50 protein-coding genes and 1 tRNA gene (2 of these 51 running past the window's edge) are annotated in these 57,671 nt (G+C 42.7%); 26 read left to right on the forward strand and 25 right to left on the reverse strand.

What is annotated here, in order from left to right; translation table 11 throughout:
* The 5 genes from uvrA to ACNURT_RS03855 all read right to left on the reverse strand — a co-directional run.
* On the reverse strand, nucleotides 1-314 hold the 5' end (the start) of the coding sequence (gene uvrA / locus ACNURT_RS03835; RefSeq protein WP_419700623.1) for an excinuclease ABC subunit UvrA. The gene continues 2,533 nt to the left of window position 1, outside the view; 314 of the gene's 2,847 nt are visible here — the first part of the coding sequence; it begins with the start codon at nucleotides 312-314; its stop codon lies beyond the left edge, outside the window.
* Nucleotides 315-669: 355 nt separating this feature from the next.
* Nucleotides 670-1,674, reverse strand: coding sequence for a phosphotransferase (locus ACNURT_RS03840; RefSeq protein ID WP_419700624.1), 1,005 nt, complete (start codon nucleotides 1,672-1,674; stop codon nucleotides 670-672).
* A gap of 434 nt (nucleotides 1,675-2,108) precedes the next feature.
* Nucleotides 2,109-2,246, reverse strand: coding sequence for a hypothetical protein (locus ACNURT_RS03845; protein WP_370997510.1), 138 nt, complete (start codon nucleotides 2,244-2,246; stop codon nucleotides 2,109-2,111).
* Nucleotides 2,247-2,253: 7 nt separating this feature from the next.
* Nucleotides 2,254-3,063, reverse strand: a complete 810-nt coding sequence (locus ACNURT_RS03850) for a helix-turn-helix domain-containing protein (RefSeq protein ID WP_370997511.1) — start codon at nucleotides 3,061-3,063, stop codon at nucleotides 2,254-2,256.
* 124 nt (nucleotides 3,064-3,187) lie between these two features.
* Entirely contained in the window at nucleotides 3,188-4,231 is a 1,044-nt protein-coding gene (locus ACNURT_RS03855) for an SDR family oxidoreductase (protein ID WP_419700625.1), read from the reverse strand.
* A 377-nt stretch (nucleotides 4,232-4,608) separates the two neighbouring features.
* Between ACNURT_RS03855 and ACNURT_RS03860 the strand changes: the two genes are divergently transcribed.
* The 5 genes from ACNURT_RS03860 (at nucleotide 4,609) to ACNURT_RS03880 (ending at nucleotide 12,578) form a co-directional block, all read left to right on the forward strand.
* Complete coding sequence (locus tag ACNURT_RS03860) at nucleotides 4,609-4,965, forward strand: diacylglycerol kinase family protein (protein ID WP_419700626.1); 357 nt, start codon at nucleotides 4,609-4,611, stop codon at nucleotides 4,963-4,965.
* A 1-nt stretch (nucleotide 4,966) separates the two neighbouring features.
* Entirely contained in the window at nucleotides 4,967-5,692 is a 726-nt protein-coding gene (gene recO / locus ACNURT_RS03865) for a DNA repair protein RecO (RefSeq protein WP_419700627.1), read from the forward strand.
* A gap of 439 nt (nucleotides 5,693-6,131) precedes the next feature.
* Nucleotides 6,132-6,659, forward strand: coding sequence for a DUF2062 domain-containing protein (locus ACNURT_RS03870; protein ID WP_419700628.1), 528 nt, complete (start codon nucleotides 6,132-6,134; stop codon nucleotides 6,657-6,659).
* A gap of 870 nt (nucleotides 6,660-7,529) precedes the next feature.
* Nucleotides 7,530-10,691, forward strand: a complete 3,162-nt coding sequence (locus ACNURT_RS03875) for a SusC/RagA family TonB-linked outer membrane protein (protein ID WP_419700629.1) — start codon at nucleotides 7,530-7,532, stop codon at nucleotides 10,689-10,691.
* A gap of 18 nt (nucleotides 10,692-10,709) precedes the next feature.
* Entirely contained in the window at nucleotides 10,710-12,578 is a 1,869-nt protein-coding gene (locus tag ACNURT_RS03880) for a RagB/SusD family nutrient uptake outer membrane protein (protein ID WP_419700630.1), read from the forward strand.
* A 69-nt stretch (nucleotides 12,579-12,647) separates the two neighbouring features.
* Here the strand turns inward: ACNURT_RS03880 and ACNURT_RS03885 are convergent, their stop codons facing one another.
* The 3 genes from ACNURT_RS03885 to ACNURT_RS03895 are packed head-to-tail and all read right to left on the reverse strand — an operon-like array spanning nucleotide 12,648 to nucleotide 18,626.
* Nucleotides 12,648-13,544, reverse strand: coding sequence for a glycerophosphodiester phosphodiesterase family protein (locus tag ACNURT_RS03885; RefSeq protein ID WP_419700631.1), 897 nt, complete (start codon nucleotides 13,542-13,544; stop codon nucleotides 12,648-12,650).
* A 52-nt stretch (nucleotides 13,545-13,596) separates the two neighbouring features.
* Nucleotides 13,597-15,168 (reverse strand): SusD/RagB family nutrient-binding outer membrane lipoprotein, encoded by a 1,572-nt coding sequence (locus ACNURT_RS03890; protein WP_419700632.1) that lies wholly within the window; start codon nucleotides 15,166-15,168, stop codon nucleotides 13,597-13,599.
* An 11-nt stretch (nucleotides 15,169-15,179) separates the two neighbouring features.
* Nucleotides 15,180-18,626, reverse strand: a complete 3,447-nt coding sequence (locus ACNURT_RS03895) for a SusC/RagA family TonB-linked outer membrane protein (RefSeq protein WP_419700633.1) — start codon at nucleotides 18,624-18,626, stop codon at nucleotides 15,180-15,182.
* 463 nt (nucleotides 18,627-19,089) lie between these two features.
* Between ACNURT_RS03895 and ACNURT_RS03900 the strand changes: the two genes are divergently transcribed.
* On the forward strand, nucleotides 19,090-19,281 hold the full coding sequence (locus tag ACNURT_RS03900) for a cold-shock protein (RefSeq protein ID WP_370999407.1): 192 nt from the start codon (nucleotides 19,090-19,092) through the stop codon (nucleotides 19,279-19,281).
* Between the two features lie 5 nt (nucleotides 19,282-19,286).
* Entirely contained in the window at nucleotides 19,287-19,736 is a 450-nt protein-coding gene (locus tag ACNURT_RS03905) for a cold-shock protein (RefSeq protein WP_370999406.1), read from the forward strand.
* Between the two features lie 271 nt (nucleotides 19,737-20,007).
* Here ACNURT_RS03905 and ACNURT_RS03910 read toward each other — a convergent pair whose 3' ends face one another.
* The 3 genes from ACNURT_RS03910 to ACNURT_RS03920 form a co-directional block, all read right to left on the reverse strand.
* Nucleotides 20,008-20,349, reverse strand: coding sequence for a zinc ribbon domain-containing protein YjdM (locus tag ACNURT_RS03910; RefSeq protein WP_419700634.1), 342 nt, complete (start codon nucleotides 20,347-20,349; stop codon nucleotides 20,008-20,010).
* A 756-nt stretch (nucleotides 20,350-21,105) separates the two neighbouring features.
* Nucleotides 21,106-21,180 (reverse strand) — tRNA-Val (locus ACNURT_RS03915).
* 117 nt (nucleotides 21,181-21,297) lie between these two features.
* Nucleotides 21,298-21,612 carry a hypothetical protein gene (locus tag ACNURT_RS03920; RefSeq protein WP_419700635.1) on the reverse strand — a complete coding sequence of 105 codons (315 nt, stop codon included), beginning with the start codon at nucleotides 21,610-21,612 and terminating at the stop codon, nucleotides 21,298-21,300.
* A gap of 789 nt (nucleotides 21,613-22,401) precedes the next feature.
* Between ACNURT_RS03920 and ACNURT_RS03925 the strand changes: the two genes are divergently transcribed.
* Complete coding sequence (locus tag ACNURT_RS03925; protein WP_370998114.1) at nucleotides 22,402-23,106, forward strand: ferritin-like domain-containing protein; 705 nt, start codon at nucleotides 22,402-22,404, stop codon at nucleotides 23,104-23,106.
* An 11-nt stretch (nucleotides 23,107-23,117) separates the two neighbouring features.
* Nucleotides 23,118-24,011, forward strand: coding sequence for a ferritin-like domain-containing protein (locus ACNURT_RS03930; protein WP_419700636.1), 894 nt, complete (start codon nucleotides 23,118-23,120; stop codon nucleotides 24,009-24,011).
* 163 nt (nucleotides 24,012-24,174) lie between these two features.
* Here the strand turns inward: ACNURT_RS03930 and ACNURT_RS03935 are convergent, their stop codons facing one another.
* The 3 genes from ACNURT_RS03935 to ACNURT_RS03945 all read right to left on the reverse strand — a co-directional run bounded on the left by ACNURT_RS03935 (nucleotide 24,175) and on the right by ACNURT_RS03945 (nucleotide 27,350).
* The gene (locus ACNURT_RS03935) at nucleotides 24,175-24,741 is read right to left on the reverse strand and encodes a DUF4468 domain-containing protein (RefSeq protein ID WP_419700637.1); all 567 of its coding nucleotides are present in this window, start codon (nucleotides 24,739-24,741) and stop codon (nucleotides 24,175-24,177) included.
* A 262-nt stretch (nucleotides 24,742-25,003) separates the two neighbouring features.
* Nucleotides 25,004-25,450 carry a thioredoxin family protein gene (locus ACNURT_RS03940; protein ID WP_370998111.1) on the reverse strand — a complete coding sequence of 149 codons (447 nt, stop codon included), beginning with the start codon at nucleotides 25,448-25,450 and terminating at the stop codon, nucleotides 25,004-25,006.
* A 100-nt stretch (nucleotides 25,451-25,550) separates the two neighbouring features.
* Complete coding sequence (locus tag ACNURT_RS03945; RefSeq protein WP_419700638.1) at nucleotides 25,551-27,350, reverse strand: DUF6600 domain-containing protein; 1,800 nt, start codon at nucleotides 27,348-27,350, stop codon at nucleotides 25,551-25,553.
* 429 nt (nucleotides 27,351-27,779) lie between these two features.
* Here ACNURT_RS03945 and ACNURT_RS03950 point away from each other — a divergent pair, with 429 nt between their 5' ends.
* Nucleotides 27,780-28,742, forward strand: coding sequence for an isopenicillin N synthase family dioxygenase (locus ACNURT_RS03950; protein ID WP_370998109.1), 963 nt, complete (start codon nucleotides 27,780-27,782; stop codon nucleotides 28,740-28,742).
* Between the two features lie 219 nt (nucleotides 28,743-28,961).
* On the opposite strand, the gene ACNURT_RS03955 is transcribed toward ACNURT_RS03950, so the two are convergent.
* On the reverse strand, nucleotides 28,962-30,203 hold the full coding sequence (locus ACNURT_RS03955; protein ID WP_419700639.1) for an MFS transporter: 1,242 nt from the start codon (nucleotides 30,201-30,203) through the stop codon (nucleotides 28,962-28,964).
* A gap of 142 nt (nucleotides 30,204-30,345) precedes the next feature.
* On the opposite strand from ACNURT_RS03955, the gene ACNURT_RS03960 reads away from it, so the two are divergent.
* Nucleotides 30,346-31,227, forward strand: coding sequence for a LysR substrate-binding domain-containing protein (locus ACNURT_RS03960; RefSeq protein WP_419700640.1), 882 nt, complete (start codon nucleotides 30,346-30,348; stop codon nucleotides 31,225-31,227).
* 11 nt (nucleotides 31,228-31,238) lie between these two features.
* Here the strand turns inward: ACNURT_RS03960 and ACNURT_RS03965 are convergent, their stop codons facing one another.
* The 4 genes from ACNURT_RS03965 to tilS form a co-directional block, all read right to left on the reverse strand.
* Nucleotides 31,239-32,189, reverse strand: coding sequence for a hypothetical protein (locus tag ACNURT_RS03965; RefSeq protein WP_419700641.1), 951 nt, complete (start codon nucleotides 32,187-32,189; stop codon nucleotides 31,239-31,241).
* 102 nt (nucleotides 32,190-32,291) lie between these two features.
* Entirely contained in the window at nucleotides 32,292-32,813 is a 522-nt protein-coding gene (locus tag ACNURT_RS03970; protein ID WP_419700642.1) for a GtrA family protein, read from the reverse strand.
* A 29-nt stretch (nucleotides 32,814-32,842) separates the two neighbouring features.
* Nucleotides 32,843-33,325 carry a hypothetical protein gene (locus ACNURT_RS03975; protein WP_370998103.1) on the reverse strand — a complete coding sequence of 161 codons (483 nt, stop codon included), beginning with the start codon at nucleotides 33,323-33,325 and terminating at the stop codon, nucleotides 32,843-32,845.
* On the reverse strand, nucleotides 33,322-34,659 hold the full coding sequence (gene tilS, locus ACNURT_RS03980) for a tRNA lysidine(34) synthetase TilS (RefSeq protein ID WP_419700643.1): 1,338 nt from the start codon (nucleotides 34,657-34,659) through the stop codon (nucleotides 33,322-33,324). Before tilS ends, ACNURT_RS03975 begins: the two co-directional genes overlap by 4 nt.
* Before the next feature lie 208 nt (nucleotides 34,660-34,867).
* On the opposite strand from tilS, the gene ACNURT_RS03985 reads away from it, so the two are divergent.
* From ACNURT_RS03985 to ACNURT_RS04025, 9 genes are all read left to right on the forward strand, one after another.
* The gene (locus ACNURT_RS03985) at nucleotides 34,868-37,633 is read left to right on the forward strand and encodes an OstA-like protein (RefSeq protein ID WP_419700644.1); all 2,766 of its coding nucleotides are present in this window, start codon (nucleotides 34,868-34,870) and stop codon (nucleotides 37,631-37,633) included.
* A 422-nt stretch (nucleotides 37,634-38,055) separates the two neighbouring features.
* Nucleotides 38,056-39,063: an aspartate-semialdehyde dehydrogenase gene (locus ACNURT_RS03990; protein WP_419700645.1), complete on the forward strand. Its 1,008-nt coding sequence runs from the start codon at nucleotides 38,056-38,058 to the stop codon at nucleotides 39,061-39,063.
* A gap of 85 nt (nucleotides 39,064-39,148) precedes the next feature.
* Complete coding sequence (locus tag ACNURT_RS03995; RefSeq protein ID WP_419700646.1) at nucleotides 39,149-39,910, forward strand: hypothetical protein; 762 nt, start codon at nucleotides 39,149-39,151, stop codon at nucleotides 39,908-39,910.
* A 73-nt stretch (nucleotides 39,911-39,983) separates the two neighbouring features.
* Nucleotides 39,984-40,766, forward strand: coding sequence for a hypothetical protein (locus ACNURT_RS04000; RefSeq protein WP_419700647.1), 783 nt, complete (start codon nucleotides 39,984-39,986; stop codon nucleotides 40,764-40,766).
* Nucleotides 40,767-40,779: 13 nt separating this feature from the next.
* Entirely contained in the window at nucleotides 40,780-41,673 is an 894-nt protein-coding gene (locus ACNURT_RS04005) for a LysR substrate-binding domain-containing protein (protein WP_370998095.1), read from the forward strand.
* A gap of 308 nt (nucleotides 41,674-41,981) precedes the next feature.
* Nucleotides 41,982-42,536, forward strand: a complete 555-nt coding sequence (locus tag ACNURT_RS04010) for a type 1 glutamine amidotransferase domain-containing protein (protein ID WP_370998093.1) — start codon at nucleotides 41,982-41,984, stop codon at nucleotides 42,534-42,536.
* Nucleotides 42,537-42,642: 106 nt separating this feature from the next.
* The gene (locus tag ACNURT_RS04015) at nucleotides 42,643-42,828 is read left to right on the forward strand and encodes a hypothetical protein (RefSeq protein ID WP_419700648.1); all 186 of its coding nucleotides are present in this window, start codon (nucleotides 42,643-42,645) and stop codon (nucleotides 42,826-42,828) included.
* Between the two features lie 193 nt (nucleotides 42,829-43,021).
* Nucleotides 43,022-44,497, forward strand: a complete 1,476-nt coding sequence (gene crtD, locus ACNURT_RS04020) for a 1-hydroxycarotenoid 3,4-desaturase CrtD (protein ID WP_419700649.1) — start codon at nucleotides 43,022-43,024, stop codon at nucleotides 44,495-44,497.
* A gap of 217 nt (nucleotides 44,498-44,714) precedes the next feature.
* Complete coding sequence (locus tag ACNURT_RS04025) at nucleotides 44,715-46,115, forward strand: aminopeptidase P family protein (protein WP_419700650.1); 1,401 nt, start codon at nucleotides 44,715-44,717, stop codon at nucleotides 46,113-46,115.
* Nucleotides 46,116-46,269: 154 nt separating this feature from the next.
* On the opposite strand, the gene hemH is transcribed toward ACNURT_RS04025, so the two are convergent.
* Nucleotides 46,270-47,289 (reverse strand): ferrochelatase, encoded by a 1,020-nt coding sequence (gene hemH / locus ACNURT_RS04030; protein WP_419700651.1) that lies wholly within the window; start codon nucleotides 47,287-47,289, stop codon nucleotides 46,270-46,272.
* Between the two features lie 232 nt (nucleotides 47,290-47,521).
* Here hemH and ACNURT_RS04035 point away from each other — a divergent pair, with 232 nt between their 5' ends.
* Both ACNURT_RS04035 and ACNURT_RS04040 read left to right on the forward strand, forming a co-directional pair.
* Entirely contained in the window at nucleotides 47,522-47,866 is a 345-nt protein-coding gene (locus ACNURT_RS04035; RefSeq protein WP_370998085.1) for an ArsR/SmtB family transcription factor, read from the forward strand.
* 27 nt (nucleotides 47,867-47,893) lie between these two features.
* On the forward strand, nucleotides 47,894-48,388 hold the full coding sequence (locus tag ACNURT_RS04040; protein ID WP_419700652.1) for an SRPBCC family protein: 495 nt from the start codon (nucleotides 47,894-47,896) through the stop codon (nucleotides 48,386-48,388).
* Between the two features lie 242 nt (nucleotides 48,389-48,630).
* On the opposite strand, the gene ACNURT_RS04045 is transcribed toward ACNURT_RS04040, so the two are convergent.
* Together ACNURT_RS04045 and hflX are read right to left on the reverse strand one after the other, a co-directional pair.
* Nucleotides 48,631-49,176: a hypothetical protein gene (locus ACNURT_RS04045; RefSeq protein WP_419700653.1), complete on the reverse strand. Its 546-nt coding sequence runs from the start codon at nucleotides 49,174-49,176 to the stop codon at nucleotides 48,631-48,633.
* 31 nt (nucleotides 49,177-49,207) lie between these two features.
* The gene (hflX, locus tag ACNURT_RS04050; protein WP_370998079.1) at nucleotides 49,208-50,392 is read right to left on the reverse strand and encodes a GTPase HflX; all 1,185 of its coding nucleotides are present in this window, start codon (nucleotides 50,390-50,392) and stop codon (nucleotides 49,208-49,210) included.
* Nucleotides 50,393-50,672: 280 nt separating this feature from the next.
* Here hflX and ACNURT_RS04055 point away from each other — a divergent pair, with 280 nt between their 5' ends.
* The 4 genes from ACNURT_RS04055 to ruvC all read left to right on the forward strand — a co-directional run bounded on the left by ACNURT_RS04055 (nucleotide 50,673) and on the right by ruvC (nucleotide 56,051).
* Entirely contained in the window at nucleotides 50,673-52,607 is a 1,935-nt protein-coding gene (locus ACNURT_RS04055) for a DUF3857 domain-containing protein (RefSeq protein ID WP_419700654.1), read from the forward strand.
* Between the two features lie 3 nt (nucleotides 52,608-52,610).
* A complete protein-coding gene (locus ACNURT_RS04060; RefSeq protein WP_419700655.1) occupies nucleotides 52,611-54,557 on the forward strand; it encodes a DUF3857 domain-containing protein in 1,947 nt (648 codons plus the stop codon).
* Between the two features lie 11 nt (nucleotides 54,558-54,568).
* Nucleotides 54,569-55,198 carry a leucyl/phenylalanyl-tRNA--protein transferase gene (gene aat / locus ACNURT_RS04065; protein ID WP_419700656.1) on the forward strand — a complete coding sequence of 210 codons (630 nt, stop codon included), beginning with the start codon at nucleotides 54,569-54,571 and terminating at the stop codon, nucleotides 55,196-55,198.
* Between the two features lie 274 nt (nucleotides 55,199-55,472).
* Complete coding sequence (ruvC, locus tag ACNURT_RS04070) at nucleotides 55,473-56,051, forward strand: crossover junction endodeoxyribonuclease RuvC (protein ID WP_419700657.1); 579 nt, start codon at nucleotides 55,473-55,475, stop codon at nucleotides 56,049-56,051.
* Between the two features lie 186 nt (nucleotides 56,052-56,237).
* On the opposite strand, the gene ACNURT_RS04075 is transcribed toward ruvC, so the two are convergent.
* From ACNURT_RS04075 to ACNURT_RS04085, 3 genes are all read right to left on the reverse strand, one after another.
* Nucleotides 56,238-56,636, reverse strand: a complete 399-nt coding sequence (locus ACNURT_RS04075; RefSeq protein WP_166095551.1) for an HIT family protein — start codon at nucleotides 56,634-56,636, stop codon at nucleotides 56,238-56,240.
* A gap of 143 nt (nucleotides 56,637-56,779) precedes the next feature.
* The gene (greA, locus tag ACNURT_RS04080) at nucleotides 56,780-57,253 is read right to left on the reverse strand and encodes a transcription elongation factor GreA (RefSeq protein ID WP_370998075.1); all 474 of its coding nucleotides are present in this window, start codon (nucleotides 57,251-57,253) and stop codon (nucleotides 56,780-56,782) included.
* Nucleotides 57,254-57,544: 291 nt separating this feature from the next.
* Nucleotides 57,545-57,671, reverse strand: the end of a protein-coding gene (locus ACNURT_RS04085) for an NAD(P)-dependent oxidoreductase (protein ID WP_419700658.1). 803 nt of this gene lie beyond the right edge of the window; 127 of the gene's 930 nt are visible here — the last part of the coding sequence; its start codon lies off the right edge, out of view; it ends in the stop codon at nucleotides 57,545-57,547.

Raw genomic sequence — 57,671 nt, forward strand, 5'->3', positions numbered from 1 at the left:
CGCGGATTTTTACTGGTGGTTTTTTGCTCAATGGCAATAACCGGGCTCAAGCCAGACACCTTATCCACATCTGGGCGTTCCATACCACCCATGAACTGGCGCGAGTAGGCCGAAAATGTTTCCATATAACGGCGCTGCCCTTCGGCATAAATGGTATCAAAAGCCAGGGATGATTTGCCGCTGCCGCTCAAACCAGTGATCACCACCAACTTATTGCGCGGAAAAGAAACATCAATATTTTTTAAATTATGTACCCTGGCGCCATAAACTTCAACTTCGCTTTGTTCGCCCAGGTCAACGGTTATTTCGTTCATATATGTTATTGGTACCAAATTTATTAAACCCAGGTAAACGGGTTTACTTTAAAAGTGTATGTAAGATAATACCTTTAAAAGAAATTGCTAAAAAATTAAGCAAAGATACAGAAAATTGGTGTGGATTTTATGCTAAGCGTGTCAGCATAAGGTTAATATTTACAGGCTTACTTAGTGTTTATAATAAGCGCGTCATTGCTTCGTACCTCGCAATGACGCGGGTTTTGTTGCTTTTTCCTGCGCTGTCCGAAGTCTCTGACTTCGGACTTATATGTAGGTAGTCTTCAGACTACCGGCGCTGTAGTTGCAAACTACAGGCATAGTGATCCGAAGTCAGAGACTTCGGATAGCGCAGTTAGCGGTTGCGACTAAGTGATTGATAATTCGCCACAATAAGCAACGCTTCATCCAGTCTTTTCAAACCCAAATTATGCTGAAGCTGTTCCCGGTGAATCTGGGCATATTGCAGGCGGTTGTCCATATTAGCCAAACTGAGCTTGCCGGTCCAAATGAGGTCATGAAATTCTCTGAAGCCGGGCATGGCCATATTAGAGTCAACAGGCTTATTTGGTGTTTTGCCTGCCATCGTAAAAACAACAAAATAAAACAGATGAAGGATCTGCCGCATCAAAAAAAAGCGGGCATGTTGATATTCGGCAGCTTCCTGGCCAAAGTAAGCTTCCAGATAAATCTTTTCATCTTCCTCGTTCTTTACTAAAAAATTCGCCATAATAGCCAGGTCCAGGTAGCGGTCGTTCAAAAAGGCGGCTTCCCAGTCAACCAGCCAAACCCGTTCTCCGTCAAACAAGGTGTTTTCGGGTTTAAGGTCATTATGGCATCCAACCAGATCTTCGGCATTGCGGGGATAGATGTTTTTAACCCGGGTATAAAAGTTGAACAGCCCGGCAGTTAACTCATCAGGTATGAGGTTGCCGGCCCGGAATTTTTCAATAAACTCAGCAATTTTATCCAGGTAGTTGATCCGGAAAGGAAAAGGTGGTAAGGCGTGCAATCGTTTAAGCAGATACGGCAGCTTTGTTTTGGCCTCTTCCATCGGGAAAGGTTTGGCATCTATAAAATCAATAATGGCTATCCTGTCCTCCACATTAGCATACCAAACTTTCGGTGCTATCCCAGCTTCGGCGGCAGCTTTCATGCAATTATACTCCAGGGTAGGGTCGGCCATGGCATCTGTACGGGTGATAATCCGGAGCAGGTAAGGCTTTCCGCGAACGATGATCCGGAAAACGAGAGCCGATGATAGTCCGGCGGTGAGTTCACGGGTCTCTTCCAGATCGGTGGTGCCAAAAGTTACTTGCAGGGCATGATTAATAGCGGGCTTTTTGGTTTCAGGAATCATAATACAGGCTTTAAAGTGCTGATGATGAGTCAAATATATTTATGGCTTTTTACTTTCAGCCGCTTTTGAAAGTATATTTTTTGCGCCGTACTTTTTGAGTAATATTTGCGTTAACCCTGTATATGAGCCCCATGATAAGGGTAATAGCATGAAAAGGCATAAAGCGAAAATTAGGCATCTATCGATCGACTCACCCCGACATCGCTGCGCTCGTCACCCCTCTCTCCGCTTCGCGCATAGAGGGGATTTTTAATTCTTTTTTTCTTTACCCTCTTTGCGGCAAAGCCGCAGAGAGGGTGGTCCAGCGAAGCGTAGACCAGGTGAGTCGGCTCTGCGGCTTGTAGGTTTCAACACTGCCTTTTTCACGGGCTATTACTATGATAAGGACCTGGAATTCAAATTTTCTTTATTTGTAAAGCCAGGATAGTAAGTCGTTAGCTGATGCTATAATTCTTGCCATCTTTAGGCTGCTCTGTTTTTTGAGGCAAGGCAATATTAGCCAATGACACAATATTTTTACTCAATTGCCATGGGCTTCTACCGCCCGCCACGCCTGTTTTAATACGCCTCATATATTAACTATGCAGCGAAAACAGCTGTGGGATTATAACCGAATTGCTTTTTAAACGCAAAGGAAAAGTGCGACAAGTTTTCAAAACCTACGTCGAAATAAACATCAGATGGTTTTCTTTTTTGTTCGGATATCAGGTAATGCGCCAATTCCAGGCGCTTTTTGGTCAACCATTTCTCAGGGGTATTGTTAAATATTTTTTTAAAATCGCGCTTAAATGTGGTAAGACTTCTACCTGTGAGGTAGCCGAATTTGGCAGCGGTGAGGTTAAACATATAATTCCGTTCCATAAAATCCATCAGATCTATCTTTCCAGGTTTATCAAGCTGCCCCAGCAGCTGATCTACGTTTTTATCAATGGTGCGCAACACCCTTATCGCTTCCTCTATTTTAAAAGCGGCCAGATCGGCCGGTAAAGCATCCGCCAATTTAAAATAAGGCGTGAGCGAATTAAACAAACTTTCAAGCAAAGGGTGATCGGCCAGTTGTATTAAGCCGATGGTTTGATGTGGCTGCGGATCGATAGGATTAGCCGCATAATATTGACTTAATATCTCGTGTCTGAAAACAATAGATACCGCAATACAAGGTTCACCGTTCAAGGGTAATTTGCTCATCCGGCCCAGTTGATTGCGCGGGAACAGCACCGTATCACCTGCAAAAAAACTGTAATGCCTATCGGCGGCGGCAATCCTTACCTCACCGGATATTACCCTTACAAGCGCGGGCTGCGGCAACACCAATTCGCGGCTATAATGAACTTCCTTTTTGCATGATATAAATATTTCCGGTACACTGGCGGGCGTTAATGGTTCCATAAAAATAAAATTAATGAAAGTTACCCTGATAATAACTAATGGCCAATGCGGCCATTAGTCTCTCATCATTATTGTTGGTTAACTGTTTCACAGCCGATCAATTTTTCATCCTCAAGGGGCAGTACTACTTCACGATGCCTAAACGGATGAGGCTTTCGGCAGTAGCCACTATAGCCTCTTCGGTAGAGCGGGGCGACCAACCTAATAAATTTACTGCCTTTTCATTGGTAGTATTCATTATCAAACCCAAAAACGGAATAATGGCCTTCGCTGCCGGGTTTTTCAATGCCGCGATGCGCACCAGGGTATTCGGTAATTCCTTAACATTTACCTTTTCTGCCAATGTGCCCATATTTTGTTTGAGTATTCTGGCCACTTCCACCATCCAGATACTTTCGCCTGCGGTAGCGATAAATCGTTGCCCTTTAGCTGCAGGATCGGTCATCGCCCGTAAATGCAGATCGGCTACATCGCGCACATCCACATAGGAAGAATTGACCTTTGGGCAGCCAGCCATTTTCCCCTCCATCAAATTCTGCAGAAAGTGGATGGAGTGAGAATAATCAACACCTAATACAGGGCCTAAAACAGCAACAGGGTTAACCACCGAAAGTTCCAGCTGATCACCTTCCCTTTCGATAAAATTCCAGGCAGCCCGCTCTGCCAGTGTTTTTGATTTTTGGTAGGCAGGTGTGTTATCGGAGATCACTGTCCAGTCTTTTTCTGTAAACGGGGCGGTTTGAGGTTTGTGCCCGTAAACTACAGCACCAATAGCAGAGGTAAGCACAACCCGCTTTACCCCGGCATCACGCGCGGCCCGCAATACGCGCAATACACCATCACGCGCTGGGATGATCATTTCATCCTCATGTTTATAAACATTTAAAGGCGTTGGGGATGCAACGTGTATAACATAGGTGCAGCCGCTCACAGCTTCGTTCCAATTGACATCGGAGCCTAACTCTGCGGTTATAAATGATAAGCGGTTACCGGCTTCTACGCCGCCTTCTTTCAGCATGGCCCGTACCTCGGGTTCGCGCGTCAGCGATCTTACGGTTGCTCTTACCCGGAAACCCGCGTTCAGCAATTGTAATATACAATGTACCGCGATAAAACCCGAACCACCGGTTACAAGCACTGTTTTTTCATTATTTGAATTTGTTGTCATCTGATAAATAATTTGATACAACAAAGATCGATCTAATGATAAAGCAGCGGTTTGTTTAAAAGGTCGAAGTTGCTTTGTTTAAAGGGTCAGGCAAATCTTTGCGCCTGCAAACTGTTTGTAAAAAGAAAAACCGGGTTGTTGTGTTAAAGAGGTAAAAAGATCATTTTTAATCCATCAACCATTGAATACTTTTTAAACATTTCAAAACCCATCTAAAGTTTGTTAAAAAGTGTTAAAACCGATGGTTTTGAATCCGTTTTCGGCAGTTTTTGACACAATTTCGCCCTCTTTTTGACTAAAAAAGTGTTAAAATTTAAGATTTAAAAAGTTTTTAAGCTATCAAATTCATAAGTGCCAATAACAATGTATTTTTGTATATGAGAAGACTGATCCGCAGTTTTGGTTTTGCCTTTAAAGGCCTGCAATATGCTACCGCTACCCAGCCCAACTTCCGGATACACTTGGTGACCGCCGTTATTGCCATTGGACTGGGAACCATACTGCATCTTTCCGCTGCCGAATGGCAATGGATAACCATAAGCATTGCCCTGGTACTGGTAACCGAACTCATCAACACCGCCATTGAAACCCTCACAGACCTGGTTTCGCCTACCTACAATATCAAAGCCGGTCATGTTAAGGATGTTAGCGCCGGTGCGGTGGTAATTGCCGCGGTATTTGCCCTGGTTATGGGCTGTATCATTTTTATACCTAAACTTATTTCACTGGTATAATATGCTGCATAAAACCCGTGGTATTGTATTTAAAGCGACCGATTATGGAGATAGCAGTGTTATTGTACAGCTTTTCACCGAAAAGTTCGGTCTGCAATCATACATCATCAACGGTGCAAAAAAGCCCAAAGCAAAAATAGGGCGCAATATGCTGCAGCCCTTGCATCTGCTCGATCTGGTGGTTTATCATAAAAATACAGGCAGCGTGCAACGAATTGCAGAACTTAAAAATTCGCCGGTACTGCAAAGCATCCCATATGATGTGATCAAAAGTTGTATCGCTATCTTTCTGAACGAAGTGTTGTACAAAGCCGTAAGACAACAATCGGCCGATGAGCGTTTGTTTGATTTTGTATTTAGCGCCATAGAATGGCTCGATCATCAAACCGGGAACGTGGCTAACTTTCATCTGTTGTTTTTGGTTCAGCTAACCCGTTATCTGGGTTTTTACCCGGATAGGTACCAGGCTGGCCAGGCCGATTATTTCGATATGAAGAACGGTACCTTCAGCAACTATAAACCTGATAGCTTGCTGTACCTGTCGCCGCCTCACACGCAAAACTTTCATCTGCTTTTGCAGTGCAGTTTTGAAAATATGCAGCAATTAAAATGGAGTAATGACGAACGCAGGTACCTGATTCAAAAACTATTGGAATATTACGCGCTGCACATAGAAGGGTTTGGCAATATACGCTCTGCAGATGTGCTGGAGGAAGTATTATCCTGAAATAGGGAGGTGTTATTCTATAATGGTAAGGGGCCGGAAATAAAAAAAGAGAAAGCCAATGGCTGCCTCTTTTTGTTGACTGACCTCATTATTTACCATAAAGAACTAATTGGTTAGATCGATAATAACAATTATTACAAATATATGCACTATAGAATAAGTAGACTAATTTTTTAATAAAAATTTAACATGCATTGGGCTTATAATGTGCATTATAGCTATTTGGGTTATTTTATAAAGCACCTGGTCAACATAAGCATTGAATAAACCGCTGCTATTATTTATCATAAAGATATTACCTTTGCCGTTTTGTAATGTAAGTGGATAGTTATTCAAAACTTAAAAGTTTGTTAATGTTGCTAAGGGTAAATTTGTAATAAGGTTTATACTGACCATTTCAAAACTTTACCCGGACGGTTGCTAAATATGGATCAAAACTATGAGTAGTTCAGAAAAAATGAAAGCAGGGATTCAAAAGCTTTGGGCGGTATGTGTTAATCCTGGCTATTTTTTCAAATCTCTTTTCAGTAAAGAACGAGGCAAACAGTTTATAAAAAATCATTTATTTAATCCGGATCAATCGGCACAGCTTAAAGCGTTTTCCATTGGTTTTGGTGTATTCATGGGCATAATACCTATATGGGGCTTTCAACTGATCATAGCGTTTTCACTGGCTATATTATTAAAGTTGAATAAGGCGCTCGTTCTTTTAGCCACACACATCAGTTTTGCCCCGCTGATACCGGCTGTAATTTTTTTAAGCTACAAAGCCGGTGGCTACTGGATGGGCGAAAAAAATATCGACATTCCCTTTAACGGAAACATTTCCTTAAAATCAATCAGCCTTCACCTGGAACAATATCTTTACGGCAGTATATCACTCGCCATAGTAGCCGGCGTAATAACCGGTTTGATAGCCTTTGCCTTGCTGAAATTTGTCGGCCGGAAAACCGTTATGGCTACTTAGCCGATAATATGAGAATAGATTAATGATTCTATTTACTTATATATCATTAGCAAAATATACTCATAAAGCTATCTTGAAATAGTAAAACCTTTTAACAAAGAGGTTTCAAAAAAACTTTTTATAAAAAAATAGGCTAACTATTTCTTTATCTGTGCATTTCACACTTATTTAATAACATACGAGTAATCGTTTTTAACGAAAACGTTATCGTAAATAAAAACAGTTAAAGTTTATGAAAACCTGATCTCCCGGGATATTTTTGGTAAATACAGTTTAGTATTTTGCCAATTACAAATAATAAGAAGCGCTTTAATTACTTATATAAACAGCTTAATTATTAACCATAAAACTGCTTTATATCCGCAAATTTCATTGTCCCTGCGTGAACGTGAATACTGTTTGGAATTACCATACAAGCGGAATAAATGCAGTATTGATTACCCTAAAAAAACCTTAGATCATGAAAAAATAAAACCAGGCCTTACCTAACAAAAAGAAATCGGCAGTGGGTTCAGCACTACCGAAATCAATACTATCCCTTTTAGCCAAACAACAACATTGAATGTTGCGGGGATTTTTTTGCCTAATTCAACCGAAATTTTTACTAAGCAATACAAATATGAAGAAAAAATCCTCACATTTTGCTATTTAACGGGCATTTATGCCTGATAGTATCGTCATTATAACAATAATAAAACAGGCGTAATCCAACATCCGGGGATTGACTATTCCTGTATTGCATCAATAAATTTTTTGGCCAGGCAACATAGATCTGATGGGACAGATCTGTGTGCCTTTTTGTATAGCGATAGGTATCGGCTCCGCTACAATTAACGCAAACCACTTAAACCAATTAATACTATTAAAATTATGAGAAAACAAATTACTCTCCTTATTTTATTTTTGCTGGCCAGCAGCACCCTTGCCCTGGCCCAGGAGTTATCTGTTACGGGTACTGTTAAGGATGATAGAGGTCCGGTACCTGGGGTAACTGTTAAAGTAAAAGGAACGGGAAAAGGCGTTGCCACGGATTTAAAGGGCCATTATGTCCTCAGTGCGCCCTCAACTGCCACGCTGGTGTTTAGCATAGTCGGTTATGCCAGTCAGGAGCAACCGGTTAACGGACGTAATCAAATCAATATTACCCTTACAGAAGATAATAAACAGCTGAATGAGGTAGTGGTGGTAGGTTACGGTACCCGTCAAAAAAAGGATGTTACGGGGGCCGTAGCAAGCGTAAAAGCTACCCAGCTTGAAAATGAAAACCCTACGAGTATTGGCGACGTGCTTAAAGGCAACATTCCCGGACTTACCGTTAGCATGAATACTTCGGCCAAAGGCGGTGGAGACTTGTTACTTCGCGGAAAATCTACGCTAACCGGTAACACCTCACCATTAATTGTGTTAGATGGTGTGATTTATAACGGGCAACTCGCTGATATTAACCCTAACGATGTGGAGTCGGTAGACGTATTAAAAGATGCCAGCGCCCTTGCCGTTTACGGATCACGATCTGCAGCTGGTGTAGTTGCTATCACCACCAAAAAGGGAAAAACAGGTCCGCCTATTATTACCCTTAATTCAAACTTTGGTATTGCTCAATTAGAAAAAGAGCAAAAAGTGTATGGCCCGCAAGGTTTTTTAGATTGGCGTGCCGATGTTATGCGAAGCATCAATGTTAATAATCCTGATTATGAATATACCGACCCAAGGAAGCTGCCATCAGGCATAACTGTTGATCAATGGATGGCATTAACAAAGGCCACAGGCGATCCGGTTGACCAGTGGTTAAGCAGGCTGGGTTTGGTAGCTAATGAAAGAGCCAATTATATGGCAGGCAAAACCGTCGACTGGTTTGATAAGGTTTTCCGTAATGGTTTCAGGCAGGATCACACCATTAGCATGGCAGGTAAACGCGAGGATGTTAACTATTATATGTCTTTAAACTATACCAAAAATCAAAACCTGATTGCCGGCGGTGATTATAGTAACATACGCGCCCGGTTAAACCTTGAAGGACGAGCTACCAGCTTTTTAACCGTTGGTATTAATGTCCAATATGCTGTAAGGGATGAAAGTAATTTGCCGGCAAGAAACAGCGATGGCAGTACCGACAGGCCCCATACCTTAGAAGCGGATTGGAATCAAATTACCAATAACTCCCCTTACGGCGACTTTTATAACGCTGATGGCACTTTAAGAAGGATACCTACAGACGATGCCGGATTAAATGCCCGGAATCCATTTTTAAATATGCAGTATGATGAAAGCATGAACGTTCAAAACACGTTATTTGCAAATATTTACGGCAGGGTAACCTTGCCCATGGATATTACCTTTCAAACCAACTTTACACCGAGTTACGATTCATACCGAACTTTTTATCATAACTCATCGCACAACCCCAATGTAACTGTACCCGGCGGGCAGGCGCAGCGTTCCATGGAAAACCGCTACAATTACCAGATAGATAACTTATTGAAATGGAACCACACCTTTAACAACATCCATAACATTGATGTTACCTTTCTGGCTAATACAGAGAAATATCAATCGTGGTATACTTATGAATACAACGAAGGCTTTAGCCCGAATGACGACCTGAGCTTTCATAACATTGGTGCGGGTAACAAACCCACCGTAAGCAGCGACGACCGTTACTCAACTGCTAACGCCTATCTGGGGCGTATCAATTATACCTTAATGCAACGCTATTTACTCACCGTATCTGTTCGGCGTGACGGCTATTCTTTATTTGGGCAAAAACACCCAAGCGACAATTTTCCATCTGTAGCCGGCGGCTGGATATTTACCGATGAGAATTTTATGAAATCAAACAAATGGTTAAGCTATGGTAAACTGCGTTTATCATACGGCGTTAATGGCAACCGTGATATCAGGGATGGTAATGGTACGGTTGATCCAAACAGGGCTCTTGCCGTAATTACAGCCGAAAAGTATCCAACTGTTACTCCTGGTGGCACAGCTACAGCAAACTCTGCTCTTTACATCAGCAGAATGGCTAACGCTGATCTGAGATGGGAGCGTACCACATCTCTAAATGCAGGTATTGATTTTGCATTGTTCAACAGTCGCTTAAACGGTTCCATTGACGTTTACAGCAAGAAAACCACCAATTTGCTTGTTCAAAGAACCTTACCACAAGTTTCGGGCTTTACCAGCGTAATCTCCAATATAGGCCAGGTAAACAACAAAGGTTTCGAATTTAATCTTACCAGTAAAAACATAGTTAGCAGTAATTTTAACTGGAACAGTTCATTCAACTTTTTCTTAAATCGAAATAAGATTGTGCATCTATATGGCGCTGCTGATGTTACCAATGCCGATGGAACAGTAAGCCATGTTGAAAACAGCGACAAGGCTAACGGATGGTTTATAGGTAAGGATATTGATGTAGTGTGGGATTATAAAGTATTAGGCGTTTGGCAAACCAATGAAAAAGATGAGGCCGCCAAATACGGTGCGGTTCCCGGCGATTTTAAATTGCAGAAACTGGTAAACAGCGGCCCCAATCAATATAAATATACCGACGATGATAAGCAATTTATTGGTTACGAATCGCCCAGATTTACCTGGTCATTACGCAACGACTTTAACATCTATAAAAACTTTGATTTCGGATTTTTGCTCATCTCCAACTGGGGGCAGCTTAGAAAATATAACCAGGCTATTAATAACCAGGGAGGTGTGAGTATTTCCAGAACTTCATCATACGTACAACCTTACTGGACACCCAATGACCCGATTAACGATTATGCCCGCTTAAATTCTGGCTCCAGCGGTACAACTGTTAACGTATGGCGCAAGGCTTCCTTCGTCAGGCTAAATACCGTTTCGTTGGGATACAATTTCCCAAAATCATGGCTTACTCCCCTAAAAATACAAAGCGCGAAACTATATGCTAACGTAAGCAACGCCGCCGTATATGCCCCGAATTGGGATTTCTGGGATCCGCAAAACGATGGCCCAACTCCAAGATATATATCAGTAGGTGTAAACGTAGTATTTTAAAAAATTGAACTGATCAACATGAAAACAATAAATAAAAAAATAATAGCAACCATTACTTTAGCTACAGTGCTGATTTCGGGTAGCTGTAAAAAGGATTTCCTTAAACCTAAGGATCTTTCTGATTTTACGCCAGACCTTACGCTAACCTCGGTACCTGCTATGCAGGCTGCACTTAACTACCTGAATAAAAATTTAAGAGCAGAATTTTTTGGAGATTCGGCACCGATGCTTACCGAATCTATATTTTCGGATGTGGCGGTTGAAGGTACTACCGATAAAACCACACCCGCACAGGATCTGAATGTGCGTATTACTCCAACTGCTAATTTAAACAGTGATGACTACAACAAAATTGGCTGGTATTGGAAACAATGGTATCAAGGGGTACGCTACGCCAATACCATTATTACGCGCATAGATAATGTTAAATATACTTCTGACGCTCAAAGAAACGACATTTTAGGCAGGGCATATTTTCACAGGGCTTATTGCTATTACCGTCTTGTACATGAGTTTGGCGATGTCCCTTGCCCTTTTAAGGAAGAAAGCGTGCCGAATGTTGCTTACGCTACGGTTAAACGCGAAGTAATATTACAGCAAATGAAAACCGACCTGGAATTCGCACAAAAATGGGTAACTGACGGCGGCAATAAGGGAGATGTTACCAAAGGTGCGGTTAGCCATTTATTAACCAAGGTAGATCTCTCTCTTGGTAAATTTGATGATGCTCTTGCTGCAGCCAACTCAGTGATCAATGGCGGCCCTTATCATTTAATGACCGCGCGCTTTGGAAGCACCGGGGCTGATGCCACCAAAAATGTGATCTGGGATTTGCACCGTCCGGATAATAAAGCTCTTGCCTCAAATACAGAGGCTTTATACCTGGTAATTGACCGGGATAATCTGGAAGGCAATACGGCAAACGGTTCACAATTAATGCGTAACACCACTCCTTTTTATTCACAGGCCAATACCATACTTACCCCCGGTAAAAACAAAGCCGGTATTATTGATGCGGTGACTGCTGAGATTCCGCTTACGCTTTATTATGGCAGGGGAATAGGCCGTTATCGCGGAACGCCATATAGTACCAAATACATCTGGACAGACAGTACCGATTTAAGACATGCTCCGGGAAACTGGATGAACATGACCGACCTGGTGTATAATAATCCGGCTTTAAAAACATCTGATCCTGATTGGTATGGAAAACACCTGGAGCAATGGACCGCCGCCAATGTAGCTACCCGTTTTTTAAATGGCCCGAGAGATACCATCCGCTGCTGGTTTGGCTGGCCACATTATAAGGTATTTATCAGCTCCACCAATATCGCTGTTGATAAATTCTGGAGCCCTCCACGCGGTACGGATAGCGACTGGTATGTGTTCCGTTTGGCCGAAACCTATTTGTTAAGAGCCGAAGCCTACGTATGGAAAGGCGACTTAAACAGCGCGATGGCCGATATAAATGTGGTAAGAGCAAGAGCTCAGGCCGCACCTTTAACTGATGCCAGCAAAGTTAATATAGGTACCGTTCTTGATGAGCGCGCCCGGGAACTTTACTGGGAAGAGCCCCGTAAAACCGAGCTTACCCGTATAGCTTACATTTTTGCATTGACAGGTAAGCCTTCTTACACCGGCAAAACCTATAATGTGAATAATTTCTCCGAATCAAATTTCTTTTTTGACCGCATCATTGAAAAGAATGATTTTTATAATAAAGGTGTAGTAACCAACTCCGGTAACACTTTTACCATATCACCATATCATGTATTGTGGCCTATACCCAATAGCGATATTCTGTTAAATATTAACGGGCACATTAACCAAAATAAAGGGTATGCCGGCTCGGCAAGCAATGTTCCGGCACTTGACAAGATCCCGTAACATTTGCCTTTAATAAAAAAGGGATAAAGCACTGCTTTATCCCTTTTTTATTAAAACACTATCGATAAGTTATTTTGACTGATAGCTGCCAAATAGCTGTACCAATTTATCAGGGTAGTTGCTGATAATTCCGTCAACCCCCATATTGGCCAGTGCGGTCATGTCTTTTTCCTGATCAACTGTCCATGGCAGTATCAGCATTTTGTTGTCGTGCGCTTTTTGTACAATTTCTTTGGTGACAAAGGTGTAGTAAGGGCTGTAAATATCAGGTGTAAAGCCTAAAGTTTTCAGATCTTCATCTACATTGATTTTACCAACCAGTAATGAAAGTTTGATTTTTGGATAGGTTTTGTGCAGTACTTGTAACGTTCGAATATCAAATGATTGTACAATTATCCTTTTGGCGATCTTTTTTTGGTTGATCACCGCCATTACGGTTTCTACAAATACATCTGGCTTTGGATTATAAATACCATCGCCGGCTGGAGTGCTTTTGGTTTCGATGTTGTAATAAACAGGTTTTAGCTTGTTCTTTTTTACATAAGTTTCTACACTGTCAATCAGATCGGCCAGCAGTGGCTTATAGGTTTTAAACTTAGGCTGATTCGGAAACTGTGGATTAGGTTTGCTGCCGGCATCGTACTTGCGGATGCTATCATAAGGCATTTTGTACATGGCCAGGCTTTTTTCTTCTGATACATCAATATCAGAGCCATCGGGTTTGCGCATGATTCGGGCAGACATATATGGGTCATGAGATACTACCACCTTACCATCGGCAGATATAACCATATCAAGCTCTAAGGTTCTTACCCCCAGCTTAACACCATTGAGCATCGAAGCTATGGTATTTTCAGGCATCAGTCCCATGCCACCACGATGACCTTCCACATCAAGTTTTTGCTGGGCAAAAACAGTGCTTAATCCGCAAATAATAGCGATAAGCGTTAATCCTATTTTTTTCATTGTTGTCAATTTAGTTCTTTTTTCATAGTTATCAATATTTAGGATCATGGAATTATTTCAGTATCCACATCACTCCATTAACATCATCAACATTGCCATACTGGGCAATAGCCGCGTTATAATTGGCGGTATTGGCTGATTGCTCCGCAGCAGGGTATTTGTATCGCAAAGCAATTTTACCATTGTTGCCTGTACCCACGCCTGTTTTAAATACCGGATAGCCGGTACGCCGCCAGTTAAAATAAGGCTCGAGCCCGCTGTTCAGGAAAAAAGCAATGTACTTTTGCTCATTGATCTGCCTGATGCCGGTTTCATTATTGCCTGCGTATTTAATTGCTGGCTGCGCGTAATAAGTGCTGTAATCTACGTTAACGGTATTGCTTACATAAGGACCGGCAACCGGTACACCCAATGGTAACGAGTAAACAGTCATCGCACCTTTATCCGGCACGCCATAAAAGGCCATTGAAGCTTTGATGCCCGCGTTATAGTAAGCCTCGGCATCGCCCAGAGGCCCGCCATTTATCCATCCACGGTTAATGGCTTCCGCAATGTTAAAGCACATTTCGGTATAACCAACAAGGGCGGTAGTTTCGCCGGTGTAACCCGAATAATAGCGATACCTGTTAATGTAACTTATTTTACCACCACCATTCTGGCTGGCCAGTACACCCATATCTAAACCAATATTACCACCCTGAAAAGCGGCAAAATCGGTGGGGCTTAAGCCTGAGCTTACCAAACCAGGTGCAGGATCGGTAGTGATAAATACCCGCGGATCTTTATCAGCAGTAAGCAGACCTACATAGGTATCGGCACTATTATTCAACGCGCCGTTGGCAAATGTTTCTTTATTTAAAGGATAACGGTTAGTTGGATTTAACCAGGTATATTTTAAATCATCGCCGGTACTACGCATCAGCGGATATTTTACCGGATCGGCAATAATCTGTGCAAACTGCTGGGCTACTTTCAGATCAGGGTCGGCGGTTTTCTTGCTCAGGTGTATCAGCAAACGTAAACGGTAAGTGTTTACCACCTTTTGCCAGGCTTGCAAGTTATTGTTAAAATAAATATCGCCGGTAAAGGTAGCTGTACCTTTTAGCAGGGTGGTTATATCAGCATTGGCTTGTTCCAGCAAGTCCAGGCTGTTCATGAAAACCGTTTTTTGCGCATCATAAACCGGGCTTGTCTGAGCCGCGCCCTGCAAGGCCTGCGACATAGGTATATCGCCCATTTGCAAACTCATTTTGGTAAAAAAGTATGCCCTGAAAAATTTGCCCAAAGCAGTATAAGGGTTCAAAGTGCCCGCAGTTGTGGTGATACTTTGTTTTTCCATATTGGTAACATCGGTAAGTACGGGGTACAGGTTACTGCCCGGACCAAAATTGTATTGATTGTTACCAAAGTAAGAGTTGTTTTGCAGCTGATATTGATTGGTACGGTCAAGCTGGCCGCCTGGTGCCTCCAGCATATTGTTCAATATGCCGTTTAGCAATAAAGATGCCTGTACACTGGTAGGTTTATTAGGATTTTGATATAAATCCTGAAAACTTTTTTTACAGCTGGATAGTATAACTGCCATTATCAACAACAGCAGTACTTTTTGAATATATATCTTCATGGTTATGAATATTAAAAAACAACATTTAGGTTTACACCATAGCGGCGGGTTGTTGGCGTTTGCAGTGTTGACGTAGGCGTGGCCGTGTTGAACTGCTCTATATCAATGCCCTTGTACTTATTATCTTTATAGAAATAAAGCAGGTTACGACCAACCAGTGATATGGATGCTTTTTTGATAAGCATGCCGCTCAACCACTTTTTCGGAAAATCGTACCCTATTTGCACTTCCCTTAGCTTAGCATAGGTTTTACTTACTAATGATCCTTCAGCTACCTGGCCGTAATACTGCGTGGCCCAGCTTTGTACCGTACTGGTTGATGTATTTTTGGTAAACTGCAGTTGGTTATAGTTGGTGATGTGGCCAAAGTTATCATACTTGATAGCCGTGCCGTTAGTTACCTGTACACCATCGCCCACATAAGTACCTTTGTAAGCTGCCACCCCTGCATTGGTATCGTCATCAAGCCTTGATTTGCCAAGAGCGCCTTCAACTGTAGCGATGTTGGCCCCACCCTGCATGGTTAAGGAGTACAAACGATCTGATATTTTGCCGCCTACGCTGCCATCAAATTGAAAACTGAAGGAGAAGTTTTTATACCTGAACCTGTTACTTACAGACCATATAAAATCGGGATTCATGAAACCCAGGTTTTGGTTAATAGGATTTTTTAATGGTTTACCGCCTGCATCGTATACAATTTGCCCGTCTGGAGCCCTTACAAAGGCTGATCCATACAGCACATCTGTTCTGTCGCCTTTTTTATAGAAGGTGTTGTAATAGGTTTGGCCCGGGGGCAGTTCCAGGTAAACATCCTTAAAGGTAGACCAGTTGGCCATTACATCCCATGAAAAATCATGCAGCTTTATTGGTGTGGCAGTAAGTGTAAGTTCCAAACCTGTTTTACGGGTTTTTAAGGCGTTGATGTAATAAGTGTTATAACCCGATGTCGGCGAAATGGCGTTAGCCAGGATCTGCGGTCCATCAATGTATTGGAAAAAGGTAGTGCTTAAGCCCAGCCTGTTTTTCAATACTTTTATATCAAACCCTTCTTCATAACTTGTACGGGTAAAGGTTTTGATATTCGGATCGACAATACTACCTGATGAATTGGCTGCAGGGGTATTATTATAAGGTTTATTAAGGTTGTATGGAACCTGTAAAGAATAGTCGGGACCACCATATGGGCTTAAATAGTTATTACCGTATTGTGAAAAGTTGGAGAAAAGGCTATATGCTGTTGAACCATTTAGTGTAGTATAAGTGTTAAATGGTGTTGCTCCAATAGTTGTGGAAGTAGCATCGCCGTGTACCGTGGCAAACGAGCCTCTTAGTTTAAATAAAGATATTACCTGTGGCAGTCTTATATAATCAGATACCACGGTAGTTCCTGATACACTTGGGTAAAAATAAGAATTATGGCCTTCGGGCAATGCCGATGACTTATCGATCCTTCCGGTGGCAGATAGGGTAGCATATTTACCAATAGAGGCATCTAATGAAGCATAGGCGCTGATCACCCGCATTTTAGAGGTGAAATTATTGGTCATCAGCGTATTCAGCGAATTATTGAAGTTGTAAACATTTGGCGTAACCAGGTAATCGGTAGAGGTAAAGTTGGAGTTGTAATTAAAATTACGCAGACTACTGCCTACCAAACCCGACAGGTTGATGAGGTTACCTACATTGTAGTTATAGTTTAGCAACACGTCTGAATTGTTTTCAAACAGGTTTCTTCTGTCTTCGCGGAAATCGCCCTGGCCCAGTGTACGGGCATATGTAAAGGCTCCCCATGGCATTTTTTCGTCGCGTACCAATGAATAGGTGGTAATTTGCGAACGGCCGGTAATGTTCAGGTGCTCATCCAGCTTAAAGTTTAATGACATGTAGCCGTTAATATCTGTTTTATTATGGCTGCGTGTCCAGTCCTCCACCATTAACCAGGGGTTATTATAGTGTACATGCTCCGGAAATATGGCCACCTGGTTTACTTTACCGGGTGCCCATACGTTCCTGATATCCGGTGAATCTACATTCCATTCACCGCCGGTCCATACAGAAAGGTTATAAATTAAGCTGTTCGGACCGTACGTAACATCGGGTACATTATCTGAGTAGGTCTTGTTGAAGTTCAGATCGGCATTAAAGGTTAACCTTTTAGAGATCTGGTAACTTGCGGTGGTATTAAAGTTAAAAATGTTAAGCCCCGTATTAGGCACTATACCTTGCTGGTTTGATTCTGATGCCGAAAAACGCATGGCATATTTATCGCCACTGGCAGATAAGGCCACATTATTGGTAGTTTGGAAACCAGCCCTGATAAAACGATCGAGGTTGTTTTTACCATCTACATAGCCGCGGTTTAAATAAGGCTCTGGTTTGATGTGCCCGGTATAAGTTAAATCGCCAAACTTAGTGGTGTAAGTTTGATTAGGCGTGTATTCGCCATCATACTGCGAAATAAGCTGTCCGCGAAATTTTGGTCCCCATAACTGGTACTGGGCATCCTGCAAGCCACCGCCAAAACCATCGGCATAAGCATACTGGCCGTACATACCGCCGCCATAATCGTGCTGGGTTTTAGGTTCGGCAATAAAGCCTTTATCAATAGAGGTGGTGGAGTTCAATTCTACCGTAAATCCTTTATCTTTTCCGGCCTTTTTTGTAGTGATAAGGATAGCGCCATATTGTGCACGGCTACCATATAAAGCAGCGCCGGCAGGACCTTTAAGCACGGTAAATGATTCTATATCATCCGGATTAAGATTATAGGTATCTGAATTGACCGGGATACCATCTATCACAAACAGCGTAATCTGATTACCACGCAGCAATAATGATGGTGTACCTAACAGTTCGGCATTCATAGATACCGATAAACCGGCCACTTTACCGGTAAGCCCCGTAATAGGATTCGAGTCACGGGCTTTTACCAGTTCATCACCTTTTACTTCCTGCACGGCATACCCAATTTTGTTGGCACCTTTTTTTACACCCAGAGCGGTTACCACCACCTCGTTTAAACTGGTTGGCGATGGGAGCATTTTTACATGCAGCATATTACCGCTGCTGGCTTGCACACCGGTAATGGTTTGCTTATCAAAGCCCATATAGCTAAAGGTAAGATCATAGGATTTACCAGCTACCAGGTTTTTGATACTAAAAGATCCGTCGATATTGGTGGTGCCTGTTTTTTTTAGCTCATTGGAGCCGCTTTCCCGTACCTGTATGGTAACTCCGATAAGCGGCAGGTCCTTTTCATCCAATACCTTTCCGTCCAGGTGGCCATTATCTTCCATTAAATGATTGATGCCTTTTATAGAGCCAGAATGATGTACCAGGAGGCTCTTAGCCCAAAGGGTTTGGGTATTGGAACCCAGCAGGATAATGATTGTAAAAATAAGATGAGAGAACGTAGATAGGAGTTTTAATACATTTCTTTTTGTAGAATTGTGCATAGCTTTTTAATAGTTTGTCGGTTTGCATAATCATGAATTATTGATGGCTTAAATGGAGTGGGTTGGTGGAACAGCCCGCTCTTTTTGCATCGGATGCGGCTTATATCTTCAAATTGTATCCTCCCTGGGTAAGTTTTTCATAAATAAATTTTTGAACTAATTGGAAAAATTATTTTTATCAGGGCGGTTGATCGCTTTTTGGAAGAGAAACAGTTGCGGTATGAGCGCTTTTTGTTAATTTATAGTGTAAAGCCCGGTAGATTTTTTCCGTCGCTAAAATAATAGCCCGCACGTTGTCTGTAGGTTAAGGATGTATTAAGGTTTTCTGATAATTCAAAAACAGGCTTTATCTGGAAACCGTTGGCGCTACTTCTAAAGAGCCGGTTGTTAAAAGCCCAATATGTGCAGTGTATAGCTTCATGGATAATAAATCGTACCTTGCAACTTTATTCAAAACAATATTATGGCAACAGGAACAGTGAAATTTTTTAATGAATCAAAAGGCTTCGGCTTTATTACGCCCAGTAATGGTGGCAAAGACTTGTTTGTGCACGTTAGCGGTTTAAATGGCGAGATCCGCGAAGGTGACGAGGTTACTTTCGATGTGGAAGAAGGCAAAAAAGGGCCCGGTGCAGTTAACGTTAAATTAGTTTAAGCATATTGGGAAGATCGACAGAAACATTCGGTAAAAAGGAAAAAGAGAAGGCCCGCCTTAAGAAGGCTAAAGACAAAAAAGAAAGGGCCGAAGAGAGGAAGGCAAATGCCGGTACGGGTAAGAGCCTGGAAGATATGATGGCCTATATTGATGAGCATGGAAATATCACGTCTACGCCGCCCGACCCTTCACGGAAAATCAAGGTTAATTCGGAAGATATTCAAATCGGCATTGCTAAACGGCAAGACCTGCCACATGACACTGTACGGAACGGCGTAGTTAGTTTTTTTAATGAAGCAAAGGGCTATGGCTTTATCCGAGACCTGCAAACTGAGGAAAGTGTTTTCGTGCATATTAACGCCCTCACAGGACCATTAAAGGAAAATAACCTGGTTACATTTGAAACCGAGCAGGGGCAAAAGGGACTCTCCGCAATCAACGTAAAAACAAAATAAATACGCTTGCTTACCGGGAGTTGATAAATAAATATTATCCCCCGCTGTCCGAATGTCTCCGACTTCGGACTATTATGCTGAGGAAGCAAAAAGGCATAAAAAAGCCCGATATTTCTATAAGGCTTTCATGGTGGCTGTTACACCTATATCGAATTATTTCCTATTTGACTTACGCCTGATAGCAAATTTAGACTTATAAATTGGGCGGACAGGTTTGGGCAAACGATTCTCCCTGATTCTTCGTATTCCCGAAAGGTAAAGCAATCTGTGCTTATGCTTTCTTTACAAACTCAGATTTAAGGGCCATTGCACCGAACCCATCTATCTTGCAGTCAATGTTATGGTTGCTATCTACCAGGCGAATGTTTTTAACTTTTGTTCCAGCCTTTATGCTTTGAGACGAACCTTTTACCGGGAGATTTTTTATAATTACTACCGCATCGCCATTTTGTAAAATATTGCCGTTGGAATCTTTTACAATAAATTGGTCGTTGCCGGTAGTGTTATCTTCTTCCGGCTCCCATTCGTGACCACATTCAGGGCACACCAGCAGACCGTTCATTTCATACGTAAAGGTGGATTTGCACAATGGGCAAGGAGTTAGCTCTTTCATATCTAAGTTTTGGCAAAGGTAAAATTATTACCCATTATCCGCAGAGTTCAGTGCTGTCCGAATGTCTCTGACTTCGGACTATTATGCTATGGAGGCACAAAGGCAAAAAAAGCCCGATATTTCTATCCGGCTTAAAGTGGGAGTTAGGGGGAGATGTTGTACTTTATTTCCTATATTTCTCCACATAGTACAAGTGGGCATACATGACGTATAGGTGAACACGGATCGTCCGGACAACATCTGAAACATATAGGAATAAAAGTACCACCACTAATATTTTTCATTTGCTCTCTTGTAAGCTTTCCTCCCTGCTGAAAGGCATTCGCTTTTTTAATTAATTTTTCCATCTCTTTAGTTCGTCTTATGATTTGTTAATTATTAGTTTAAATTTAATTAAACTAATATTATATTTCAAAATATATAAAATAATATCTGCCCGTTATCCAAATAGTTCAGCGCTACCCGAATGTCTCGGACTTCGGACTACTATGCAAGCAGAATGCATAAAAATGCCTCACATTTCTGTGAGGCTTTGTGGGAATTACTGGGTTTGAACCAGTGATCATCCGATGTAAAATCGGGATGCTCTGAATCAACTGAGCTAAACTCCAGCAATAAGTTTTTCTATCATCTTGCACGCTCATCTACGTTTGGCAAGAGCCAACATAAACTTATCCTTTGTTAAAAAGTAAAGAATATAAACGAAAAGCATATTCCAATATAACAAAAAAAGCCTCACATTTCTGTGAGGCTTTGTGGGAGTTACTGGGTTCGAACCAGTGACCCTCTGCTTGTAAGGCAGATGCTCTGAACCAGCTGAGCTAAACTCCCTTGCTTTTGGGTCTGCAAATATAGAAGTTCTGATCTATTCTTCAAAAAAAAATTTTCAATTTGTATTAACCTGTTGATTATTAATGATAAAAATAACAAAACGACTTTTTTAAAGCTTCACATCGCTATATTATTTCGGCCGGGGCGTGGGTCTTCGGGTAAGATTTCCATATTGGGGCATTGGATATAACTGGCATACCATTTTATGGCGCCAACCAGGTCAATGGCGTCTTCGGCGGCAATATCAATGGTTTCAAAGGCAAATAACTTACTATTGGCATAGCCATATAACTGCACTTCATCATCATCGGGCCTAAATTGTTCTTCATCAAGGCAATAAACCCTCACCTTTAAGCGGGTATCCCTGGAATGTATAACATCCCGGCATGGGTTCTTAGGGTCGGTTGCCAATAAGTAAATATTAGGATCCATAAACTGATAACAATGATATGATGGTATAGTTTCTGATTTGGTATTTATATTTTACCCAGTCTTCTGTTATTAATTCCCGTGTAATTGATGCCCATCTATTGGGAAGTATTTTCTACAAAACACTGATAAACAATGCGCAAACTTACCTTTCACCTGCCCAAATTATAGCTATTAAGCAATTGGCATTGCATTTGAATTAAGTTTATTACCCTTCTAAAAAGGGTTGTTTTTCATAGGTAGATGTAGGGCCGAAACACTGCGAGAGTTTTTCGGCCTTTTTTATTTCCCGCCTGGCAAAACCAACCTCATCCACAGAACTTTTTAAAGTTTCATTTTAACACTTTTCGACTATAAAAATGGTGTAAAAACGGATCAAAAAAACGTAAAAACTTTCATTTTAACGTTTTTTAACAAATCTCCAACAAGATTTATATGATTTAAAAAGATTATATAGGATTGATGTCCTGGCGTATGCATGCCAGGCGGTCGGTTCTTTGGCGGCCTTTTTTCTTTAATAAAACAGCCTGGTTCCTCTTTGGCAAAAAAAGGACCCGGACCCGTCATATATACAAATACCCAAAATAACGGCAAAACCCAGCAGTTATTTGTATTCCTGATTTGTTTAATTTAGTTAGATCCTTAGCGGCTTATAGTCTATTTTTAACTTAAAGTGCAATTACTCTAATTAAGAGTGGATTATTTATCAGTATTCGCCAATCCGAGGTGTTTAAATGGGCGTATATCATCTACAAAACAAAACTAATTGCAAATTCAAAAAACTAAATTTCTATGAAAACAGACTCACAAGAAAGCATGCTCAATGCAAATATGGCCCGGAGGTCATTTTTGCGGTATGCTGGTGTTGGCGTTGCTTCGGTAGGCTTATTAGCCACTGCCGCTTCCTGCCATAAAGATCATAAGATCATCCCATCTGCTAACGCTATCGATTTGGGCGCTAAAGGGGATATAGCCATTTTAAACTACGCCTATGCATTGGAACAACTGGAAGCCGCGTTTTACCTGCAGGTAGCCGCTACCCCCTACAGTGGTATCACTTCGTCAGAAACAGCTTTGTTGACTGATATCCGTGATCATGAAGTTTTACATCGTGAATTTTTTAAAGCAGCCCTTGGCGCCAGTGCTATCCCTGCCTTAACACCCGATTTTTCGACCATTAACTTTAGCAGCCGAGCCAGTGTATTAGGTGCGGCCGCGGCGTTTGAAGATACCGGCGTTACGGCTTATGACGGTGCGGGTTACCTGATTGATAATGCGGCTTATTTATTAATAGCCGGCAAGATTGTTTCGGTAGAAGCAAGGCACGCCGCCCTCATCCGCAACCTGATCACTCCGGGTTCATTTGCCGGGGCCGATGTAGTTGACCCTACAACCAGCATCAATAAATCAGCAACCATTGCTGAGGTATTGAAGATAGCCAATACCTATCTTAAAACTAAAGTTAGCGCAGTAAATTACGGTTACACAGTAGCTTAAAAACCATCACCATGAATTTATTTAACATCATAGAAGAAATTGAAAATGTTGATCCGGAAGTTTACGGCCGTATAAGCGAGCGCCGCGATGTGATCAAAAACATTACCAGCTTTGGTTCAAAAGTAGCGTTGGCTGCCATGCCGTTTGCTATAGGTACGATATTTAAAAAAGCATACGCGCAAACCACTACCACACCATCCGTAGTAGCGATATTGAATTACGCGCTTACGCTGGAATACCTGGAATCAACCTTTTACAATGCCGGCAAGGCCAAAGGCACAGCCCTGATACCCGCCGCTGCCGCTACCAATTATTTTAACCAGGTAACTACCGATGAGAATAATCACGTAACTTTTCTGAAAGGCGTTATTACCTCATTGGGCGCTATCCCCGTATCGGCACCCGAAATTGATTTAACCGCCGGCAACGGAAGCAACGCCGGACCATTTGCCGATGTACTAACTAACTATCAAACCTTTTTGGCCGTAGCCCAGGTATTTGAAGATACCGGCGTACGCGCTTATAAAGGGCAGGCGGCTAATATACTGGCCAACAAAGCCGCGGCCGAAGGGGTAAAAGCAGGTTTATATCAAACGGTATTAACTGCTGCTTTGGGTATCCATGCGGTTGAAGCGCGCCATGCTTCGGCTATCCGTTCCATCCGTGGAGCAACACCATGGATCACCAGTACCGCTACTTTAGGTAATGATACGGGTATTGGCCTTGTAAATGCTAATTATGACGGCGAACAAAATGTATCGCAGGGCGGAGTTGATGTTACCACACTTAAAAGCGTATCGGGGAGTACTACTTCAGTAGCCATAGCTACAGCCGCGTTTGACGAAGCTTTAAGCATGGACCAGGTTTTAGCCATATTACAAGGCAGCTTCCTGGTTAAACACTAAGAAAATAGAGTCAAGAGATTAGAATCTGGAATTAAGACTTTTTGGTCGATACAGATAACACTTATGAGGTTTTATAAACTTCGTAAGTGTTTTTTTCTTTAGTATAAATGCCTGATATTACTTATTGTTTGATTGACCCAAAACATATTGTCAATCGAAATATTTAAAAATCATCATTTTGACTCATGCTTTGGTTAATTGCCAGCATAACGCCGTTCATGGTATTGTTTAAACTTTGTAAAATGCGTTTTGATGCAGTTTTACTGAACCTTACCGGGTTACCCTTATTTCCGATCAAATAGTTCATTAAATCTTCGGAAGTGCAAAGTATATTATCTTTTCCTTCACCGGTATCTTTAATCTTTATGTTAAATATGCGACACCGATATTTACCATCCTTACAATCTATTTGCAGGCTCATGTCCACTTTATAATCTTCGTCCCCCCGCAAAATATCCCTAACCCTTATCATTTCACGGCCCTTGCCAACAATCCTGCCGGTAGAATCATTTAGAATTTGTATAGCATCAATGTTTTTGTATCGCGCAATAAGCCATAATTGTCCTTTATTAAAAAGATCGGACTTTGATTTACCAGGAGCATTAAAAACCTTTTCATAAACCACCGCACCATTTATAAAAGGTGTATTTAAACCTATTGTGTCTTTTTGAGCGAATACGGTTTTGGTAATTAAAACAAGTATAATTGCCGGCATCATTAACTTTATCATTGAGGATGATTTATGTGAAATGTAAATGCTATTTTGTAAGGATAGGACAGCCGGCCGGCCCGAAAGTTTAATGGTTTAAATATAAACAGGGTGTTTTTTTGTTCTTTAACATAAGGATGGATATTCAACGCAATAAATAATTTAGTCATACGAGCCTGTTTCGGCACCCCATAAGCGAGGTGTACAACATGATGGCCACCTGTGTTGGGAGATCCGGAAACAAGTTCTGGATGACTTTGATTATTGATTACTTCAAAACCTATTATTTATTCAAACCCTGAACACCAAATTTGATCAGATCATCTGGTTTAATAAAGCCTACTGTTCCATAAACGGGTTTGCCTGCGGCATTAAAAATAATAAGTGTGGGATACGCCCGTAAACCCCATTGCGCGGCAAGCTCGGGGCCCTGGCCTTTTTCCATATCCATGGCTACATTGATAAAATTGCTATTGTAAAAAGCCACTACATCTTTGTTTTTAAAGGTGGTAGCTTTGAGCATTTTACAGGGGCCGCACCAGGTAGCATAGGCATCAACAAAAATATATTTCTTTTTGGCGGCGGCTTGCTTTAAAGCTTCGTTCCAGGAGTTTTCAATAAAATTGATTTGGGTCGCTTTTTTGTCGCCGCTTTTTTGGGCGTTGCTATCAAAGGGACATAAAAGGAAAGATAAAACGACAACAACACAGGCAGGAAAAAAGTATTTCATCAATATAAAGGCTTAAAATATGAGCCATAAAAATAGCACATATAAACCATTATGAGCTTATATGTGCTATGAATATCTGATTATCAGCTAAACAGTCGGCTTATGGCCTAGTACGGTGACCCTCGCCTTCCTGTTGTTGTTGCTGGCGTTGTTGCTGTTGGCGTTGAGCGGCTTGTTGTTGCTGCTGTTGCTGACGTTGCGCGGCTTGTTGCTGTTGCTGAGCCTGCTGTTGTTGGCGCTGAACAGCTTGTTGTTGCTGTTGTTGCTGACGTTGTGCAGCTTGTTGTTGCTGAACTTCCTGCTGTTGACGCTGAGCTTGCTGACGTTGTTGCTGAGCCTCCTGCTGTTGACGCTGAGCTTGCTGACGTTGTTGCTGAACTTCCTGCTGTTGACGCTGAGCTTGCTGACGTTGTTGCTGAGCCTCCTGCTGTTGACGCTGAGCTTGCTGACGTTGTTGCTGAACTTCCTGCTGTTGACGCTGAGCTTGCTGACGTTGTTGCTGAACTTCCTGCTGTTGACGCTGGGCTTGCTGACGTTGCTGCTGAACTTCCTGCTGCTGACGTTGGGCTTGCTGGCGTTGCTGCTGCACTTCCTGCTGCTGACGTTGAGCCTGCTGACGTTGTTGTTGAACCTCCTGCTGCTGGCGGTGGGCCTGATCCTGCTGCTGCTTAACCTCTTGCTGTTGACGCTGAGCTTGCTGACGTTGTTGTTGCCCTTCCTGCTGTTGACGCTGGGCTTGCTGACGTTGCTGCTGAACCTCCTGCTGCTGACGATGAGCCTGATCCTGCTGCTGCTTAACCTCTTGCTGCTGACGTTGCGCCTGCTGTTGTTGTTGGCGTTGTCCCTGTTGCTGACGTTGAGCTTCCTGTTGTTGCTTTTGTCCTTGCTGTTGCTGGTGCTGCAATTGTTGTTGCTGGCGTTGCTGTACAGCCGGATTAGCGTTCGGTTGCTGTGTCCGTTGTGCGCCCGGTTGATTATTATTAACCCTTACCAGCCTGTTATTATTGCTTTTAGCTATTTCGGCTAAGCGGGCGGCATTATTCCGGTTTACGGTTGCCTGTCCGCCTACGCGGTGTGCGATACCATTATTGGGATTTTCTTTCCGGTATTCAACGGCATTTACTACCCGTGCAGGTCGTGCGTCTGGTGTTTTCCTGATCTCGGGCCTATAAATGTTAAGCCTGTTATTGGTGATGCTTGCCCTGGAACCAGGGCCGGGTCGATTGATATTATTAACCCGGTAAACCTGTACGTTTTGACGGGTTACCTGCCTAACTTCATTAACCCGCGGACCTGTTACATAGGTACGGTTATTATAAACATAGGTATTGTTTATCACCGTGGTGTTACGGATAATATTAACCACCCGGGTATGCGGTACATAATAATTATAAATATTAGGCCGATTAATATAGGCTTGCGGCGCACATACCCAATAGTAATCGGGCACGCGGTAGCTGTTGCCAAATGAGATATTGATGCTGATGCCCGGTGTTAGCGGAGCCCAGCCGTAATAACCACCACCTCTTCTCCAGCTTACCCAGGCCGGTGCCCATTCATGACCAGGGATCCATTCCCATCCGTAATAGTCATCATAGCGCCAGCGGCCGTAGTGAAAAGTGGCCCATCCCCAGGGATAATCAGACACCCAGGTATTACCATAATCTGTCATTACCCAATGCCCGCGTGTGGCATAAGGCCTGAATCCGTCTTCGGCATCAGGGATCCAAACATTACCATAGGTTGGGTCATCAACCCAGGTACCGTAAGGGTCAAGTTCGTCATAGAACTGCTGGTCAGATACATACTCTCCCTGCTGTGCCCTGGCTTTATTTGGAGCGGCGAGCATTATCAAAAATGCTATTAAACATAAACCGCTTATTTTTTTTATAGCTTTCATTTTTTTCATCAGGATTAAAATGTGACCGGTACACCCGGTATCAATATAGGTATGACCTGTCAAACTATAAAACGTTTAACATTAAAATTGTTTTAACCCGCAACAATAGGAATAAAGCGGGAGAACCGCTTTTAAAAGCTCTGGCTTAAATTAGCTTTGCTAAAGCCATTTTGAATATGAGCAATGTTACCGTTGGCCAAAGCCAAACGGCAAATGAATAAAAAACGACTCCGGTACAGCCTAAAGTTATTGCCGTTTCATTTATAGGTTAGAAAGATAAAAATTTAAATGTGGGCTTTAGCCGAATAACCCATTAAAAGCAATTTCCCGGGGAATAATTGAACAAACTTTGTCTCAAAATTTTTATTTATACCTTGCATATGCTATCTTAAAAATTAAATAGTTTTACACTCCATTATCTATACCATTATGAGTACAGTAAATATCCCAAGACTTGATCTGAACAGTTATATTAACGGCAGCGCGGCCGATCGTCAGCAATTTTCAGACGATATAGGCAAAGCATTTAATGAAACCGGTTTTGTAACCATTACCAATCACGGCCTGAGCAAACAACTGATAGATGAACTTTACGAGCAGGTAAAAGCGCTTTTTGCCCTGCCCGATGCTGTTAAACAAAAATATGAGATTCCGGGTCTTGCGGGCCAGCGTGGTTATACCGGCAAAGGCAAAGAAACTGCCAAGGGCTTTAAAACACCCGATTTGAAGGAGTTTTGGCAGATAGGCCAAACTGTTACCGATGGCTCACCTATTAAAGATCAATACCCAGATAATGTGACGGTTGAAGAATTGCCCGCTTTTAATACCACCACCCGCGAGGTTTATAAAAAGCTGGAATCGGCAGGGATCCATTTATTGAGGGCTATAGCACTTTATTTAAATTTGGAAGAGACTTATTTTGATAATAAAGTGCATAATGGCAACTCCATATTGCGCACTTTGCATTACTTTCCCATTCTTGACCCTGATTCTGTTCCGGCCGATGCGGTACGTGCGGGCGCACATGAAGATATTAACCTCATTACCCTGCTCATTGGCGCCAGTGCCGACGGCCTGGAACTGCTTACCCGCGAAGGTACCTGGTTCCCGGTTAAGGCCCATGGCGAAGACCTGGTGGTTAACGTGGGCGATATGCTGCAGCGTTTAACCAATAACAAGCTTAAATCAACCACACACAGGGTAGTAAATCCACCACGCGAGCTGATGAAAAACTCCCGGTATTCGGTTCCGTTTTTCCTGCACCCAGTATCAGACATGGACCTCACCAGCCTGGAAACCTGTATTAACGCCGAACATCCAAAGCAATATCCCGACATTACTGCAGGGGAGTATCTCGACGAGCGACTAAGAGAAATAGGCTTAAAAATGTAATTCTAAAGCTTAAGGCAGAAAGCCCAAAGCGAAAAGCTTTTTTTAGCTTTCTGCGTTGGGCTTTCCTTTTAGTATCTCCATTGGCGCAAGTCTTGTGTTGTGGGATTGTGAGTAATGGCAGACTTGTGATATTCCCAGCTTGGCGAATAAGCACAAGTCATCTACCCACTAAACAGCCGCACAAGACTTGCGCTAAAATTGGACGTATATAAAACATCGTTATCCGGCTATCAGGGCTTTATTAGCCACATTAGCTTCAAGCTTTTGTTGCCTTCTTTGATATAATACAAACATGGCCGCAGCCAGTACGCCTATAATACCTTCAATACAAACGGCACGCCTTGGGCCCATTCCGCTGGCCAGCCAGCCAACCAGTAAGCTACCAATAGGTATCATTCCCTGGTAAGCCATTACATAGTAACTAATAGCACGGGCTCGCATGGCTGGTATAGCATGGGTTTGTATATAGGTGTTAATGGCTGATGTTTGCGCCATCATGCCTACACCTGTCAATACCATAAATATCAAGGCGAAGGATAATTTACCGGCATAGGCCACCATTAAAACACTGAGCCCGAAGATAAGGCTGGCGGTTATCATAACTTTGATGAGGTTTTTGTTGCTTTTTAAATTGGCCAGGTAAACCGCGCTGATCACCGATCCTAAACCGGCCGCGCTCTCAAACCAGCTGAAGGTTTTGGCATCGCCATTAAATATGTCTTTTGCAAAAATGGGCATCAGGGTGTTAAACGGAATGACAAACAAGCTGCTGATGCTCAGCATCAGGATCAGGCTGCTCAGATCGCGGTCGCCGGATACGTATTTAAAGCCTTCCTGCAATTCGGTCCAGATACTTTTTTCAGACCGGATGATGGCTTTGGTGTTCAGCTTCATCATAAACAAACAGCCTAACACAGGGATGTAGCTCAAAAAGTTACCGAAGAAACAAAAGTCTTCGCCAAAAGTACCCAAAACAATACCGGCCACTGCAGGGCCCGCGATGCGTGCCAGATTACTCATGGTAGAGTTAAGCGCTATAGCATTAGGCAGGTCGTCCTTGTTATCCACCATCTCCATCATTAAAGCCTGCCGGCAGGTAACATCAAAGGCATTAATAATACCCTGTATAAGGCTCAGGCCAATGATTGCCGGGATATTATAGAACTTAAACAAGATCATAAAAGCAAGCGCCCCGGCTTGTGCCATGGATATTACCTGTGTTATCACCAGGATGCGGTAGCGGTTATGCCTATCGACAATACTGCCCGCGTACGGGGCCAGGATCAGCGAAGGGATCAAACTCACAAAGCCAACCACACCAAGCAGCAGCGCCGAGCCGGTAAGCCGGTAAACCAGCCAGCTAACGGCGGTTTTTTGCATCCAGGTGCCGATGAGGGATATAGACTGACCGTAAAAAAACAGTTTGAAATTGCGGTATTTAAGTGAGCGAAAAACATTCATTGGGATAACGGATAACAAAAGCGTTTCAGGGGAGATCTTAAAACAAGACTATTGAAATTCTTTATGGCACAAATATCGGCAACAATGATATATTTGTAAAATAGATTGTTTTAATGATATTAATTAGTAAAAACGATTGATTATGGAATTCAGACAATTGCAATACTTTGTTAAAGCCGCAGAAACCATGAACTTTACTGAGGCGGCTGCCGCGGTATTTATTACCCAAAGTACGCTATCACAGCAAATAAAACAGCTGGAGGAAGAGCTGGGCATGCTGCTGTTTGATCGTATTGGTAAACACGTGCGCATTACCGAAGCCGGCCATGTATTTTTAACGCATGCCCGTAAAATATTAATGGACATACAAAAAGGCAAACAAGCCATCACGGAATTGAACAATGCGGCTACCGGCGAATTAAATATAGGAGTATCCTATGCCTTCACCTCTTCGCTATTCCCGGTGTTGGCTCCATTCTCCACCAAATATCCTGGCATTAAAATTTCTATCATTTCTGATAATCACGTAGAACTGGAGAAAAAACTTCGTTTGGCCGAATTGGATCTGATCGTGGCTTATCACAATGAATCAGATGATGAAGACCTGGAAATGCAGCCCCTGTTCAGTTCCAGTATTGTGATGGTGGTTGCTAAAAATAATCCACTGGCGCAGCTCAAAAGTGTTAACCTTAAACAACTGGCCGAACTTGAGCTGATATTACCGGGTAAGGGTTTCAGCTCGCGCACATTTATTAATGAATTGTTTTACAAACACAAGATGAGCCCTAATATCAATATCGAGCTGAATGATGTGCATACACTGCTATCCCTGGTACAGGACGGCGACTGGGCAACCATTCTGAACGAAAAAACTATAATCGGATGGGATAGATTAATTGCCATTCCGATAGCAGGGCAGGAGGTAAAAAAACAATCCTATATTCTTTGGCAAAAAGGAGTTTACCGCAAAAAAGCCGCTATATTGTTTACCGAACAGCTCATGAAAACTATGAATAACGAATGATGGCTATTATTTTATTTAGCCTCCGCTTTACCTTCCACGTGTAACGATACGGTACTGGCATGTACAAAACCCAGCGTGCTGCCTGGTACAACCTTCAAATAGTACTGCAAATAGCTGTTCATGATACTTTGCGAAGCTTGTATGTATGCTTTTTCGGCACCTTCATCGCCCATGAACCCTACCAGCGGCCTTGTCAAATGCATTTGTCCTTTGTCATCAACGCATATCTCAAAAGAGTAATAAAAATCTTTATAGGCTTTATGGATAGTAATATCGAAGGTTGGATCAAGATAATCGTCCGATGCATCGAAATTGTTCATAATATCGGGTTTGGTATGCCGCTGATTTACCGTTACCAAAGGGCTTTTGCTTATTAACTGAACCGGTTGCCTGGCCGAAAAGGCGTTGTTTATGTTCTTGTTAGCCTTTGCTGCTAATGATTTTACAAACAAAGTATCCTTACGGCTTGGATGCCGCAATATAGAAGTATCAGTATGCAATACGTTTTTTACATAATTATCAGCATAAAACAACATATACACTTTTGAACCGGCGATATCTATTGAGTCGCCCTTAGCTTGCAGTATCTCCATTACAATACTGTCCTTACTTAATTTTTTTATTTTGAACCATGACCGCGCCGCGTTAAAAACTGAGTCGTATCCCCGTGTAAGCGGAAAATTAATGAACGTGTTTTTTGTAGGACTAAAAATACTCACCGAATCGTCAGATACGAACTTCATTTTCCATTGGGGCTCCAGCTGATAGCCATATTCGTTAAATGACAACCCGTTTTTTTGCCGCCGCGCTACTTCGCTATAATTAATGCCGTTATACTCCTTGAATGATATCAGGTGTTTTTCTTTAGCCTTGCCAGGGTCTTTGCATCCGGAGTAAGCAATAACGGTAATAAGCAGCAACGCGGCGCTTAAATATTTGATGTGATTATGGGTAGAAAGCATATCGGTATAAAGATATAAATTCTTTATACCGATATAAAAAGTTTAACTATTACCGGTTTGTTTATAGCTTAAACTTTACAAAAATGTATTTGCCTATATGAATTACCGGCCTTCTTCGGCAGATAACACCGGTTTCTTTTTACGGAAGAAAAAATGAGTTTGGCTGTAATAGCTAAAGAACACGATAAATACGGTAGCGATGATCTTAGCCGGGGTTGGGTAAAGCCCCATCACATCAACCAGTAATTTCAAAAACATCAGGTTTAGCAAGATGCAGATGGCGTTCACCATCATAAAGCGTGATAACTGCCCGCGTTTGCTCAGGCCCGATTCTTTGAAAATCACATACCTGTTTAAATAAAACCCGGTACAGAACGAGATACTGAACGAAAGTATTTGCGAGGCAATATGCGGGCTCAGCGTATAAAAACCAAGATCGATGTTATGCTTTTTGAAAATAAAATTATAGCTGAAACTGAAAAGAAGGATGTCAAATACCGTATTGCTGCCACCGCAGGCCGCATAACGAAAGGTGTGCAGCGGCATCCATTTTTTAAATGGCTTGTAAAACAGGTCGATAAAATTCAGGATCCCGTGTCTGATAAAATTGTGGACTTTACGCATGCCGTTCTTCTAAAATGTCGAATCGCTTGTCATCTTGCCATCTCTTCTTTGATCGCTCTCAAAAACTCGTTGGCATGCTGCGATCCGATAATATAAAGCAGGCCATCCCTGTCGGTAAGATGTATGGCATCATTGCCGGCAGCATAAAAACGGATGGTTCCTTTGGTATGCAGGTTATATACGGGATTATTGAACAAATATCGGCTATACACCCCTTTCTCAACTTTCACAATACCGTTCAGGTCTATTTTTACCAGGCGCGTAGTCCATAAACCATTCAATTTGATGCTTTTATTTTCAACCCGGGTGCTAAAGTGCAGTAAAAAACCCATGATGATGGAGATGATGATAATAGCAAAACCAACCACTACCAGCAGGTCGCCGTTACGCTCGCGTTCGTCCGTAAAAAAATAGGCCGCGAAACAAAACATGGCCAAAACCAGGCGAATGGTTATCGGGATAAACTCCCGGCCGAGGTACTGTTTTTCTACAAAAATTGCTTTTTCGCTCATCTTAATTTATACAGTTCGAAGATAGTAACTTTTTTAGTGTTATCATTTACTTTATACCTTTCATCGGGGCGGTAACCGCCAATCCACATCACTTCGCCATTACCGTTTACCAGCACCGGCACTTCCTCTTTTTGATTCAGTGATATTTTCTGATTGATAAAAAAATCGCTCAGCTTTTTTCGGCCCTTCATGCCCAGGGGATAAAAATGATCACCCTCCTGCCATGCCCGCAGTGTTAGCGGAAATTTCAACAAGTCCGCATCTACAGATACAGCCAGCGGGTTATCTTTAATAATCAGCGGGCTATCATCATGCAAAACCGTCATTTTATAATTGCCATAGTACACCTCATGCGTTTTTTCGGCAATAAGTACAGCTTCATGTCCGCTATTTTTTCGCTTCTCCAATATCAACCTGTCGCGATCCAATATCAACAAATATGCAGTTGACTCAAATATCCTTCCCGGATGTTTATCCAGGGCGGATATCAGGTCATCAACGGCCGTTTCATTAAAACCGTATGGCTGTAATAGTTTAAACAGCAATAAACGCATAGGGTTTAATTGCCGCACCTCATCCAGCAACAAATAATTACCATCTTGTCCATGCTTAATTATTGTTCCGGACAGTGCCGCTATCTGATTTTCGAGCAACGTTTCCAGGTCGCGGAAATGTTTCAGGTTATTGTCGAATGTTTTCTCCAGGGCCGGGTTGAGTTCCTTTAGCTTGGGTATTACCTCCAGCCTGATCTTATTACGGGCATATTTGGCCGAAGCGTTGGAGCTGTCCTCCACATAATCCAGTTTATTTTGGGCAATAATGGTTGCTATTTCATCCCGGTTCAAAAATAGCAGCGGGCGCACCAGGTTCCCGTTTTGGGGTAATATGCCGTGCAAACCTGCTATGCCTGTACCCCGGGTAAGGTTTAACAATATTGTTTCAATTGTGTCGTTTTGGTGGTGTGCAAGCGCAATAACCTGGTAATCTGATTGCTGGCTTACGGCGCCGAACCATTGATAACGCAGTTCGCGCGCGGCCATCTGGATAGAGATCTTATTTTCGGCCGCATAATTCCGGGTATCAAAATTAACGGTATGGAAAGGTATACGAAACTGATTGGCCAGGTCATTGCAAAAGGATTGATCGCGCAGAGCCTCGTTATCACGCAGCTGAAAATTACAATGGGCGATGCCAAAAGTATAACCGGCCTGCTTTAATAAGTGGGCCATTAAAACAGAATCCATACCGCCGCTTACCGCAGCTAAAATTTTGCTGCCGCGCGTAAACAAAGTATTTTGTTCAATATAATTTACAAACTGTTTAACAGGTAACAAGATAATTATTGAGTTAGTGATTCCGCTCTTTGATTTTCACCATCAAAATTATTAAATTAAGTTGATGGTTGATAGTTCATAGTTGATGGTTCATGGAAAAAGAAAAAAATACAATCATCAACCAGCAGCTACTATGATCTATGAACCATCAACCAGGATCTATGAACTTAATTCTCTTTAACCCCAACAAAAAACTAATTTTGCCAACGTGAGTAAATATGTTTTAAGCTTTTTGTTATTGATGCTGGCGGGTAGTGCTATGGCCCAAAAAAAGAAATCAATTGTAAACCTGATACAGTCAGAAAGCAGCTCTTATACCAAAATTAACGGGCGCCAGGTGATTAAGGTTTATAAAGGGGTTTTTAAACAGGATTTCTCGACCCTGCGTTCAGACAGCGCCTATTTTTATCCCGATGAAAACGCTTTTGATGCTTTCCGCAATGTAAACATTAACCAGGGCGATACGCTGAATATTTTTTCTGATAAGCTCAACTACAATGGTAACACCAAACTGGCTATCCTTACCGATAACGTAAAAATGGTTGACAGAGATGCTACCCTAACGACCAATTATCTTACTTACAATACCGCCACCCGCATAGGCACTTACACTAACGGTGGTAAACTGGTAAACAAGGATAACGTGCTGACCAGCAAAAATGGTTATTATTTTGCGAGGTCGCGCGATTCTTACTTTCGGTATGATGTGGTGCTCACCACTATTGATGCCATTATTAAGACGGATACCCTGCGTTATAATACAGGTACCCGCATAGCTTATTTTTATGGCCCTACCAACATCTACGGCAAAAAAGATAAAGATACCCTGTATACAGAAAACGGTTTGTATAACACCGTAACCGAGCAGGCTTTTTTTGGCAAAAAAAACCTCTATAAACAAGGTACCAAATCACTAAAAGGCGATAGTTTGTTTTATGACAGACTCAAAGGCTATGGTCGCGCGGTTAAGAACATCACCTTTAATGATAATGAACAAAAAATAACCCTCAAAGGCGATTTGGGTACTTATTTTAAAGCCGATGAGCGTACCGTGGTTACCGAAAATGCTTATATGGTGATGATCACAGAGCAAAAGGACAGCACACAAACCGATTCGGCTGCGGCAAAAAAACCGCCTGTGGTGGCAAAAAAAGGTAAGGATGCAATAGTTCCTAAAAGTAAGGACGGGCCTGAGATCATCAGTGTTACCAACATGGCCAAATTGACCAAAGACCTAAAACCGGGGACTGTGCTGAGTAAAACAGATTCGGCCAGGGTAGATTCAGCAGCAAAAGCATTGGTCAAACAAAACAAAAATATGAAGCCGGGTGAAGCGGTGGAGAAACTGACGGAGCTGTCAAAGATGGCCGATGATATCAAGAAAAAAGGCACCATCGGGAAGGCGGATTCTGTTAAAATAGACTCCATTGCGAAAAAGCTCGGCGTGCAAACCAAAAATATAAAGCCTGGCGATGCGGATAAAAAGCTTACGAATATGGCCAAGCTGGCTGCCGATATCAAACCAAAAAATGTGGCTAAACCGATAACGGCACCAGCGGATACAAACAAACAAGGCGAAAAAGTAAAGCGCGACTCGATTTTCATGACTGCTGATACGCTGGAAACCCAGATCATGACCTTCAAAAATCTGAAGATATACCAGGAAAAACAAAGGCTACTCCATTTCAGGGATACCTCCGAGGCGGGTTTGAAACGGGCGGTTTTAAACCAGAAGCTAAAGGGAATGCCTACGGTGTATCTGCGCGTGCCAAAAGATACTATCTATCTGCACCGCAACTTTTTTGGGAAACCCAAGATAGATTCAACCCAGATTAAAAAAGACCTGCTAAATGCCAAAAGAAAGGCGAAACAGGACAGTGTGCGTGCCGTAAACATGAAAAGGGACCCGGTATTTGCTACCCGTGAATTTGATGTGAAAGATACCGCCCGCATCAGGATATTGATCGCCCATCATCATGCCAAAATATTTAAGTCGGACCTGCAGGGTAAGGCTGATTCGATTTTTTACAGTAACAGTGATTCCACCATACGCTGTTATGTAAAACCCATGTTCTGGACACAGGGTTCACAGCTCTCGGGCGATACCGTGTACCTGCAAATGCGGAACAAAAAGCTGGATAATATAGAGTTGTTTCCAAATGCTTTTGTGGTGAATATTGAGAAGGATGATTCGCTGCACTTTAACCAGTCCTCGGGCCGAAAGATGCGGGGTTTCTTTAAAAACGACAAACTTCACCAGCTATACATCGCCGTTAATGCCGAAAGCATTTATTTTAAGCGTGACAGCGGAAAGGTAGCCGGTATGCAACGATCATTAAGCAGCCGGATCCATGTGGTTTTTAAAAATGGCGAAACCAAGGAGGTTACTTTTTTAACCAAGCCCGAAAACCGCTATATCCCCATGGCTAAAGTTACCGAGGAGGATAAGCTGTTGAAAGGCTTTATCTGGAAGCCGAAGGACCGACCGGCATCCAAAGAGGCGATCATTCCAACGCATCATAAAAAACAACCTGCTTCAAAATCGCCGCCTCCAAAAGTTAAAGTAGACAGCCTAACCCAGGCTAAAATGGATAATTTGAAGGGAATAATATTGAAACTTAGCAAGGATTCAACCAAAGCCGACTCCCTGAAGAAACTACAGCTGGTTCTGAAAAACCTTACCGATTCGATAAGCAAAGCGGCGGCAACCGCAAAGCCAGTTAAGGGGACTGCCGATGCTATAGTTAAAGGCAGGCAACCCGCCACTAACGCGGTTAAGGATACCGCGAGTAAAACAAGTGTAGGGAGCTTGAAAAACATAAAATCGGTTAAGGATACCACAGGTAAAACCATTACCACCCCACCAGTAATAAAGGCAATTAAGGATACCACGGGTAAGGCCGGAGGAGCACCGCCGCCAATAAAAGCGGTTAAGGATACGACGATCGCTCCGGCTAAAAAACCGGAGAATTAAGGCGTAATTTCATCCGAAGCTTATATTGACGGGGAAGAAGGATTGTTAAATAATCAAAAATCAAAGTAATACCTTAATCCAATAAATCATGGTTCAGGCAAACACTTGCCCGAAGCTTATCTGCTCATAAGGGAGAAAACTCACTAATTCAATAATTAAAAAGGCGTATGAGCGCGTCCACCGGCTGACGGAAACGCCCTTTTAGATTTAAGAATCAAGAGACAAGAATTAAGGCAAACCAACTCAATAATTTACGAAATCACTAATTCAATAATTGCATAAACTACCAATCTGATAGATTAAGTTCAAATCCTCAAAAAAAAATCGCATATTTGGAGTTTAACATTTTATTATATAACAAATTAACAAAATGAAACCTCCGAAGGAAGCTTCATTACAGATCAAAAACAAATAACAACAAAATGAAAGTCGCAGTAGTAGGTGCTACAGGATTAGTAGGCACCAAAATGTTGCAGGTTCTTGCAGAACGCAACTTCCCCGTTACAGAATTAATTCCCGTAGCTTCAGAAAAAAGTATTGGTAAAGAAATTACTTTTAATGGAAAGCAATTTAAGGTGGTTTCTGTTGAGGATGCGATTAAGATGAAGCCGGACGTAGCGATTTTCTCGGCCGGCGGAAGCACTTCATTACAGCAGGCTCCTTTATTCGCGGCCGCTGGTACAACTGTTATTGACAATTCATCGGCATGGCGCATGGATCCTACCAAGAAACTGGTAGTGCCCGAAGTGAATGCTGATGTATTGACTGCTGATGACAAGATCATCGCTAACCCTAATTGCTCTACCATACAAATGGTGGTGGCCTTAAAACCGCTGCACGATAAATACAAAATTAAAAGGGTAGTGGTTTCTACCTATCAATCGGTAACCGGTACCGGAGTAAAAGCTGTAGACCAGTTATTTAACGAGCGTAAAGGTATAGACGGACCTAAGGTTTATCCTTACACTATCGACCTGAATGTGATTCCGCAGATTGACGTTTTCACCGAGAATGGCTATACTAAAGAGGAAATGAAAATGATCCTGGAAACCAAAAAGATCATGGGCGATGATAGCATTAAAGTTACTGCTACTACCGTACGTATCCCGGTTATGGGTGGTCACTCAGAGTCGGTAAACATTGAGTTTTTCAATGATTTTGACCTCGCCGAAGTACGTGAGCTGTTAGCTAAATCGCCGGGTATTGTTGTAGTTGACGATCCTGCCAGCCTGAAATACCCAATGCCGCTTGATGCACATGATAAAGACGAGGTATTTGTGGGCCGTATCCGTCGCGACGAAACTCAGGACAATACCCTGAACTGCTGGATAGTATCAGACAACCTGCGTAAAGGCGCTGCTACCAACGCCGTGCAAATTGCCGAATACCTGGTTGCCGCGCATCTGATCGGTCAGCCGATTGAAGCATAAGTAGAATAATTTAACTTAGATAATATTTTTAATAGGGATGATCGGTTGATTATCCCTATTTTTATTTGCAAAAACCTCCTCCTGAATGAAAAAACTTACGTTATTTATTATTCTATTTAGCTGCTCTATTACTTCAGCCCTGTTTGCACAATCGCCAAAAACTATTGAAGCAGATTTCGATAAGGCCTTTGAAAAACTTAACTATGCCAGAGAAAATTCCATGATTGATACTGTCGATTATATTAATGGGCAGATCGAAAAAAAACTGATGTACTATACTAAAAAGTATCCGGCAGCGATGGACATTGCCTTTAAAAAGATAAATGGCATAGTATCAGATGATGGCTTGTTCAGGATATTATCATGGGATACAATGTTGGGTGGCACACAGCATTTTTTTGAAAATGTTATTCAATACAAATCGGGTGGAAAAACAAATTCAATAGTAGATACTGTAAAAAAAGAGGACGACTACATTTTTTCATACAACGGGATATATACCCTGACGGTTGGAAATGCGCGTTATTATCTTGCTACTTATTACGGTATTTTCGGTCGTTATGAAAGAGGCGAAGGGATCAGGGTATTCGCAATTGAGAATGGAAAATTGAACGATAAAGTAAAACTGATAAAAACCAGGAGCGGGCTCACCCATAAATTATATTACATATACAATCAAACGCTTACCAACTCGGATATCATGAGTGAGGTCACTATTAAGTATGATCCTAAATCAAGAGAGATAAAATTCCCGGTTATTATTGATGATGGCGAAATAAGCAAGGTAACCGAAACCAGTATCGCCTATAAATTTACCGGCCAGTATTTTGAAAAGGTAAAAAGCTAACAAACAATCATTTGCTAATTGATTACAACTATTATCTACAGCATTTGGCTTTTTTTATTTAAACTTGTTTGCTATGAAAACCATTAAGCTGATAGTTGTTTTGTGCTGTTGTTTAGTATCAGTCAGAGTGTTTGCGCAGGATAGCCCGCAGGCTATTGAAGGCGATTTGCTCCGGATATTGAAAAGGGTGAATTATTACGGCGCCCACAAAAAGGAATGGAAAGCAATGGATTCACTGCTGAAGCAAAACAAGATCTTCGCGTTCAAACTCAAATACTATACCTCTAAATATCCGGCTACCATCAACCAGCCTTTTACCTCATTGATTAAAGAGCGTTTGGTTATAGCCACTTCTGCCGATGGTATATTCCGCACCTATTCCTGGAACACGCAACTGGGTGTTAAAGGCTTTGATATTTACAATGTGCTGCAATACAAAAACGGCGGGCAAACGGTTTCGCTGTTAAAAATGGATACTATTGGTAAAAAAGGGTATGTATCCCTCTGGTATCCTAAGACATACACGTTTACTACTGCCGGCAAAACCTATTACCTGGCTACATATAATTCGGTTTATTCGGCAGCAAAGGCGGGTCAGGGTTTAAAAATCTTTACTATCGAAAAAGGCAAGCTGATCAGCAATCCGCCGTTGATCAAAACACCTACCGGGGTATACAGTCAATTACATTATGAGTTTGATGTAAGCTCCATTGCCGACTGGAAAGCATATCCGGCTATTTATTTCGACAAAGCCACCCAAACTATCCATACACCTTTGGTTGATTATAATCACAAAATGACGCATAAGCTGATCACCTATAAATTCACCGGTCGTTTTTTTGAGAAGGTAAAATGATAAAAAACCATATATGATATCCTTTGCTCACCGTGTATTTATGCAAGTAGCTGCTAACCTGAGTTTCAGCAAGGCGGCGCAGGTGCTGTTTATTACGCAGCCCGCCATCAGCAAACACGTTAAAGCGCTGGAAGATCAATATAAAGTACCCTTGTTTGAACGGAAGGGCAACAGCATCCTGCTCACTGATGCCGGCAACAAACTGAACGAATACCTGCAGCAGGCCACCGAAATTGAGCGCAAGATAGAGTATGATCTTTCGGTGCTCAGTAACCTGTCGCAGGCGGCGGGGCACCTGCGTCTGGGGGCCAGTACTACCATCGCCCTGTATATTTTACCTTCTATACTTTCCGGCTTTCAGCGCGAGTATGCCAATGTGGATGTGCAACTGGTGAACCGCAACTCTGAATATATCCTGAACGCCCTGCTTAACCACGAGGTAGATATCGGCATCATTGAGGTGGATAACAAGCTCACCACGGTATCTTATACCCCATTTATGAGCGATGAGGTGATACCGGTATGCTCGGCTAAAAGTCCATTGGCTGGTAAGTCGCTTACACTAAAACAACTGTTAAAAACGCCATTGGCAGTAAGGGAGCGAGGATCCGGCACGCTGAACGCAGTATTAAAATCACTATCAGCCCTGCATATTAAACCGGCAGACCTGTCTGTAAAGATCCGCCTGGGTGGTACCGAAGCGCTTAAAAACTTCCTCCTGGCCGATCAATGTCTGGGCTTTATGCCCCGCCCATCCATCATCAGGCAATTAGCCGAAGGTGACCTGGTAGAAGTCCCCGTTGAAGGTTTAAAGATCACACGTGATTTCTTCTTCATTCGCCGCAAAGGGACCGAGGATTATGGCTTAACCAGCAATTTTATCAATTTCGCGTTAGGGCATAAATAGCTTTGCAAACGAACACAAGACAGTTGATGACATGCAATAAAAAAATTCGTCATTGCGAGGTACGAAGCAGTCCCCGACTTACAGGGGCGCGCTGTATAGCATAGAGATTGCTTCGTACCTCGCAATGACGCGCGGAGAAAAAACTTCTTAACCCTCTTTCCACCATAGGTGAAGTGGGAGAGACCAAGCGTATCGATGGCCTGGGGAGTCGATTCTCCTCTTTTTTCAAATAACAAAAACCATCCACCAGCTCACCTGTAATTATATTATAATTAATTTTTATAATTTAAAATTAAATAATATACATTATGGCAAGTTTGAGTAATAGAAAAGTAGCGATCCTTACCGAAGAAGGATTTGAGCAGGTAGAATTAACAAGCCCTAAACAAGCCCTGGAAGCAGCCGGCGCAACCGTACACGTGATATCGCCCCAAAGCGGTACTATTAAAGCCTGGGATAAAACGAATTGGGGTATTGAAATTAATGTAGACAGACCACTAAATGAAGTAAGTCCGGATGATTACGACGCACTGGTATTACCCGGAGGTGTGCTCAACCCCGATAAATTACGGCAGAATAAAGACGCGGTAGCCTTTGCTTCGGCATTTTTAGATGAAGGCAAGCCCGTGGCTGCTATATGCCATGGCCCGCAGTTATTAATAGAAACTGGTTTAATCAAAGGCCGCAGGCTAACTTCCTATCCATCCCTGCAAACCGATCTTAAAAATGCGGGAGCAGATTGGGTTGATGAGGAAGTTGTAGTTGATCAGGGCCTGGTGACCAGTCGCACGCCGGCCGATTTGGAAGCATTTAACCGTAAAGCCATTGAAGAGATTGGTGAAGGCATACATCATGAAGCCTGATAAGCGTTTTTTTCAAAATAATTCAAAAGGGCACCTTTTATACGGGATGCCCTTTTGAATTATAATACATATCCCCTAACTTTAAATGAATTAAACGCAATAAATTATGATATCGCTTATCCCCCTAAAGTATATGCTGCCATTGGGATTGTTCCTGCTGGCGTTAAGCTTTTTTGTTAAATTCATAGACAAATCTGAACCGGATGCTCTCGACGGACTTTTAAAAGGCATTAGTATAGGCGTATTGCTTTTATACCTTGGCCAAAGTTTAAGCAAGCGTAAAAAACAATAACCGATAAATCCTGTTAAGTAAATATTAGGCTCATATATGCCGAGTTTGTCAAGCGGGCATGCTGTGAAGCACGTCTAAAAAATCATTCAGGACAAATTCAGTACAATAACCTAACTGGGGGTAGAATCATTCGTGGTTCTGCCCTTTTTTGTGAAGCTTCAGATATAGAGGGGGCTTTTTTTATCTTTATCCCATGCCTGTAAAAAACGCGTTGATCATTGGTGCCGGTATCGCCGGTATTGCCACGGCTATCCGTTTGGCGGTAAAAGGTCACCATGTTGCCATTTTTGAGGCTAATAATTATCCGGGCGGGAAGTTATCTGAGTTTGAGCAGGATGGTTTTAGATTTGATGCCGGTCCCAGCCTGTTCACCATGCCGCAGTATGTAGATGAACTGTTTATCCTTGCCGGTAAAAACCCTGCCGATTTTTTCAATTACCAAAAGCTGGATGTGGTTTGCCGGTACTTTTATGAAGATGGTACTATCCTGAATGCTTATGCCGATCAAGAACAATTTGCGGCTGAGATAAACCAACAAATGGGCGAACCGACGACTTCTATCAAAAAGTATCTTAAAAACAGCGCCAATATCTACAGCATTACTAATCACGTTTTTCTGGAGCGGTCATTACATCGCTTAAAAACTTATTTACATGGGGATACGGTACATTCTGTTTTTAAGTTTCCGCAGATAGATGCTTTCCGCACTATACACAAGGCCAATCAAAGCTTTTTTAAGGATAAACGCCTTACGCAGTTTTACGACCGCTATGCTACTTACAACGGATCAAACCCATACACAGCACCCGCTACGTTGAATGTGATCCCACATCTGGAGCAGCATTACGGCGCTTATTTCCCTGAAAGCGGCATGTATGGCATCGTGAGCAGCCTGGTAAAACTGGCAGAGTCATTGGGCGTGGTATTTCATTATAACGCGCCTGTGAATGAGATCATTTTAGAAAAGAAAAGCGCGAAAGCCATTAAAGTAAATAATAAGCTGATATCTGCCGACATCATCGTATCCAATATGGATATCTGGTTCACTTACCACGGGCTGTTAAAGCAATATCCGCATCTGTTCCCCAAAAAGATCCTGAGGCAGGAACGCAGCAGCTCGGCCATGATATTTTATTGGGGAATTAAAAAACAGTTCGCACAGCTAAACCTGCATAACATTTTCTTCAGTGCCGATTATAAAGCCGAGTTTGATCATATCTGGCAACAAAAAGATATTTACCACGATCCAACCGTATACCTCAATATCAGCTCCAAATACAAACCCAACGATGCCCCGTCCGGCTGCGAAAACTGGTTCACCATGATCAACGTCCCCGCCAATACCGGGCAAGACTGGGACGGCCTGATCAACACCGCCCGCCAAAACATATTAACTAAACTTAGCCGCATCCTGGGTCAGGATATCGGTGGTTTGATCTTATCAGAAAACATTCTTGATCCGCGTGGTATCGAGAGTAAAACATCGTCATACCAGGGTTCATTGTACGGCACCAGCTCCAACAGTCAGTTCGCGGCATTTTTACGGCATGCCAACCGGTCGCCGGCTATTAAAAATCTGTATTTTTGTGGTGGCAGTGTACATCCGGGCGGCGGTATTCCGCTTTGCCTGCTTTCGGCAAAAATTGTGAACGACTGGATTGGCTATTGAATTAGTGATTGCCCTTTGCAGGTGCTCGAAGGGAGCGGCAGGGGTTATTACTTGCTCGTAAATTGCCTCGGAATGTAGCAGAAGCCTTACCCTGCCCTCTCCAAAGGAGAGGGTTTAAAAAAAGTGAAGTTAAAGTCCTCTCCTTTGGAGAGGATTTAGGTGAGGCTTCCTGATAACACAAAAAGCCTTTATCTTTACCCTTTCAATATAACAACCTATGAAACTTCAGCTTTTTGACAAACAGGTTTATACCGACAGAAGAAATGTATTAAAGCAAAATATCGCATCAGATGGTATTATCCTGTTATTGGGCAACGAGGATAGCAGCATGAACTATAAGGACAATTGCTATCCTTTTCGCCAGGACAGCACCTTTCTTTACTACTTCGGCCTCGACGTGCAAAGCCTGACCGCAATAATTGACACCGATACCGGCGAAGAAGTAGTTTTCGGCAACGAACTCACTATTGATGATATCATCTGGACAGGTACCCTGCCTACCGTACATGAAATGGCAGCGCTGGTTGGCGTTACCCAAACAAAGCCATCTGACCAGGTACTGCATTATGTACATAAGGCGCTGATAGCCGGCAGAAAGGTGCATATTTTACCGCCCTATCGCCCCGAAAACCGTATGAAACTGGCCGCCTGGTTTAATGTGAGCCTGGAGGATATACAGGACCATGTATCGGTTAAACTCATTAAAGCAGTGATCGCGCAGCGGGTAATCAAAACGCCGCTGGAGATCCAGGAGATGGAAAAAGCGGTTTCTATCAGTGTGGATATGCAGCTGGCGGTTATTAAAGCTACCCGCCCCGGCATTAAGGAATATGAGCTGGTGGCCAAAGCCAATGAAGTGGTAGCGGCAGCCAACGGTCGCCTGGGTTATCCGGCTATTATTACCACACACGGCCAAACGCTGCATACCCATTATTATGGCAACACCCTGCAGGATGGTAACATGGTATTAAGCGATATAGGCGCCGAAAATGATATGCATTATGGCGGCGATCTTACGCGCACTTTCCCGGTTGGACGCAGATTTACCAATAAGCAAAAAGAACTGTACGAAGTGGTACTTAATTCGATGAACCACGCTATCAGTCTGCTAATGCCGGGTACACGTTATAAGGATATTCACCTGGCGGCTTGCCAAAAACTGGTTGAAGGACTAAAACAGGTTAACCTCATGAAAGGCGATGCGGCCGAAGCCGTTGCCGCCGGCGCGCATACTATGTTTTTTCAATGCGGCCTGGGCCACATGCTGGGCATGGATACGCATGACATGGAAGATTTGGGCGAGCCATACGTGGGTTATACCGATACACTAAAAAAAGAAACAGTGTTCGGATTAAAATCCTTACGACTTGGGCGTGAATTAGAGGCCGGTTATGTACTGACCGTAGAACCGGGTATTTACATCATCCCTGAACTGATTGACCGCTGGAAGGCCGAAAACAAATATGCGGATTTTATCAATTACGATGTACTGAACACCTATCGTGATTTCGGCGGTATCCGTATTGAAGACAATTTTTTAATAACCGATACCGGCAGTCATTTACTGGGTAAGTATTTACCGAAGACGTTGAAGGAGATTGAAGAGTTGAGGGGGTAGTAGTTTAACCAATATACCTATGCAACGACATTGCAAGCTTATAAAAATACGTCATTACGAGCGTAGCGTGGCAATCCCTAACTATACCGAGCGGCTTTTCTTATTGGGGATTGCCACGCTACGCTCGCAATGACGTAATGGTTAAATATTGTTCTTAATTCTCCCTCACCATTTTTTCTAAAGCATCTATCCATATTGGCGAGTCGTTCAAACTTTCTACCAGTTGAACTTTTTCGCCGCCAAGAGCCTTAAACTCGTCGCCGTATTCCGTAGTAACTTCGTAAACAGTTTCCAGACAATCGGCCACAAAAGCGGGGCAAAATACCAGCAGGCTTTTCTTGCCTTCTTTAGCCAGCTTGGCTACAATCTCGCTGGTGTAGGGTTGTACCCATGGATCATTACCCAGGCGCGATTGAAAGCAAATGCTGTATTTATCCTTAGGAATATTCAGCTTTTCGGCGATCAATTGTGCGGTATGGTGAGACTGTGCCGAGTAGCAGTTTTTATTAACGTCGGTGAGTGTTGCGCAGCAGTCATTAACTTTTAAGCAGTGTTGTTGGGTATGATCGGCCTTGATCAGCTGCCTTTGCGGCAAACCATGAAAGCTAAATAGTACATGGTCATAGCTCTCGGGGTTGTATTTTTGGGCGTTATCGGCAAAGGTGGCTATCATACCTTCGTTGTCATGAAAAGAATTTACGAAAGAGATATTGGGCTTGGTGCCCCACTGAGTCAGAAGCTCCATCACTTTATCATAAACAGAACCGGTACTGGCTGATGCATATTGCGGAAACAAAGCGATCACCTGTATGTCATCAACCAAAGCGGCTTTAAGCCTGTTCAGCGCCGATTCAATAGAAGGGTTTTGATAACGCATGGCCAGTTCCACAATGTACTCATCGCCCAGGCGTTGTTGCAGGGCTTTTTGTTGCAGCAGGCTATAATGCATTAATGGAGATCCGGTCTCTTTGTCCCAGATGGCCTGGTATAATTTGGCCGATTTTGGTGCCCTGAATGGAACTATTAATCCACGTACTAAAAGGGTGCGCAATATGGGGTTAATATCAATTACCCTCGGATCCATCAAAAACTCATTCAGGTAAGTACGCACATCTGCCGTCGAAGGGCTATCGGGCGTACCTAAATTCACTAATAAAACTGCTTTTTTACCCATAATTATTTCAGCCCCAAAAGTATAAAATTATTGTCCCCAATCCCTTAAAGGAGTAACAATTTACAAATGAATGATTGGGGCCTTTACGCCGCGTGTTATTGATTTATCTCCACTCTCCCCGTATAAAACATCCCTGGCTTTATCTTTCTCTTCTCCATAAAAAATTTTATAAAATAAAGTTGCGTAAGCAAATACTTACATATACATTTGCGTAAGCAAACGCTTACATGTTATGACAAGCACCAGAAGAGACGTATTTCAGGCCATAGCCGACCCTACCCGCAGGCAGATCATTAACCTGATCGCGCAGCAACCGCTCAACCTTAATGCCATTGCCGACAATTTTGAGGTGAGCAGGCCGGCCATATCGCAGCATATCAAGATATTGATTGAATGCGGGTTGATCGATATTAAAAAATCCGGCCGGGAACGGTATTGCGAAGCCAAATTGGAACAGCTTAATGAGGTGGCTCAATGGATAGAACCGTACCGCAAAAGCTGGGAAGAACGCTTTACTAAAATGGATGATCTGCTGGCGCGTTTGCAAAAGGAAAATGGATCAACTAATAAAAAATAAACAGACACCAATTAAAAAATTAAAAAAATGGAAAAGAATAAAACAACCATCGCCGCCGTACCCGGCAAACAGGAAATTTTTATTACCCGGGAATTTGATGCTCCACGCGAGCTCGTTTTTAAAGCATATACCGACCCCGAATTACTGTTACAATGGCTAGGCGGCCAGTGCAACCTCACTATGCGAATAGAAAAATTTGAAGCCAGGGGCGGCGGTTCCTACCGATACATTCATACCGACCCGGCCGGAAATGAGTATGGTTTCCATGGGGTTTGCCATGAAAGTACTGCCCCCGAACGTATCATTCAAACATTTGAGTTTGAAGGATTACCGGAAGCTGGCCATGTAGCATTGGAAACTACAAAATTTGAAGCTTTACCCAATAACCGGACAAGGATAGTTACACAATCCGTGTTCCAATCCGTTGCAGATCGCGACGGTATGCTGCAATCGGGCATGGAGCAGGGAGTTCTTGACTCGCACGCACGTCTGGAAGAATTGCTTGCGAGTGTTACCGCCTGATTAAAGTAGATATGTCATTGCGAGCGCAGCGCGTGGCAATCTCGTAGAATGTAGGCCGCCTTACATTGTTCGCGATTGCTTCGTCGTTCCTCGCAATGACATCAGGAGGATACGTTTTGGGCAACTTGTTTCAGGACCCCACAGGATGAGTGACCATCACGCGTACAACCTACTAATAAATTCGGCATGACTTCAGTTTTTATACAGAACCTCCCCATTTGGCACTCGTGCCGGTAAAGCAACTATCTTCTGAAATTAAAATTATAAGCTATTCTTAAACCGGCTACCGGTACGGTATTACTGCCGCTTGTCCTGCTCCACTTTAAAACGCTGCCATTCAGGCTAAACTCTACAGCGTTTTGGTTATCAAGAGGTACCTGGTACCCGAGAACAAGCGTGCCGCCACTACTGGACCTATCGGCATTAATAATCCCTACAATTCCGGCGCTCGCAGACCATTGCTGAGCAAAATAGTATTTGCCGCTAAACGCAAGACTAACCCCACCCAGATCGCCCCGGGTATAGGTGCTGTAACCCAGAGGGCCTTCATGAATAATCGCGTTATCGCCTTTAATTTGCTTAACACCTATTGCAGGTACCAGCGCAAAAGCATGGCTAAGGCGTATATTACCCTGAATATTGACATCAACTCCCGGGCTATAACCTGATGCAAATGGTATATTGACACCCAAACCAAGGCCTATTCCACTATGTGCCTGCGCATAAACAGTGGTATACATCAGCGCTATTATAAAGGTTAATATGGCTGATGTAAAAACTTTATTCATAGTTATCTTCTAAAATATTCGTATTTCAGGCTCAATAAAGTAACTGATCATACGGATATCTTTCCGTATGGATGGCTTTCACTTCTTCATACAACAGATCCCTAAACTCATCCACATTTTCCTTTTTGGTAGCGGATATAAATATCGCCGGGCTGTTATTCTTGGCCATCCAGCTATGTTTAAAATCATCCAAAGTAAGAGGTTCCGTTTGCGGCTCCAACTGATGCTCTTCGGGTTTAAAGGCATCTATTTTGTTAAACACTGTGATCATCTTTTTATCAATGGCGCCAATATCTTTCAGGGTTTCGTTTACGGTGCGTATCTGGTCCTCAAAATTGGGATGCGATACATCCACTACATGTACCAGGATGTCGGCCTCACGCACCTCGTCAAGGGTCGACTTAAAGCACTCTACCAAATGGTGAGGCAGCTTACGGATGAACCCAACTGTATCTGATAGCAGGAAAGGCACATTCTCGATCACCACTTTCCGCACGGTAGTATCCAGCGTAGCAAACAGCTTATTCTCGGCAAACACATCCGATTTGGATATCATGTTCATGATGGTTGATTTACCTACGTTGGTATAACCCACCAAAGCCGCACGTACCATCTGGTTACGGTTTTTGCGCTGTGTTTCGTTCTGCTTATCTATTTGCTTCAGCTTTTCTTTCAGCAGTGATATTTTATTCAGGATCAAACGCCTGTCCGTCTCAATCTGCGATTCACCCGGACCGCGCATACCAATACCACCTTTCTGGCGCTCTAAGTGAGTCCATAAACGGGTAAGGCGGGGTAATAGATATTGCAGCTGGGCCAGCTCAACCTGGGTTTTGGCCTGAGCAGTTTGTGCCCGGTTGGCAAAAATATCCAGTATCAGGTTATTACGGTCAAGTATCTTTACCTGTAGTTCGTTTTCAATATTACGCAGTTGCGATGGCGACAGCTCGTCGTCAAAAACTACCATATCGATCTCTTCTTCTATAACAAAGGCTTTAATATCTTCCAGCTTACCAGAGCCTACAAAAGTGGCCCTATCCGGGCGTTGCAGTTTTTGAGTAAAACTTGTTATTGTTTCGCCACCGGCGGTAGCCACCAAAAATTCCAATTCCTCTAAATACTCTTTTTCCTGTTCATCAGTTACGTGTGGGGTCATTACACCAACCAGAACAGCTTTTTCCTGCTTCACAGCAGTATCATAAAATTTTTGTTTCATTAATTATAATATATCAATCTAAATGCCAGTTTAATAATGGCATATATTCAGGCCTAAGCCTTACTTTACTGATGCCAAAATTACAGTAAAGTAATATATAAATTACTATTCATATTTACTATACGCGCCAGCATTTCAAATAATTACAACTCAGAGCCGGTCTGGCTTATCAAAAATCAGCACATACAATTATTTGATTAAATTGTTTTTATTTTTATAAAATTCTTATATTACTTTCGCATTCAATTTGTAATTAGAGATTAAACCTTATCACAATCACATGAACAAGATTTTTACCCTATTCCTTTTAGGGTGTATGGCAGTTGCTGCCAAAGCGCAAACACCCGCGCCAGTACCCACCACACAGGCATTTGGCAAAGTTGACAAAGCTGATCTGGAACTTAAAGCCTGCGATTTTGAAAAAGACGCCAATGCCGAGATCCTTTTTGATAAAGCGGAGGTTTACTTTGACCAAACCTATAATATTGTGACCGAAAGACACAAGCGCATTAAAGTATTTAACGATAATGGGAAGTCGGAAGCTAACATCCGTTTAGAATATTATAGTGCCAACCGTGTTGAATATATTTCCGGTTTACAGGCGCAAACTATCAACTCAAGCAACGGCACTCCTGAAATTATAAAAGTTGATAAAAAGCAAATATTTACCGAAGTGATAGACAAATACCGCTCGGCCATGGTGTTTTCTTTTCCCAACGTAAAACCGGGCTCTATCCTGGAATATAAGTACCGCTTAACATCTGCTTCCATCGCTGATTTCCCGGATTGGTATTTCCAGAGCGACCTGCCAACCCGCTATAGTGAGCTAAGCACCAACGTACCCGATGTTTTATATTATAAACAATTGGTAAACGTACATTCTCCTTACGTAGTTAACAAAACTAATTCAAGCAATGCTCATATCCAGGCACTGGCTAACATCCCATCACTAAAAGACGAGCCTTTTATGGGTTCCCGTAATGATAATTCGGAGCGTATCCTGTTTCAGTTATTAAGTATAAAACCAACCTATGGCTTTACACAAACGTATCAGGATTCCTGGAAAAAAGTTGGGGAGAATAAAGCAGACGACGAAGATTTTGGCGGCCAGATAAACCGTAAACTTGCCGGCGAAGAAGCGATTATTGCCAAAGCCAAAAGTCTCAAAACCGATGATGATAAAATCGCCTACTTATTTAACGAGGTTAAAAATACGGTAAAATGGAACGACTCCTATGCCCGTTACACTAATGATGGTACTGTAAAAGCCTGGGATAAAAAGATAGGTAACTCAACCGAAATTAACCTTATCCTCACCCATTTGCTCAAAAAATCGGGGGTTAAAGTATATCCTATGCTCGTGAGTACCCGCAGCAATGGTCGCGTTAATCCGGCTTATCCAAGCTATTACCAGTTTAATACTTCGGTAGCGTACATTCCGGTAGATAGTAATAAATATTATGTACTTGACGCCACCAGCAAATACAATATTTACAACCAGGTACCCAACAACTATTTAAACTCGTTTGGTTTATATATCAATAAAGAAGATCAGATTTATGACCTCGCTTTCTTAGATGATAAAGACCCGGTTAGACAGGTAGTACTCATCAATGCCGAAATAAAGCCCGAAGGCAAAATGAGCGGAACGGCCGATATCAGCAGCTTTGTTTATAACCGTGTTAATTGCATCAAGAAATACAAGACTGATGGTGAAAAAAAATACATCGACTTTTTGCGCAATGATAACAATAACATGAAAATAGCATCGGTTAAGTTTGAGAATATGGAAGTTGACACACTGCCGTTGCAACAAAAAATGGACTTTAACCTCGACCTTACCGGGGCCGATGAAAATTATATATACTTTAATGCCAACCTGTTCACCGATCTTAAAACAAATCCATTTCTGAACGAAAACCGTGTTACAGATATTGATTTCGGCTATCGCGACAACTATGCCATAACCGGTATATTTAAATTGCCGGCCGGTTATAAAATTGACGCCATGCCAAAAAGCATCAACATGATGATACCCGATAAAAGCATTGTTTTCAGGCGTATAGTGGCTGAGCAGGACGGCTCCATCATGATCAGGCTGAATGTTGATTTTAAACAGTCCCTGTATTTCAAAGAGAACTATCCGGAGTTTCATGAATTCTGTAAAAAAATGTACGAAATGCTGAACGAGCAGGTGGTACTTAAAAAAGGCTGATAAATGATGTTTGCTAAAAAATATAACAGGCTGCTATTAACCATAGCAGCCTTATGCGCACTCTATAATCATGGCTACAGCCAGGATAAAAACATTCCTAAAGATCTGTATATAGCCTCAACCATACCCGATTCATTAAAAGAGGACGCCAACGTGGTGATCCGTTATGAAGCACGTGAAACCGTAGTGAAGGAAGCCGGCAGGCAGACCACCAAAGAGCATAGCATCGTGACCGTGCTCAATGAAAAAGGCGATGATGAGGCTGTACTTATATTACCCTACAACAAAAAGTATGACTCCTACAGCGGCATAGAAATAAACATTTATAACGCTGCCGGCTTGCTGATCAAAAAATATCACAAAAGCGATATGTACGATGGCTCGGCTGCTGATGATGAAACCATGGTAACCGATCAGCGCTATTTAGCCGTAAGACATGCTATAGCTGCCTATCCGGCAACTATTGAAATTAAATATGAAGAGGACGAAAGCAGTTTCATTAGCCTGAACAGCTGGTATGTGCAGGAGAAGATGGAACAAGCCGTACAAAACGAGTACTGTAAGATTTCGGTAAACCCGGCCATAGGTTTCAGGTACCAGAACAGCAATTTCAATATTAATCCCGTTAAAGGCAACGCCGATGGACTCGACACCTATACCTGGACGGTTAAAAACCTCAAGGCTATCAAAAAACAGGAACATATTGTAAGCTGGACTATTATCCCCAAAATCAACTTTGCGGTAAATACCTTCAATTGCTATGGTTATCCCGGCGATTTTACCAACTGGCAATCATTCGGTAACTGGATCAAGTCATTAAATGACGATGTTTCTTCCTTAAGTCCCGAACGTATCGCCCAGATAAAACAAATGACTGATACCATTAAGACCGATAAGCAGAAAGCCCGCTTTTTGTATAATTATATGCAAAAAAGCATGCGCTATGTGAGTATCCAGTTAGGCATCGGAGGTTATAAACCCTTTCCGGCAACATTTGTCGACCAGAAAAAATATGGTGATTGTAAAGCGCTTTCCAACTATATGAGGGCCTTACTCAAAGCGGTAAACATTCCGTCAAATTACGCTATTATAAGGGCCGGCTATAATGCCGAACCCGCCAATCAGGCATTCCCCAGTAATTCATTTAACCATGCCATATTGTGTATCCCTTTTAAAAATGATACCACCTGGCTGGAGTGTACCAGCAGTACCACCCCTTTTGGCAAACTGGGCCCGTTTACCGAAAACCGCAATGCCCTGCTGATCACAGACGAAGGCGGCAAACTGGTAAATACCCCCCGCAGCAATCCACAGGACAACCAGCTTAACGGCCAGGTGCATTTGGTATTGGATGCCGACGGAGGTGCCAAAGCCCACATCAATATTTTAAGTAGCGGCGAATACCGCAGTATGTTTGTTGATGTGCTGCCCACCTACAAGGCCGACGAACAAAAAGAGTACCTGTTAAAACACCTGGATATTAAACAGCCTTCTGTTTTTAACTTTAAACCTGCCGATGATACCAAAGGCTTTAAGGAGGTAAACATTGATATGGAGTATGATAAATTTTGTGACATCGCTACCGGCGATAAGCAATTTTATCGTCCGCTGGCCTTTATGCTTTGGGATCTTACCTTGCCTCCGGAAGAGAAAAGAAAGACCAATTACTATTTCAATGCCCCGGTTGCTAAAACCTGTGTTACCACTATTGATCTGCCGGCAGGCTTCGAAATGGAGACCCTCCCTACGGATCAAAGCCTGAAATTTACTTATGGCAGCTACGAGGTAAAGTATAAATATGATGCCACGAAAAACCAGGTGACCAGTACCGCTAAATTTAATTTAAACAACCAGGTGATACCGGCCGCTAAATACACCGAAATGCAAGTGTATATGGATGCGGTGGCCAAAGCTCAAAATAAAAAACTGGTGATTCGTCGCAAAGCTTAAATTTGCGCCTGATGATCTTCAGGCTCAATAAACGTTTAGTATTTCCTGAGCCCGCTTTGGCCGAACCAGACGGGCTTTTGGCTGTAGGTGGCGATCTATCCACCCAACGCCTGCTGCTGGCTTATCAAAATGGCATCTTCCCCTGGTATAGCGATGACACGCCTATCCTGTGGTATTCGCCGCATGAGCGTTTTGTGCTTTACCCGCAGGAGCTCAACATATCCGGTTCCATGCGCCGGGTACTTAACTCGGGCAGGTTCAGCGTTACCGCCGATACCTGTTTTAACGAGGTGATCACGGCCTGCTCCACCGTTCCGCGCGAAGGGCAGGATGGTACCTGGATCACCGATGATATGAAAGCGGCCTATAACCGGCTGCACGCCGAAGGTTATGCCCATTCGGTTGAAGTTTGGCAAAACGGCGAATTGGTTGGCGGTATTTATGGTGTGCGGGTAGGTAATGTTTTTTGCGGCGAAAGCATGTTCAGCAAAGTAAGCAATGCCTCCAAAACAGCCCTCATCCACGTATGTCAGAGCGGTCTCTATAAGCTGATAGATTGCCAGGTACACACCGACCATATGGGGTCAATGGGTGCCCGCATGATTAGCAGGGAACAATATATGGTCATTTTAAAAGGGTAAAGGACAAATTGCCACCCAATTCAGTTCCCTTCCCACGGGAGGGGTGCGATAGGTTGTGTTGTGGCAGGGAGGGGTTTATACGATATGCCTCGCGAACAAACTCCTTGCGCTCGTTTGCAACGAGTGCTTAACTTGGATTTGCGTTTAAAACGCTATTGCGATGCAATCGCCGCACCATAATAAGCACTCGTTACAAACGAGCGCAAGAAAAAATCAAAAAAGCTTTCAGCCTTAAGCCTTCCGCTTTTAGCCTCAATATAACTACCTTTGATACGTGCAGCAAGCAAACACCAAAGAACGTATTATTTTAGGTATCGACCCCGGCACCGCCGTGATGGGTTACGGCCTGGTTAAAGAAACCGGACCAAAAATAGAACTATTGGCCCTGGGCGTAGTAAAAATGGAAAAGATGGATGATCACATGCTCAAGCTGCAGCGTATATTCGAAAAAACTGTTGCCCTTATTGATAATTACAAGCCCGATTGCCTGGCTATTGAAGCGCCGTTTTACGGCAAAAACATACAGGTAATGCTCAAGCTGGGTCGTGCGCAGGGTGTAGCCATGGCCGCTGCCCTGACACGTAATATCGATATCACCGAGTATGCGCCGCGCAAAATAAAACAATCCATCACGGGCAATGGCAACGCCACAAAAGAACAGGTTGCCGCTATGCTGCAAACGCTCCTGAAGTTTAGCGAAACCCCCGATTTTCTGGATGCTACCGACGGCCTGGCCGTTGCCGTTTGTCATTCTTTTCAACGTATATCCACAGGCAGCAAAGCCGGCAGCAAAAAATCATACTCTGGCTGGGATACTTTTGTAAAAGATAATGTGAAGAGGATAGTGAAGTAAAATGTGCGGATGTGCAGATATGCGGATGTGCAGGTGTGCAGATGAAAAACAATAAAAAACCGCGTCATTGCGAGGTACGAAGCAGGCAGGTCAATCATAAAAGTTCGCTCTGTACAGCATAGAGATTGCTTCGTACCTCGCAATGACGCGCGGGTATATTATCTACACATCTGCACATCAATCAAATCAATCCCGCAGCGCGGCTTTGATCTTTTCTTTCGTGGCGCTCAGTTCTTCGGGTGTAAAGCTGAGTTTGGGACGGGCAAAGTTCATGTCGTCAACCCGGTTCATGGGTATCAGGTGGATGTGCGCATGCGGAACTTCTAAACCGATAACCGCTACGCCAACCTTTTTGCAGGGGATAGCTTTTTTTAACGCCGTTGCCACAATTTTCGCGAAAATATGCAGTCCGGTATAGGTCTCATCGTCAAGGTCAAATATATAATCAACCTCTTTTTTGGGTATTACCAGCACATGTCCTTCGGCCAGCGGACTAATATCCAGAAAAGCCAAAAACTCATTACTTTCAGCTACTACATGCGCGGGTATCTCCCCTGCTATTATTTTTGAAAAAATGCTCATGATTGGTGAGTGGTTTATTAAGTGAGTGGTTGGAATGGTTAATTAAGTTTTAGCAGTTAAAAAAATCCTGGGTATCCCTTAATCAGAAAAATCAAGGTTCAGACAACTTAATCAACCACTCACCTCATCAACCATTCACCAATAACTTATCTGCTAATTTCAAGTATCTCGAATTCAATAACACCGGCTGGTACCGTGATCTCGGCGGTTTCGCCAACTTTTTTGCCCAGCAGGCCTTTTGCAATAGGTGATGTTACCGATATTTTACCGGCTTTCATATCGGCTTCACTTTCTGATACCAGTTGGTAGCTCATAGTAGCTCCGTTTTTAAGATTTTTGATTTTCACAACCGATAAAGCCAGCACTTTTGATACATCCAGTTTGGATTCATCAAGCAAACGCGCATTGGCCAGAGTTTCCTGCATCTGCGCTATTTTAGCTTCATGCAATCCCTGCGCCTCTTTGGCCGCATCGTATTCTGCATTCTCAGAAAGGTCACCTTTATCCCGTGCCTCGGCTATAGCTTTTGATATATCCGCACGCCCGGTAGTTTTTAATCTCTGTAACTCTTCTTTTAATTTCTCTAAACCATCTTTGGTAAAGTATGATACCTCTGCCATAACAATAAATTATTAAATGTTTATTCTGTTGTCATCCAAAAAAAACCGCCCCCCTTGTTTGAGAGGGACGCAATGACTCTAAAAACAAACAAGACTACATGGGCCCGAGCCTACATAGTCTTGCTTTTGTATTTAACGAAGATAAGTTATTTAAATTTTAATATCCAAATTTATTTACCGTCGAAGCCGGTTAGCTAATAGATCATGGTTGATAGTTCATGGTCAGAGCATTTGGTTGATAGCTATGGTTATAACAAATATTCCCTCTTACTATGAACTATCAACCATGATCTATGAACCCACAGCAAACAATTTCTCCGCCATTACCTCACTTATTTTCCGGTACGAGTCAAATGTCCAGCCGGCCACGTGAGGGCTCAGCAGCACCCTGCCGTTTTGGCGCAGCTCATCAAACCAT

It is taken from the genome of Mucilaginibacter sp. NFX135 (genome assembly GCF_048565145.1).
Taxonomy (GTDB): Bacteria; Bacteroidota; Bacteroidia; order Sphingobacteriales; family Sphingobacteriaceae; genus Mucilaginibacter.

Bases quoted from the DNA above. Each gene is read 5' to 3' on its own strand.
- ACNURT_RS03840 (WP_419700624.1), bottom strand. From the start codon at position 1,674: ATGATTCCTGAAACCAAAAAGCCCGCTATTAATCATGCCCTGCAAGTA.
- ACNURT_RS03845 (WP_370997510.1), bottom strand. From the start codon at position 2,246: ATGAGGCGTATTAAAACAGGCGTGGCGGGCGGTAGAAGCCCATGGCAA.
- ACNURT_RS03850 (WP_370997511.1), bottom strand. From the start codon at position 3,063: ATGGAACCATTAACGCCCGCCAGTGTACCGGAAATATTTATATCATGC.
- ACNURT_RS03855 (WP_419700625.1), bottom strand. From the start codon at position 4,231: ATGACAACAAATTCAAATAATGAAAAAACAGTGCTTGTAACCGGTGGT.
- ACNURT_RS03860 (WP_419700626.1), top strand. From the start codon at position 4,609: ATGAGAAGACTGATCCGCAGTTTTGGTTTTGCCTTTAAAGGCCTGCAA.
- recO (WP_419700627.1), top strand. From the start codon at position 4,967: ATGCTGCATAAAACCCGTGGTATTGTATTTAAAGCGACCGATTATGGA.
- ACNURT_RS03870 (WP_419700628.1), top strand. From the start codon at position 6,132: ATGAGTAGTTCAGAAAAAATGAAAGCAGGGATTCAAAAGCTTTGGGCG.
- ACNURT_RS03875 (WP_419700629.1), top strand. From the start codon at position 7,530: ATGAGAAAACAAATTACTCTCCTTATTTTATTTTTGCTGGCCAGCAGC.
- ACNURT_RS03880 (WP_419700630.1), top strand. From the start codon at position 10,710: ATGAAAACAATAAATAAAAAAATAATAGCAACCATTACTTTAGCTACA.
- ACNURT_RS03885 (WP_419700631.1), bottom strand. From the start codon at position 13,544: ATGAAAAAAATAGGATTAACGCTTATCGCTATTATTTGCGGATTAAGC.
- ACNURT_RS03890 (WP_419700632.1), bottom strand. From the start codon at position 15,168: ATGAAGATATATATTCAAAAAGTACTGCTGTTGTTGATAATGGCAGTT.
- ACNURT_RS03895 (WP_419700633.1), bottom strand. From the start codon at position 18,626: ATGCACAATTCTACAAAAAGAAATGTATTAAAACTCCTATCTACGTTC.
- ACNURT_RS03900 (WP_370999407.1), top strand. From the start codon at position 19,090: ATGGCAACAGGAACAGTGAAATTTTTTAATGAATCAAAAGGCTTCGGC.
- ACNURT_RS03910 (WP_419700634.1), bottom strand. From the start codon at position 20,349: ATGAAAGAGCTAACTCCTTGCCCATTGTGCAAATCCACCTTTACGTAT.
- ACNURT_RS03920 (WP_419700635.1), bottom strand. From the start codon at position 21,612: ATGGATCCTAATATTTACTTATTGGCAACCGACCCTAAGAACCCATGC.
- ACNURT_RS03925 (WP_370998114.1), top strand. From the start codon at position 22,402: ATGAAAACAGACTCACAAGAAAGCATGCTCAATGCAAATATGGCCCGG.
- ACNURT_RS03930 (WP_419700636.1), top strand. From the start codon at position 23,118: ATGAATTTATTTAACATCATAGAAGAAATTGAAAATGTTGATCCGGAA.
- ACNURT_RS03935 (WP_419700637.1), bottom strand. From the start codon at position 24,741: ATGATAAAGTTAATGATGCCGGCAATTATACTTGTTTTAATTACCAAA.
- ACNURT_RS03940 (WP_370998111.1), bottom strand. From the start codon at position 25,450: ATGAAATACTTTTTTCCTGCCTGTGTTGTTGTCGTTTTATCTTTCCTT.
- ACNURT_RS03945 (WP_419700638.1), bottom strand. From the start codon at position 27,350: ATGAAAGCTATAAAAAAAATAAGCGGTTTATGTTTAATAGCATTTTTG.
- ACNURT_RS03950 (WP_370998109.1), top strand. From the start codon at position 27,780: ATGAGTACAGTAAATATCCCAAGACTTGATCTGAACAGTTATATTAAC.
- ACNURT_RS03955 (WP_419700639.1), bottom strand. From the start codon at position 30,203: ATGAATGTTTTTCGCTCACTTAAATACCGCAATTTCAAACTGTTTTTT.
- ACNURT_RS03960 (WP_419700640.1), top strand. From the start codon at position 30,346: ATGGAATTCAGACAATTGCAATACTTTGTTAAAGCCGCAGAAACCATG.
- ACNURT_RS03965 (WP_419700641.1), bottom strand. From the start codon at position 32,189: ATGCTTTCTACCCATAATCACATCAAATATTTAAGCGCCGCGTTGCTG.
- ACNURT_RS03970 (WP_419700642.1), bottom strand. From the start codon at position 32,813: ATGCGTAAAGTCCACAATTTTATCAGACACGGGATCCTGAATTTTATC.
- ACNURT_RS03975 (WP_370998103.1), bottom strand. From the start codon at position 33,325: ATGAGCGAAAAAGCAATTTTTGTAGAAAAACAGTACCTCGGCCGGGAG.
- ACNURT_RS03990 (WP_419700645.1), top strand. From the start codon at position 38,056: ATGAAAGTCGCAGTAGTAGGTGCTACAGGATTAGTAGGCACCAAAATG.
- ACNURT_RS03995 (WP_419700646.1), top strand. From the start codon at position 39,149: ATGAAAAAACTTACGTTATTTATTATTCTATTTAGCTGCTCTATTACT.
- ACNURT_RS04000 (WP_419700647.1), top strand. From the start codon at position 39,984: ATGAAAACCATTAAGCTGATAGTTGTTTTGTGCTGTTGTTTAGTATCA.
- ACNURT_RS04005 (WP_370998095.1), top strand. From the start codon at position 40,780: ATGATATCCTTTGCTCACCGTGTATTTATGCAAGTAGCTGCTAACCTG.
- ACNURT_RS04010 (WP_370998093.1), top strand. From the start codon at position 41,982: ATGGCAAGTTTGAGTAATAGAAAAGTAGCGATCCTTACCGAAGAAGGA.
- ACNURT_RS04015 (WP_419700648.1), top strand. From the start codon at position 42,643: ATGATATCGCTTATCCCCCTAAAGTATATGCTGCCATTGGGATTGTTC.
- crtD (WP_419700649.1), top strand. From the start codon at position 43,022: ATGCCTGTAAAAAACGCGTTGATCATTGGTGCCGGTATCGCCGGTATT.
- ACNURT_RS04025 (WP_419700650.1), top strand. From the start codon at position 44,715: ATGAAACTTCAGCTTTTTGACAAACAGGTTTATACCGACAGAAGAAAT.
- hemH (WP_419700651.1), bottom strand. From the start codon at position 47,289: ATGGGTAAAAAAGCAGTTTTATTAGTGAATTTAGGTACGCCCGATAGC.
- ACNURT_RS04035 (WP_370998085.1), top strand. From the start codon at position 47,522: ATGACAAGCACCAGAAGAGACGTATTTCAGGCCATAGCCGACCCTACC.
- ACNURT_RS04040 (WP_419700652.1), top strand. From the start codon at position 47,894: ATGGAAAAGAATAAAACAACCATCGCCGCCGTACCCGGCAAACAGGAA.
- ACNURT_RS04045 (WP_419700653.1), bottom strand. From the start codon at position 49,176: ATGAATAAAGTTTTTACATCAGCCATATTAACCTTTATAATAGCGCTG.
- hflX (WP_370998079.1), bottom strand. From the start codon at position 50,392: ATGAAACAAAAATTTTATGATACTGCTGTGAAGCAGGAAAAAGCTGTT.
- ACNURT_RS04055 (WP_419700654.1), top strand. From the start codon at position 50,673: ATGAACAAGATTTTTACCCTATTCCTTTTAGGGTGTATGGCAGTTGCT.
- ACNURT_RS04060 (WP_419700655.1), top strand. From the start codon at position 52,611: ATGATGTTTGCTAAAAAATATAACAGGCTGCTATTAACCATAGCAGCC.
- aat (WP_419700656.1), top strand. From the start codon at position 54,569: ATGATCTTCAGGCTCAATAAACGTTTAGTATTTCCTGAGCCCGCTTTG.
- greA (WP_370998075.1), bottom strand. From the start codon at position 57,253: ATGGCAGAGGTATCATACTTTACCAAAGATGGTTTAGAGAAATTAAAA.